Genomic DNA, 55,431 nt, shown 5'->3' on the forward strand with positions numbered 1-55,431 from the left:
ACGTGAATGCGGCCCGGAATATCCTCAGCCTCGGGGCAGGACGTTGCCCTCAAGAAGTTGGAATCCCCGTCCTTTAGGGCGGGGAGGACGTCAAAGCGCAGTGATGAGGCAGCATGCCGAGAGAGGCATACAGCGATCAGGCGCGAGATCCCTTGAAAGCATCGGCAGGCACGCTGAAGCGGTCGGACAGTTCGCATACCTGCCGCCAGTTCAGGGTGCGCTTACCAGACAAGATTGCTGACACTACGGGCTGCGCTCCCACTTCTGGCAGATCACGCTGCGTCACGCCATGCTCCTGCATGAGGTATCGCAGTACCTCAGCGCCTGACGCCTGTGGCAGGGGTCGATGCTCTTCGTCATACGCTTCGATGAGATCGCCGAGGAGAGAGGCAAGGCTGGCCAGCGGGTGGTCCTCGTCGTCACCGATGAGGTCGAGCAGTTCATCCAGGGCTTCTACCTTGGCATCATACTCATTCTCTGTCTCGGGTGTAGCGAGCAGTGGAGAGATGTAGCGCCAGTGAGTGGCAGCTTGGTCGAGGATAGCGTTCATGTTCACTCCTTCCACTTGCCCTTGTCGTACTCATTGTGATCAAGGATGTCGCGGATGAAAACGCGCCTGGCGCGATAGTGGACGACAGCGATCAGTCGGATCTTGTTGCCACCGATATCGAATACGTGGTGGCTGCCCACCTTGTCCGTTGCTGGGAAGATCCCTTTCATGGCAGCGAAATCCTTCGGCTCGCTGGCCTTCATGATGCGGTACCACGCTTCAAGCGCTGTGGCAGCTTGTGGCCACTTCTCCATGGCTTCCCATATGCGCTTCTGCGTGATGATGTGCATGCTGACCTTCCCTGCCTTCGCTTCGCTCACTATATAGCAATCTGCTATCAATAGCAAGTTGCTATATCGGCACTTACTTGGGTAGGCGCGCAACAGCACGTAACCTGATCAAGCTTAGCGTGCTTAGCGATGCGCAAATTGCTGAAGCAACTAATTTGGACGTGGCCGAAGTCGCTGCCTTGCGCCACGAGCCAAAGCATTAAGCCTCGATGAGACGAAGGAGCTGCACGGCGCAGCCTGGGCACTGAGTCGCCCCAAGCAGCTCCTGCGTTATGCCCTCAGGCCATTTCAAGCTCGACATGGCCGGGAGATGAGCGGTAGCGTGAGGGGCCAATCACAATCTTCACTTCTCGACCGAGGCGAGCGATAGCGTCGATCATCATCTGTGACCATGTGCGCGCCGGAGTGGGGCAAGCTGGGGGCGCTTCCTTGCAAGTAGCGCGCTAACACCAAAAGTACGCTGGGAATATACCCGCTCTACCGGGGGTTAATTCAGCCTTAGACCAAGCTAAGTGCGTGATAAAATGGTGCTCTATTTTTATTCGAGCACCGCTTTGGGAGCCTTGTGAAATCAAATTCCACTACCATTTCTGCGCTGTACGTGGTCAATGAACTGATCCCCAAATTGAACGCCGTTGAAAAACGCGTCGAGCTGACCATCGGGTCCGCTACCGCTCGCGAGAGCGTGCCTATGGGCATTGAGCGAATGACTCGTCTACAAGCGGAGTTTCAGCTTGAGCTCACCATGATTCGCTTGAATCTGGCACATTTGCTGAAACGCTATCAGGCAGTGCTGGAGGCTGCAATGCAGGACCCAGCCAACGACCAGCTATTGACCCTGGATGCTTACGAAGCCACGGCCATTGCCAGCGCCAAGCAGTTATATGAGCGGGTGCAGCAGCTGCAGAAAGGGGATTAATACGTGATGACGGCGGACGAGCGCGAGCGAGTGATTCTGGCCCTGGAAGCACTGATACATGATACTCGCCAAACGCTGGCAAACGTCGAAAAGCACGGCCTGGAGGAAGCACAGCCGAAAGATTACCAGGCGCTGCTGGATATTCTGGATACCGCCGTCAAGCAGCAGCGTGCCCATACGCTGGCCATGTTGAAGGTAGAAGAAGGCCTCAATGAGCCACCGCGTTCTGGTGCTGCTCTTTCCTTGACATAAACGCCTCTCCCTAGACCAAATGTTAGCTTGCAAACCGCCTGCCATGAACTATGGTCTTTTCTGGTAAGCAGTTTGGTGCTTGGCTAACAAAACGAGAACAGGGCGATGGATACCCAAACGTTGGTGTTGGTAGTGGCGATTAGTGCGCTTTGGTTGAGCGTGACTTGCGGGTGTGTGGCAGGGTACATGTTGCTGGTGCGGCGGGCCAACGAGGTGCCGGCAGGGGCGTTGGGTGGTGCGCCGCCGCCTGTCGTGGCCCCAGAAGCACCGGCCTTATTGAATGCGGAAAATGCGGTTTGGGAAGTAAAAGTGCTGTTCGACGAGCCGTCGCCTGCGCTGAACGACCGCTTGAGTGCGGTATTGAGTTCGGCAGGTGCGGTGTATGAACAGCGCACCAAGACCTTTGCCGTGGCGGGGGATTCTTCTCGCACGCCGATTCTGATCGAAAATGCGCTGGGGTCGGGCCAGTTGCCACCCTTGACCGAATCCCCGACCAGTCATCCGCCGGTGAAGGGCGTCAGCATCAAGATTGCCAAGACCCAGCGCATGCTGGCTCCCAGCAAGCTGCAGTTGGCCAAACTGGTGTCGCTTTCCAAAAAGCTGGCCAAGTTGGGGGGCACGGCGCTGGATGCCGAGAAGCAACCGATTACCCCCGCTGGGTTCGAGGCGGTGATTCAAGGGCAAGCGAGGGTGTAATACACCGCATCGTGTGGCGCTCTGGATTGGGCTTGGCAGTCATCAGCTAATGCTGGGCATACTTTAAATGCCACATAGATTAGGGGCCGATGTGGCTGTCCTGCTCAGGCGTGTGGGGAGTTGTAAGCTCAGTGCGTGCTTTCGTTACGCAGCTTGGCGATCTCCTCCACCGTTAGCCCAGTAGCGACAGCAATTTGGTCGTCACTCAGCGCACCAAGCGTTAACAAATTGCGGGCTGTGGTGACGATGCCTTCCTGGCGACCTTCTAGACGTCCTTCCTGGCGTCCCTCTAAACGCCCGGCCTGGCGTTCTTCCTGGGCCCAGTTTGCAAGATTTTCTGCTAGCATGGTTTTGTCCTCCACTAAACTATTGAGCTGGTCCAGGTTTGCATTGGCGCCTAACCTTTGCAAATAGCGCTTTAGCCAGCGGGTAACGATCTTGTCGATCCGGTCTTTGTCCGGGGCGGCTTGTATGATCGTGACAATTCGGTCCACCGCTTGCTGTAAACCTTTCATGTCGGTTGAGGCTTTTTCGATGCCGAATACCCCACTTAGCGGTGTTGGGCGCAGGGCAAGCTCTTCATCAGTGTAGCGCCCTTCATCGATGAGGTAGTAGCGAAGGTGTGGCTGATAGACCTGCAGAAACGAGGGTGGTTCCGGGTACACCATGTCGTAGATGTCCTGGCGTGCTGTCCAACGTTCGACCCCATTGTAAAGCACCATGGGTAGAATAGGCGGGAGGCCTTTATGCGGTGTGGTGGTGCCATTTTTCAGCAGGTGGTCATAAAAACAGGCAACGTAGTGCATTAGCCGGATAGGCATAGTGCGATCCACTGAGGATTGAAACTCCAGCAAGATGTAGAGATAGATCTCTTGGGTGATGCCTTGCCAGGTAATCTGCACTGACCATACCACGTCCTCGAATTTCTCCTCGAACAGCGGCGTAATGTAGTTGCCACTATGGTTTTTGAGCGTCGAGAAGTCCATTAGCGCGGCCATATCAGCGGGTGCAAACCCTTCGATCAACTGCTGGACAAACTCAGGGTAGCTGAATAGCTCTTTGTAGCCAGTGTCGTGGTAATGGTAGGTGGTAGTTGCCATAAGCCCCCCGCTTTTCATATCGCTATCGTAGCACAATGTGTGCTGCTCTCGTCTTCGCACTGCTTGTTTTAGGCCTGGCAGCCATCATCAACAAACGCCCCGCCATGGCTGCCACCGGGGGCGTGTGCGTTGTATGCGTAGGCTGTGCGTGTATGAAGCGCGCCCGTAGTCAGGCGAGCTGTGGGCTGGGTTGCAGCAGTTGGCTGGAAAGTAGCGCCCACTGGTCTTCCCAGTACTCGGTGGGCAGCCGTTTGAAGTCGCTGCGCACGTACTGGGCGATGCGCCCTTCGGCTTGCGCGATCAGCAGGTTGGCAGCGGCGGAGGCGGGAATGCTGGGGCGCAACCCTTCACGCAGCTCGGCTTCGCGGAGGACTTGTTTCAGCTGGGTTTCCAGGCGTTCGAACAGCTGGTGAACGCGCAGGCGCAGGCGTGCCGTTTCGCCGGTGAGTGCGTCGCCGCCCAGTACCCGGGCCAGGCCGGGGTTCTTTTCGGCAAAGCCCAGCAGCAGTGAGAGTAGCGTGCTGCAGCGGGTGGTGGCGTCGGGGATGTCTTCCAGTATCCGCGTAATGCGCGCGAAGATGCTCTCTTCGATGAAGTCGATCAAGCCTTCGTACATGCGCGCCTTGCTGGGGAAGTGGCGGTACAGCGCCGCTTCGGAAACCCCCACCTGGCGGGCCAGGGCGGCGGTGGTGATCCGCTTGCCGCTGTCCTCTTCCAGCATGATGGCCAAGGCCTGCAGTATTTGCTCGCGACGGCGAGGCTTGCGGTCGTCACTCATGGCTCTTGCCCTCCGTCACAGTTAGCCTGCGTTGGTGATCAGGGTGCCTACCCCAGCGTTGGTGAAAATTTCCAGCAGCACGGCATGCGGCACCCGGCCATCGATGATGTGGGCGCTGTTGACGCCTCCCTTGACGGCGTCCAGGGCGCAGCGAATCTTCGGCAGCATGCCGCCGTAGATGGTGCCATCGGCAATCAGGGCATCTACCTGGGCCGTGGTCAGGCCGGTCATGACCTGGCCTTCGCTGTTCATCAGGCCCGCCACGTTGGTCAGCAGCATCAGCTTTTCGGCGTTCAGCGCTTCCGCCAGCTTACCGGCCACCAGGTCGGCGTTGATGTTGTAGCTGTTGCCTTGGGCGTCCACGCCGATAGGGGCGATGACCGGAATGAAGTCGCGGGCTGCGAGCATCTCGATCAGGTCGGTGGAGATCGCTTCCACTTCCCCCACGTGGCCGATGTCGATGATCTCCGGGGCGGTCATTTCCGGGCTTTGATGCTCCACCTTCAACTGGCGGGCGCGAATCTGGGCGCCATCCTTGCCGGTCAGGCCAATTGCCTTGCCGCCGCTCTGGTTGATCAGGTTGACGATGCTTTTGTTGACCAGGCCACCCAGCACCATTTCCACCACGTCCATGGTTTGCGAGTCGGTGACCCGCATGCCGTTGACGAAGCGCGATTCGATATTGAGCTTTTCCAGCAGGCTGCCAATTTGCGGGCCGCCGCCGTGCACCACCACGGGGTTGATGCCGACTTCTTTCATCAGCACGATGTTACGAGCAAAGGAGTCGATCAGCGTATCTTCGGTCATGGCGTTGCCACCGTACTTCACGACCACGGTCTTGCCGGAAAACTGCTGAATATAGGGAAGGGCTTCGGATAGCACCTCTACAACGACCTTGGGGTCGCGGCTAGCTGAACTCATGAGATTGTCCCTTTGCTCTAGTAATATCTGCTTTTAATGTCTGCTTCATCGTAGCGCGGGTGGTGTGCGCTTCGCGGCATGATCATGTGACGGGGGTATCTGGTATCGTCAACGTAGGTGAAACACCTTGCAGGGCGCGTGCGAAGCGCTCGCGTATCCGTTCCAGGGCCGCGCTGTCTTCCCCCTCGAAGCGCAGCACCAGCGCGGGCGTCGTGTTGGACGCTCGGCACAATCCCCAGCCATCGGGGTAGTCAACGCGAATACCATCCAGCGTGGTTTTGATACCTTCGCCGAAGTCGCCCTCTCTGGCAAGCGTCTCGACCATGGCAAATTTGTCGGCATCCGCCACGGTGATGTTGATTTCGGGCGTGCTCACAGCCTGGGGAAACTGGTCGAAGAATGCATCCGCATCGCCTGGGTAGCGGGCCAGTATTTCCAGTAGCCGAGCGGCGGCATACAGGCCGTCATCGAAACCGTACCAGCGTTCCTTGAAGAAGATGTGACCGCTCATCTCGCCCCCCAGCAAGGCGCCGGTTTCCTTCATGCGCGCCTTGATGAGGGAGTGGCCGGTGCGCCACATCTCCGGCTCGCCGCCTGCCTCGCTCACCACCCGTGCCAGGTGCCCGGTACACTTGATGTCGAACACCACTTTGGCACCAGGGTTGCGGGAGAGCATGTCGGTGGCGAACAGCATCATCAGGTGGTCGGGAAAGATCATTCGCCCGCGCGGCGTGACCACGCCCAGGCGGTCGCCGTCGCCGTCGAAGGCCAGGCCGATGTCTGCACCGCTCTGTTGGACGTGGTGGATCAGATCCTGCAGGTTTTCCGGCTTGCCGGGGTCGGGGTGGTGGTTGGGGAAGCGGCCATCGATCTCGGCGAACAGCGCCGTGGTGGCCACCCCCAACCGTTCGACCAGCTGAGGGCCAAGTTCGCCTGCCACGCCGTTGCCGCAATCCACCACCGCACTGAGCGGCCTTGCGAGCTGCACATCCTCAAGAATCCGCGCCAGGTACGTGGCCCGCAGGTCGTGGGCGTGCACACGGCCATGGCCCTCGGTGAAGTCGCCTGACTGGATGCGCTCGTACAGGGCGGTGATCGCTTCGCTGGCCAGGGTTTCTCCGGCCAGCACGATCTTGAAGCCGTTGTAGTCGGGCGGGTTGTGGCTGCCGGTCAGCATTACCCCGGAGCAGCTCTCGGGCAGGGTGTGTGTGGCAAAGTAGAGCACTGGCGTAGGCACCATGCCAAGGTCGATCACATCGCGCCCGGCGGCCTGGAGCCCTTTGATGAGCGCCGCCTGCAGGCGTGGCCCCGAGACTCTGCCGTCCCGTGCGACGATCACGGTGTGTTCACCGCGGGCGGCGGCTTCCGAGCCCGCTGCCCGGCCAATCAGCTCGGCGGTGGCTTCGCTGAGAGTGTCATCCACGATGCCGCGAATATCGTAGGCGCGAAAAATCGAAGCGGGTACGGTCATGGTCAATCCCTGAAAGAGCGCGCTAGTGAGTGCTTACTGGCGGCCAGTGCTGCCAAAGCCGCCACTGCCACGGGTGGAGTCTGTGAAGCTGTCGACGAGGGTCAGTTCGGCCTGCACCACCGGCACCAGCACGTATTGTGCCAGGCGCTCGAACGGGGTGACCGTGAAGCTGGCCTGCCCGCGGTTCCATACCGAGACCATCAATTCACCCTGGTAGTCGGAGTCGATCAGCCCCACCAGGTTGCCCAGCACGATGCCGTGCTTATGCCCCAGCCCCGAACGCGGCAGGATCATGCCGGCAAGGTTGGGATCTTCGATATAGATGGCCAGGCCGGTACGCACCAGCTGGCATTCGCCTGGGGCCAGCGTCAGCGGTTCGTCCAGCAGGGCGCGCAGGTCCATGCCCGCCGAACCAGCGGTGGCGTAAGAGGGCAGATAGTCGCGCAAGCGCTCGTCCAATACCTTGCACTGTAGGCGAGGGCGGTTCATGAGGAAGCTCCGTGAGAAGTGTGAGGCAGCAGGGAGAGCGCCTGCTGCACGATCAGGGTGGCCAGCGCGGTCTTGGGTTGGGGCGGCGCGCTGTGTTGCTGCGTGCCGTCAGGCGTACGCCAGAGCAGCAGGGCGGCGTTGTCGTCGCTGCCAAAGCCCAGCCCTTGCTGGGCCACGTCGTTGGCCACGACCATGTCCAGGCCCTTGCGGTCGAGCTTGTGGCGGGCGTAGCGCTCGACCTCCTGGGTTTCGGCGGCAAAGCCGACCACGAAGGGGCGTTGCCTGTTGGGCAAGGCCGCCACGTCGGCAATGATGTCCGGGTTTTTCACCAGCGTCAGGGTCAGCGTGTCCTGATCGTCGGTTTTCTTGAGCTTGTGCTCGGCGGCGCTGGCGGCGCGGTAGTCGGCCACGGCGGCACAGCCAATGAACAGCGCGGCCTGGGGGGCCAGCTGTAGCGCGGCCTGGTGCATCTCCCGGGCGGTTTCCACGTTTTGGCGCTCGACCCCGGCTGGGGTGGGCAAATTGACCGGGCCGCTGATCAGGGTCACGCGAGCCCCTTGCGCCACGGCGGCGGCGGCCAGAGCGAAGCCCATCTTGCCCGAGCTGTGGTTGGACAGGTAGCGCACCGGGTCCAGGGCTTCACGGGTGGGGCCCGCGGTGATCACCACGTGAGGGCGCGTTGCGCCCTGGGCGGGCGACGCAACCTTGGCTGCTTTGGCGAAGTGCTGTTGAAGGGCTGCGAAGATATCCTCGGGTTCGCTCATTCGCCCTGGGCCAACGTCGCCACAGGCCTGCTCGCCAGCGGCAGGGCCGATCAACTGCCAGCCGTCGGCGGCCAGCTGTGCCTGGTTACGCTGCGTGGCGGGATGGCGCCACATGGCCTGGTTCATGGCGGGGGCCATCAGCCGTGGCGCTTCCGAAGCAAGGCACAGAGTGGTCAGCAGGTCGTCGGCCATGCCGTGCGCCAGGCGCGCCATCACATCGGCCGTGGCCGGGGCCACCAGCAGGGCATCGGCCCAGCGGGCCAGTTCAATGTGCCCCATCCCGGCTTCTGCCTCGGGGTCCAGCAGCGAGGTGCGCACGGGCTCGCCAGAGAGAGCCTGCAGCGTCAGGGGGGTGATGAAGGCTTGAGCACCCTCGGTCATCACCACGCGCACCTCACAGCCTGCCTGCTTCAGCAGTCTCACGATCAGCGCGCTTTTATACGCGGCAATACCGGCGCTGACGCCCAGCAGCACGCGTTTACCTGCGAGCAGGGCGGTCGGCGATGGTTCTGAGAGTGGTCGTGGGGACTCGGACGCTTGCGAGAGTGATGCCATGGTCGGCGATTCCGTATGACGGTCGTAAGGAGGCTTACCATACCATTTGGCGGTTTATTTTGGCATGCTCGGTGGACGTGTTATAACGCCAGGTATAGTGAGGAATGGTGAAGGCGAGGGCGTGAGCCACACGCCTAGGGCATAGGTTGGGGGGCATGGATGGGTATCAATCATTGGCCAGAGGGTGAGCGACCCCGTGAAAAACTGCTGACCATGGGGGCGCAGTCGTTATCGGATGCCGAACTGCTGGCGATCTTTCTGCGGGTGGGGGTTCAGGGGCGTTCGGCAGTGGACCTGGCGCGTGACCTGCTGGCGAGCTTTGGCGGGTTGCGGCAGCTGCTGGAGGCAGACAGAGAGCAGTTTTGTGCCGCCCGTGGATTGGGCGATGCCAAGTTTTCCCAGTTGCAGGCCACGCTGGAGCTATCGCGGCGACATTTGGCCAGCCAGCTGGCACGCGGCAACGCGTTGACCTCGCCTGCCCTGGTGCGCCACTACCTGAGTTCGCAGCTGCGCCACCTGGGGCATGAAGAGTTTGCGGTACTTTTTTTGGATACTCAGCACCGAATCATTCGCTATGAATCCCTGTTTCGCGGTACCCTAGACAGCGCATCCGTTTACCCCCGCGAAGTTGCCAAGCGTGCGTTGGAACTCCACGCTGGCGCTGTCATCCTGGCCCACAATCACCCTTCGGGTGTGGCTGAGCCCAGCGACGCTGATCGACGTATCACCGAACGCTTGAAAGATGCCCTTGCTCTCTTTGACGTGCGAGTGCTGGATCATTTTGTGGTGGGAGACGGAGACGTGGTGTCCTTTGCCGAGCGCGGCTGGCTCTAGCGGGCAGGTCATGCGCACGCACTCCAGTAGTATCGAAAAGGCAGGCTGGCCCGCTCGATGCTGCGGCTGTCGTGACGAAAATTGTCCAAAAACGTGCTTTTTTGGCCTTTTTGGGCGGTTTCGCTTGCTGGTGGCCGGGTGCTCTGGTATAAAGTGCCACCTTTGAACTTGGGTTGAATAACGGATTTGGGTACAGCTAGGCGGTTAACTGCGTCGACTCCCTCCCTGCTCCGGTTTGCCCGACAGTTTTGAACAACTCGCCAAGCGGTTGGAGGCTCTCATGTCCAAAGTATGTCAGGTTACCGGCAAGCGTCCGGTAACTGGTAATAACGTTTCTCACTCCCAGCGCAAGACTCGTCGTCGTTTCTTGCCGAACCTGCACACCCATCGCTTCTGGGTGGAGTCTGAAAACCGCTTCGTCAAGCTGCGCGTTTCCTCTAAAGGCATGCGCATCATCGACAAGAAAGGTATCGACTCGGTTCTGGCCGACATCCGCAAACGCGGCGACGCTATCTAAGCCAGTTTCTGGCTCAGCATTTTTGGGAGAGTTAAACCATGCGCGATAAGATCAAGCTGGTGTCTAGTGCCGGTACTGGCCACTTCTACACCACTGACAAGAACAAGCGGAACACCCCGGATAAGTTCGAATTCAAGAAATACGACCCGGTCGTCCGTAAGCACGTCATCTACAAGGAAGCCAAGATCAAGTAACCTCGGTTACGATGATCGGCTTTCACCGCAGGCGAGCGCCTGTTGAAAAACCCGGCCCCAAGCCGGGTTTTTGCATGTCTAACGTTTGCGTTTCGCGTGTTAGCATCGCTGTCACTGTGCTGTCATCATAGGCTTTCATCATGCCCGAATTGCCTGAAGTGGAAACCACGCGGCGTGGTATCGCGCCTTACCTGGAAGGGCAGGAGATTACCGAAGTGCTGGTACGCCAGCCGCGCCTGCGCGTTCCCGTGCCGGATGACCTGGCCGAGCGGCTGGTCGGGGCTCGCGTGGGTGAGCTTGCCCGGCGCGCCAAATACCTGCAGATCCCGCTGGCCACGCCTACCGGCCACGCCACGCTGCTGTGGCACCTGGGCATGTCGGGTAGCCTGCGGATTGCCCGGCTGGGTGATCTGCCCAAAAAGCATGACCATGTGGATATCGTCACCGCCAGCGGGCATATATTGCGCTATCACGACCCGCGCCGCTTTGGCTTCGTCGATTGGCAGCACGCCGATGCACAGTTCGATACGCGGCTGGCGCACCTGGGCCCGGAACCCCTCGACGATGCCTTCACGGGCCGATGGCTCCACGCACTGTCGCGCGGCAAGCGCGTCGCCGTGAAGCCTTTCCTGATGGATAACCGCGTGGTCGTGGGAGCGGGCAACATCTATGCCGCCGAGGCGCTGTTCATGGCGGGCATCGACCCGCGCCGGGCCGCCGGACGCATTTCACTGGCGCGCTACGAAGCGCTGGCCCAGGCGGTCAAGGAAGTATTGGCGGCGGCCATTACCCAAGGTGGCACCACGCTGCGCGATTTCGTCAGCGGCCAGGGGGAGCCGGGCTACTTTGCCCAGCAATTGAATGTCTATGGTCGCCATGGCCAGCCTTGCCTGCGCTGTGGCAGCGAACTCAAGCGCATTACCCTGGGGCAGCGGGCCAGCGTATTCTGCCCCGGTTGCCAGCGCTGAGCGCCGCCCTGGGCGGCTAACTGTTTTGTTTATCTGGAGAATGTTGTGACTCAACGCCTGCGCCTGAATAAAAATGCCGATCGCCGCTTGAAGGCTGGCCATCTGTGGATCTACTCCAACGAAGTCGATATCAAGGAAACGCCGCTGAAGACCTTCGAGGCGGGCGAGCCTGCCTTGATAGAGGCCTCCAACGGCAAGACCCTGGGCGTGGCCTACGTGAACCCGCACTCGTTGATCTGTGCGCGGATCATGTCCCGCGACCCGGAAATGCGCCTGGATCGCTCGCTGTTCGTGCACCGTTTCAATCAGGCGCTGGCGCTGCGCCAGCGCCTGTTCGATCAGCCCTTCTATCGTCTGATTCATGGCGAGGGCGACCTGCTGCCAGGACTGATCATCGACCGCTTTGGCGATGTGCTGGTCGTGCAGCTCAATACCGCCGGCATGCAGGCGCTGGCCGACGAGATCGTCGATGCGCTGGAAAAGGTCATCAAGCCTGAGGTCATCGTATTCCGTAACGATACCGGGGGCCGCCGCCAGGAAGGCTTGGAAGCCCACGTGGAAGTGGTCAAGGGCACCCTGCCCGACGAAGTGCTGCTGGTGGAAAACGGCGTGACCTTTGCGGTGCCGGTACTCAACGGCCAGAAGACCGGCTGGTTCTTCGACCACCGCGTCAACCGGGCCTGGTTGAACAGTCAGGTTGCTGGAAAGCGCGTGCTGGACGTCTTCAGCTATGTGGGTGGCTGGGGCGTTCAGGCTGCCGCCAGCGGCGCCTCCGAAGTGCTGTGTGTGGATGCCTCCGGCGTTGCCCTGGAACAAGTGGCGCGCAATGCCGAGCTGAACGGCGTGCAGGAGCAGGTGGCCGTGGGGGAAGGCGACGCCTTCGAAGCGCTGGCCGCATTGAAAGCCGATGGCGAGCAGTTCGACGTGGTGATTCTCGACCCGCCTGCGTTCATCAAGAAGCGCAAGGATATCCCCAACGGTGAGCGCGCCTATGCACGACTCAACCGCGAGGCAATGCGCCTGCTGGGGCGCGATGGCCTGCTGCTGTCGGCGTCCTGCTCCATGCATCTGGCCCACGAGCGGCTGGTGGATGTGGTGCGCGGTGCCGTGCGCCATCAGGACCGCCATGGCCAGGTGATTTTCCAGGGCCATCAAGGGCCGGATCACCCCGTGCACCCGGCGATTCCCGAAACTGCTTACTTGAAAGCGCTGGGCGTGCGGGTCTTCCGCGACTGAGCATCGCCCGCTGTCGAGCGCCGTCGTCATAGGAAAGGAGGTGGCCACATGGAGTGGGCATTGCCAGAGCCGTTCGTACTCACGCTGCAGGTCGCGCCGGAAGCCATCGACGCTTACCGGCACGTCAATAACAGCGAGTACCTGCGCTGGGTAGAGCAGATCAGCTGGGCCCACTCCGAGGCGTTGGGGCTGTCGCTGGAACGCTATCGGGCGCTGGACCGGGCGATGGTGGTCCACCGCCACGAGCTGGACTACCTCGCCCCTGCTTTTCAAGACGACACGCTCTGCCTGGCCACCTGGATCGTCGACTGCGACGGCCGCTTCAGCCTGACGCGCCGCTTTCAACTGATACGGCCAGCAGACGGCAAGACGCTGCTGAAGGCGCGCACGCGGTTTGCCTGTGTCGCGCTTTCCAGCGGTCGCCCCAAGCGCTTGCCGGAGGAGTACCAGCGCATTTATGGCGCTGCGGTGGTGGCGGAATAAACAGCCGTGTTTTGGTAGTGTTGACTACCGAATGCCGCATGCCTTTTTAATACCTGCCAATAGCTGGTTGTAACTTTGTGAGTGATTCCCCTCCAGTGCTATCGCTAAGCCTAACGCACGAGAGCCGGATAGCTTTTGGTACTTTGGAGCAATGCGCTTCAACTCTTGGGCTGCGTTATTCAGACGGTCAGGGGTGCGGTATTTGGCTTTCGTTTGCTGCTTTGCCAAGCTGGCAGGCCCAAGGGCTTGTGCAACCGCCTTGAGGTCTCCAAGATAAAAGCTTTCAAGCTCATGGCAGGCAATGCGAACGATGGCATCAGGGTGGCCTGCCTCGCTGCATAGCGTCATTAGACGCTGCTTGATTTGCAGGCAGTCACCTGAGTCCTGATCACGCATGACCAGGAAGCATGACTCTGGGTTTTGCCATGCTCGTAAACGTATCGGCAGGCGTTTTTCTAAATCCTGCTTCCCTTCAAAAACAATATAGCGAGTTTCGATGCCTGGTAAGAGGCGAGGTATTATCCCTTGCAACATTGCCTTGGCTGAGGGCTCCTCCAAAAAGAAAACTAGTTCCATTATTCTGGTCCTGCCCCTTCAAAAAAACCTTCTTTCCAAAGATAACCCATCTGATCCCCTTCCTCGATAAAGGCAACAAGCTGTCGACTGTCCTTGGCTCGACATATGTTTGTATAGCCTTTCTCTTTCACGAGCCAGTAGACTTCCTCCACCTGTACGGCATTAAGGAAATCAGGAGAGTGACTCGATACAAAAACTTGTCCTCCTCTCTCAGCGTAAGCACGAAATTCTTCTGCCAATTCCCACAGTAAGGTAGGATAAAGCTGGTTTTCCGGTTCTTCGATACAAAGCAAGGGGTGTGGCTCAGGATCGTAGAGTAGTACTAGATAAGCAAACATTTTAATGGTGCCGTCAGATACATACCGGTCGATAAATGGATCGATGAATGAGTCGTCTTGAAAGTTTAGAATCAGCCGTCCATCTTGCGTCTGGATGGGTTCTATTTTATTAATGCCTGGAACCCGATGTTTCATCGCTTCGACCATTTGGTCAAAAATGCCAGGGTGATTTTCATAAATATTTCTTGCTACTAACTGCAAGTTATCACCTGATATAGAGAGGTGCTCGAATTCTCCAATGGCTTCTTTGCTACCACGAGCCAAATTGATATGAAAATCTGAAACATGCCAGTTTTCTATTAGTTGACGAAATGCATTGGCTGCTTTAAATCGTTCGAATTGTCCTAAGCCTTTAATCGCCAATGCATCTTTGCCAACATTTTGCTGCTCCCTTTGAAGTTCTTCATCTTGCTTGTCGAAATCTTCTTCATTCGTGATGGCGTAGCCCACGCCGCCTGAAAAATCCAGGAAGTGATAAGGTGAACCATAGCGACCACGTTTGTAACGAAGCACTTCACGCCTAACTGTCACCTGTCGATTTTCCATTCCTATTTCGATCAAGTATGAGATCAATCGTTCGACGCCAGCAATATCCATACGAAACTTTATTTCCAGCTCAATGGATTCATTACTGTCTACACCACGGCTAAGTACTTCTTTAAACCCGCCACGGACCTGCAGTGCTTGCTTAACATTGAAGGTTAAGCAATCCTTGAGGAAACCAAAAACATCAAATAGGGTTGATTTTCCTGAGCCGTTAGCACCGACGACAACACAGAAGCGTGGCAAGCCTTCCATCTTGGCGTGGCGAAAACTCTTGAAATTTTTAATTCGAATCGTTTCGATATGCATTGTTCGTCTCCGTCAACACCCAGTCCATTTGGCTCGCCGGGATGACCGGTATCGAGTGAGACTGTGGCTATCATCCTAACATCAGGAAAAACACTGTGCAGCACGGCTGGATAGCACTACAACAGCCACTCGCGCTGAAGAGGCGAATCCTGATAAGCAATGCCAACAGCCAGTACCTTCAGACCGCTCAATCAGCACCCTCGTGAATAAGGCGGGGCTAGGGGCAGAGGTGACGATTCTCGATACCTCGGTGGCCCGGCTGGAAGCATTGGATGCGCGCTACCAGGGGCGTATCAAAACCGTCTACTCCACCGCCGATGCGCTGGATCACGCGGCACGCACTGCCGACATGATCGTGGGCGCGGTGCTGATCCCCGGCGCGGCAGCTCCCAAATTGATCACCCGTGCCATGCTGGCCGAGATGAAACCCGGCAGTGTGCTGGTGGACGTGGCCATCGACCAGGGCGGCTGTTTCGAAACCAGCAAGCCCACGACCCACGCCGAGCCCACCTATCTGGTGGATGGCATCGTGCACTACTGTGTGGCCAACATGCCCGGCGCCGTGGCACGTACGTCTACCCTGGGGCTCACCAACGCGACGCTGCCGTTCGTGCTGGCGCTTGCCGACAAGGGGTGGCGCCTGGCGCTGGCAGACGATACCCATTTTCTGCCCGGGCTGAACGTCCACGATGGCCAGATTACCTACCGGGCCGTCGCCCAGGCGTTTGGCCTGGAAAGCATCGAACCGGCCAGCGTGGTGAAGTGACCCGGGTAAGCGGTTAGTCCATTAGTAGTGGGGCGGGATGTCGTCTTCGGGGCGAAAGCCGCCCTGTGAGTCGCTGGTTTGCAGCGCCTGATGCTGTTCGCGGAGCCGTTCACGCATCAGGGCGCTCAGCTGTTCCAGCTTTTCGAGGCGGCGCTCCTGCTGGGCGACGGCCTGGTCGAGGGTGTCCAGCCAATGTTCCTGATAAGCCAGCCGACTTTCCAACGATTCAATACGTTGAGTGAGCTCGGCAGGCGTTGAGTCGTTTGTCATGATAACATCGTCACCGTATGTAGTATGCTCGGTACTGTTAGGAAAGGGCCTGGTAGGCCGAGTATTGTCTTGCTTCTGTTACCCATACAACAAGAGAGCTTTTATCATCCATGAACCCAAAAGTTGTTTTTCGCTGTTTCTTTATCAGTATCTTACTGGCCGCCCCCACGCCGCTTCTTCTGGCGGGGATTGTTCATTTAACCAATGCACCGCTGGCTGAACAGTGGTTGGCCGAGGCTGCTTTCAGTGTGTATGCCGCTGTGGCACTTGGCTGTTTTGCAATGTTGTTCGTCGGTACGCTGGCGGCTGCGGCTCTGGCACCACCCATGGTGGTAAAGGCCGATGTGGCCAGGGTCAAACCTGCCACGCGTCAGCCCCAGGCAGCACCCGTGGTGGACGATGAAGAAGAGGATATCATCGACCCCAACGATGGCCGTGAAGAGGGCGAGGTCAAGTGGTTCAACACCAACAAGGGCTACGGCTTCATCACCCGGGACAATGGCGAAGATGTCTTCGTGCATTTTCGGGCGATACGCGGTCGTGGCCCACGCATGCTGGCCGAAGGCCAAATCGTGCGTTACCACGTGATCAAGAACGACCGTGGCCTTCAGGCCGATGATGTCAGCATTATCGAATAAGCGCTCCGGCGCGGTTGCTGACAGGAAAACCCCCGCCTTGTGCGGGGGTTTTTGCGTTTAGCGACCGGAGTCTGGCCATTCGATGGCTTTTTCCTGGCCGCCGGGCAGCACTTGCCAGAAGCGGTCCGGGTCATCGCCAGGGTGCCAGCCGCCCAGCGAACAGCGGACTTCCACGTTGAGCGCTTCGGCCGCGTGCTGCGCGCACTCCTGGTCGGTGTGCCAGGGGGTGTGGGCGCTGTCGAACCACAGGCTGGCAAAGCCGTCGGCGGCGTTGTCCACCAGCAGCACCGGGACGCTTTCCCCCTGATGCTGGCCACGGGTTTTCCACTTGCCCTTGCCCGCCGGGCCCAGCGGTGGGGCGGCGAGCGCCTCGCTGAGCCAGGCGTTGAGATCGTCCAGCGACACGCGGGCCAGGTACACTTCGATATCCGGAAACCGCTCCATCATACGCATACCTCGTCAGTAGTGAGCAGCGCCTGCAGGGTGGCTTCGTAGATGCGGCTGAGCGCATCGAGGTCGCTGGCCAGCACGCGTTCGTTCACCTTGTGAATGGTGTCGTTGAGCGGGCCCAGCTCCACCACCTGTGCCCCCAGGGTGGCAATGAAACGGCCATCGGAGGTGCCGCCGCTGGTCGACAGCTGCGGGCGCTCGCCGGTGACGGCTTCCACGCCGCGAATGGCCGCATCGACCAGTTCGCCTTCGGCGGTCAGGAAGGGCTCGCCGTTCAGGGTCCAGTCCACATGGTACTCGAGGCCATGGCGATCCAGAATCGCTTCGGTGCGGGCTTTCAGCGCTTCGTGGGTCACTTCCGTGGAGTAGCGGAAGTTGAACACCACTTCGATGTCGCCAGGGATCACGTTGGTCGCCCCGGTACCCGCGCGCACATTGGAAATCTGGAAACTGGTGGCGGGAAAGAAGTCGTTGCCAGCATCCCAGTGCTCGCGTGCCAGGGCATCGAGCGCAGGCAGCGCCTGGTGAATGGGGTTGCGTGCCAAGTGGGGGTAGGCCACATGCCCCTGCACCCCTTTGACATGCAGCACGCCACCCAGCGAGCCGCGTCGGCCGTTCTTGATCACATCCCCCAGCCGCGCCGTGGAAGAGGGCTCGCCGACGATGCAGTAGTCCAGCCGTTCGTTGCGCTCGCGCAGGTGCTCCACCACGGCTCGGGTGCCGTCCACGGCGGGGCCTTCCTCATCGGAGGTGATCAGGAAGGCGATACGGCCGTCGTGGTCGGGGTAGCGGGCCACGAAGCGCTCCACGGCGGTCAGCATGGCGGCCAGGCTGCCTTTCATGTCGGCCGCACCGCGCCCGCAGAGCATGCCCTGCTCGTCGATGCATGGCTCGAAGGGCGGAAACTCCCAGCTGGTATGCGGCCCGCTGGGCACCACATCGGTATGCCCGGCGAAGGCCAGCACCGGGCCATGATGGCCGCGCACGGCCCAGAAGTTTTTCACATCGCCGAACGGCAGCTGCTCGACATGGAAACCGAGCGCCGTGAGGCGCTCGATCATCAGGTCCTGGCAGCCCTCGTCGTCCGGGGTCACCGACGCGCGACCCAGCAGGTCAAAGGCCAGGGTGAGCGTCGGTGACAGGGCAGCAGACTCAGTTGTGGGCATGCAGCGCCTCGTTCAGCGCAATGGCACTCTTGTTGGTGAGGCACTCGATGCGGCCATTTTGCGAGTTGCGGCGCAGCAGCAGGTCGTCCTGGCCAGCCAGCTCACGGGCGGCCACGGTGTTGGCCTCCTGGCCTTGGTCGTCGAGGACGGTCACCTTGGAGCCAGCGGTGATGTACAGGCCCGCTTCCACGGTGCAGCGGTCGCCCAGCGGAATGCCGATACCGGCGTTGGCGCCGATCAGGCAGCCTTCGCCCACCTTGATAATGATGTTGCCACCACCGGAGAGGGTGCCCATGGTGGAGCAGCCGCCGCCCAGGTCGGAGCCTTTGCCGACCATGACGCCCGCTGAAATGCGGCCTTCGATCATGCCCGGGCCTTCGGTGCCCGCGTTGAAGTTGACGAAGCCTTCGTGCATGACCGTGGTGCCTTCGCCCAGGTAGGCGCCCAGGCGTACGCGGGCGGTGTCGCCAATGCGGATGCCGGTGGGCACCACGTAGTCGGTCATCTTGGGGAACTTGTCGACGCAGTCGACGGACAGCGCGCGGCCTGCCAGGCGTGCCTTGAGGCGGCGAGCCGGCAGCTCTTCGATGTCGATGGCGCCTTCGTTGGTCCAGGCGATGTTGCGCAGCAGGCCGAACATGCCGGTCAGGTCCAGGCCGTGGGGCTTCACCAGACGGTGGGACAGCAGGTGCAGCTTGAGGTAGACCTCCGGCACGGTTTGCGGCGCCTGGTCGGTGTCCAGGAACATTGCTACCAGCGGGCGCTGGCTGGTGGCGAAAGACTCGGCCAGCGCTGCCTGCTCGGAATGACCCGCGGCTTCCAGTGCCTTGGCCAGGCGGGTGCAGTCTTCCGGCAGGAAGCTGACAGGGCTGTTCTCGGCAGCGGCGCCCAGCGCTTCCCTGGCGGCGGCCACCAGGCTCTCGTCGGGGTTCAGCAGCGGGGCCGGGTAGTAGATTTCCAGCCAGTCACCCTGGGTGTTTTGGGTACCAATTCCAAGCGCAAAGCTCAGCATAACGGGGCTTCCTTCAAGGTTGTGTGTCTAAGAGGGGGCGTTCAGCCGCTCAGTTTGTCGTAATCGCCGTCGCGGTAGCCGACCAGGATGGTGCTGTTGTCGACTTCGAGTAGCGGACGTTTGAGCAGCGTGGGTTGTTCCAGCAGCAGCCGACGGGCCGACGTGGCGTCCAGCTGATCCTTTTCCTCCTGGGGCAGGTTGCGCCAGGTGGTGCTGCGTTTATTGATGGCTTCCAGCAGCGGCACCCGCTCGAGAATATGCTCCAGCAGACTGGCCGACAGGCCATCCTTGCGCAGGTCATGGGTCTTGAAGGGAATACCGCTCTCCTCCAGCGCCTTGCGGGCTTTGCGGCAGGTGTCGCAGGTGTTGATGATATATAGCGTCAGCATGGAAAAGCCTCCTTGTCGTGGGGTATCGGCGGCGTTAGCTGCGCTCGATCAGCTGGCGCAGACGCTTGGCTGCTTCCAGGGTCGGTTCGAGCTCTGCCACCAACGCTAAGCGTAGACGACCTGCGCCTGGATTATGCCCCTCCTTGCCTGGGCGGCCCATCAGGCTGCCAGGCAGCACGCTGACATGCTGTTCGCTGAACAGTCGCTGAGCAAAGGCGATATCGTCGCCCCCCGGCACGGCGGGCCACAGGTAGAAGCTGGCTTCGGGCGTCGGGAACGACATGACCGGCGCAAGAACCTCGGTGACAGCGCTGAATTTCTCGCGGTAGGCGTCACGGTTGGCGCGCACGTGGGCTTCGTCCTGCCAGGCAGCGATGGAGGCGTGCTGCAGCGGCAGTGACATCGCGCAGCCGTGGTAGGTGCGGTAGCGCTTGAACGGAGCGAGGAGATCGGCGTCGCCCGCCACGAAACCCGAGCGCAGCCCTGGCAGGTTGGAGCGTTTGGAGAGCGAATGAAACACCACGCAGCGGCGGTAGTCATCGCGGCCCAGCTCGGCGCAGGCCTGCAGCAGCCCGGGCGGCGGAGTGGCTTCGTCCAGGTAGAGCTCGGAGTAGCACTCGTCGGAGGCGATGATGAAGTCGTGTTCGTCGGCCAGGGCAATGAGCTGCTTGAACTCGGCCAGCGGGGTCACCGCGCCGGTGGGATTGCCCGGAGAGCAGAGGAAGACGATCTGCACGTCGCGCCAGGTGTCGGCGCTGACGGCTGCGAAATCGGGGCGAAAGCCATTGTCGGCGGTGCAGTCCAGGTAAAGTGGCTCGCCGCCTGCCAGCAGCGTGGCGCCTTCGTAGATCTGATAAAACGGGTTGGGCACGGCTACTCTGGCGGGGCGGGTGCGGTCCAGCGCCGCCTGCACAAAGGCGAAGATGGCTTCACGGGTGCCGTTCACCGGCAGCACCTGGCGTTCGGCGTCCAGCCCCGCCAGACCAAAGCGCTGGGTGGCCCAGGTGGCAATGGTCTCGCGCAGGGCGGGCAGGCCGTTGGTGGCTGGGTAGCGCGCCATCTCCAACTGGTGGGCAATGAGTGCGTCCAGTGCGCCCTGGTAAGGAGCATGCTGGGGCTCGCCAATGGTCAGCGGAATATGCGCAAGCCCCGCCGGAGGCGTGAGCGTCGCCTTGAGGGCGGCCAGCTTTTCAAACGGATAGGGGTGCAGGGCGTTCAGGTCTGAGTTCATGGCGAGTCCGTACCGTTTATCGAACCGCCGATTATAGGCAACCCCTGGGGCAGGCTCAAACCCAACGACCAGGGGCTGCTCGGCCAGGCACTTGGGCTAGACGCTCAATACGTCGATCAGCCGCTCACGAAGCTGCTGTTGACGGGCGGGGTCGGTGAGCGGTTCACCGGCCTTGGTGGTGATGAAAAAGACGTCCTCGACGCGCTCGCCCAGGGTGGCGATCTTGGCGGCCGACAGGGCGATATCCTGCTCCATGAAGATACGTCCCACTCGGGCCAGCAGGCCGGGGCGGTCAGGGGCGGTCAGCTCCAGCAGCGTACGCTCATTGGCCGGGTCCTGCTCGATGACGACTTCCGTGGGCACCTTGAAGTGCTTCAGCTGGCGCGGGGTGTGCCGGGTGACGATCTCGGGGTAGTCGTCCGGGTCGTCCAGCTCTTCCACCAGGTGGCTGCGCATCTCTTCGATGCGCTGTGGGTCACGGATTGGCTGGCTATGGCTATCCAGCACGATGAAGGTATTCAGCGTCCAGTCGTTGTGGGACGTGGCGATCCGCGCATCGTGGATGGACAGCCCCAACTGCTCCATGGCCGCAGCCGTGGCGGCAAACAGATCATCCACGGAGCGGGTGTGGATAAACACCTTGGTGCCGCCCTCGGCCATGTCGGCGGTGGGGGCACTGATCAGCACCAGCGGCAGGGGGGAGGGCTGATGGGCCAGAATGCCCTGGGTCTGCCACACGATCTCGCTGGGGGCGTACTGCAGGAAGTAGTCCTCCCCCAAGGACTCCCATAGCTGATCGATTTGCTGGCTATCCACTCCAACGGTCTGCAGCAGTGAGCGGGCCTCGGTGCGTGTCTCTCTCACCCAGTCGTCTCTGTCCGGCGGGTTTTTCAGCCCTCGGCGCAGGGCGCGCTTGGTCTCTGCATGCAGCTGGCGCAGCAGCGAGGCCCGCCAGCCGTTCCATAGCGTGGGGTTGGTGGCATTGATGTCCGCCACGGTGAGCACGTAGAGGTAGTCCAGGCGGGTTTCGTCGCGCACGACCAGCGCAAAGTCGCGGATCACGTCCGGGTCGCTGATGTCGCGCTTCTGGGCAGTCATCGACATCAGCAGGTGATGCTCGACCAGCCAGCTGACCAGGTTCGTATCGTGCTGGGAGACGTGATGACGACGGCAGAACTGCGCCACGTCACGGGCGCCGATTTCCGAGTGGTCTCCGCCGCGCCCTTTGCCGATGTCGTGGAACAGGCCAGCGATCCACAGCAGGTCCAGCTTGGGCAGCTGGTGGATCAGGTTGGCGGCCACCGGGAAGTCGTCCTTTGCCTCGGGCTTGCGGAAGCCGTGCAGGAATTTCAGCAGGCGCAGGGTGTGGGCGTCCACGGTGTAGATATGAAACAGGTCGTGCTGCATCAGCCCCACTGCTCGGCCGAACTCCGGCAGGTACTTGCCCAGAATGCCGTAACGGTTCATGCGCCGGAGCTGACGAGGCACGTTGCCCGGCGCCCGCATGAGCGCCATGAAGAGCCGCTGGTGGCGCGGGTCTTCCCGGTAGTGGTCATCGATCTGATGGCGATGGTCACGGATCAGACGAATGGTGTCGGCGCGCACGCCTTCGATTTCCGGGTGCTTGGCCATCAGCAGAAACAGCTCCAGCATGGCCGCCGGGCGTTCACGAAACAGGTTGCGCGAGCGGGCCTGAATGTAGCCCCCTTTGATCTCGAAACGGTCGTTGAGCTTGACGGTTTCCAGCGACTCTGTGCCGCGCAGGATCACTTCATCGAAGTGCTGCAGGAGCATGTCGTTGAGGCCTGCCAGCGCCGTCACATGGCGGTAGTAGCGCTTCATGAACTGTTCGACGGCCAGCCGCTCGGGTGTGTCCTTGAAGCCGAACATCTCGGCGATGGTGCGCTGGTGGTCGAACAGCAGGCGGTCTTCGGCGCGCCCGGTGAGCATGTGCAGAGCGTAGCGAACCTGCCACAGGAACGACTGCCCCTGGCTGAGGATGCGCAGCTCGGCGTCGTTCATGAACCCGTTGGCGACGATGTCGGTATACTGCTCGGTGCCGAAGTGCCGCTTGGCGACCCAGCCGATCATCTGAATGTCTCGCAGGCCACCGGGCGAGCTTTTCAGGTTGGGCTCCAGGTGGTACTCGGAGTTGTTGTAGCGGTAGTGGCGGGAAATCTGCTCTTGCCACTTGGCCTCGAAAAAGCGGTCGGCGGGCCATACGTGGGGCGCGCTCAGGCGCTCGCGCATCTGTTCACGCAGGCGCTCGGGGCCCGCGATCAAGCGTGACTCCAGAAGATTGGTGATGACCGTCACGTCGGCTTCGGCCTCCCGCTCGCAGTCGTTGAGCGAGCGTACGCTATGGCCGATCTCCAGACCGATGTCCCACAGGAACGTCACGAAGGCGCTCAGCGGCTCTCGGTAGGGGGTGTCGTCATCGTGTTCGAGCAGCAGCAGCAAGTCGATGTCCGAGTGGGGGTGCAGCTCCCCGCGCCCGTAGCCGCCCACCGCCACCAGCGCAATGCCGTCGTCGGGCCAGGCGTGGCGCTGCCAGGCAATTGCCAGCAGCTGGTCGAGATACCACGCGCGGCCGCGTACCAGATCACGTATGTCCGCACCCGCGCGAAACTGTTCGTCAAGGCGCGCCTGAATCTCCTTGAGCGCCGCCTTGAACGGGGCGATGGGTGAGCGCGCCCCGGACAGTTCGGTGCGAAACAGGTCCAGGTCGAAAAGCGACGTGTCCGGCTCGAACCGGTAGTGGTGTAGTAGCATCAGGCGTTCAGAAAGCCGAGGTCTTCGTTGCTGCGTGCGGTGAGCACTTCCACGCCGGTCTCGGTGACCAGTAGCGTGTGCTCCCACTGCGCCGACAGGCTGCGGTCCTTGGTCACCGCGGTCCAGCCGTCGCGCAACACTTTGGTCTTGTAGCCGCCCACGTTGATCATCGGCTCGATGGTGAAGCACATGCCCGCATCGAGGCGAATGTCGGCATCCGGGGCGTAGCCATCGTAGTGCAGGAACTGAGGGTCTTCGTGGAACTCGGCGCCGATGCCGTGACCGCAGAAGTCACGCACCACCGAGTAGCCGTTGGCTTCGGCGTGCTGCTGGATCACGCGGGCCAGCTCGGAAAGACGCACGCCGGGCTTGACCAGGGCGATGCTCTTGTACAGGCACTCCTGGGTGATGCGGCACAGCCGCTCGCCCTGGATGGTCTCGCCGATCACGAACATCACGCTGGAGTCGCCGTGGTAACCGTCGGGGGTGCGCACGGTAATGTCCAGGTTCATGATATCGCCGTTTTTCAGCTTCTTGGCGTCATCCGGGATGCCGTGACACACCACGTGGTTGATCGAGGTGCAGGTGGCCTTGGGGAAACCGTGATAGTTCAGCGGCGCCGGGGTCGAGCCCAGTTCGTTGACGATGTACTCGTGGCACAGACGGTCGATCTCGCCGGTGCTGATGCCTGCCTGGATGTGCGGCGTGATCATTTCGATGACGCTGGCGGCCTGGCGTCCGGCTTCGCGCATTTTCTCGATTTCAGAAGGCGTCTTGATGGGAACGTTCATGAATTCTCGATGTGGCTTCAGAGTAGGGGATGAGCGGTCATTACGGCAGCTATAACGCAGCGGCGACTTCATCTTGGCAATGATCTATGGTATAAAGCCGCGCGCTTTCCTGCAATCGCCATCCGCAGCTTCTTTTGCTGACGCAGGCGACAGGCAAGAGCAACAAGAGCGCAACCCGGCATGGCTGGGTTGCACGATAGCAAGCCTTGAAAACACACATGCACCGGCACATGGTCCCGGGTGCCTTTAGCAACGCCTGGCGGCGCTACTGGTCGGATCCATGGGGTGCGTGGAGGCCTAACCCGAGTTTCAGGAGTTTTACCATGTCTCACGTCAATATGCGTGACCTGCTGAAAGCAGGCGCTCACTTCGGTCACCAGACCAAGTACTGGAATCCGAAGATGGGCAAATACATCTTCGGCGCGCGCAACAAGATTCACATCATCAACCTTGAGCACACTCTGCCGGCGCTGAACGAAGCGATCGACGTGATCGAGAAGATGGCGTCTTCCAACAACAAGATCCTGTTTGTTGGTACCAAGCGCAGCGCGAGCAAGATCATCAAGGAAGAAGCCAGCCGTGTTGGCCAGCCGTTCGTCAACCATCGCTGGTTGGGCGGCATGCTGACCAACTTCAAGACCATTCGTCAGTCCATCAAGCGTCTGCGTGACCTCGAAGTCATGCGCGAAGACGGCACGTTCGAAAAGCTGACCAAGAAAGAAGTCTTGATGGCCACGCGTGAGCAAGAGAAGCTCGAGCGTTCTATCGGTGGTATCAAGAACATGGGCGGCCTGCCGGACGCACTGTTCGTGATCGACGTTGACCACGAGCGCATCGCGATCAACGAAGCCAACAAGCTGGGTATCCCGGTCATTGGCGTGGTAGATACCAACTCTAACCCGGATGGCGTTGATTACGTGATCCCGGGTAACGATGACTCCATCCGCGCGATCCAGATCTACGTGAAGGCGATTGCCGACGCGTGCACCCGTGCGAAAGAAGGTCGTCCCGAAGAGTTTGTCGAAGTGACGGAAGAAGCCGCTTCTGCCGACGCTGACGCTGCTGCCGAGTAACGCTGGCAGTGGGTGCGGCGGGCAGTTGAGCCGCATCGTCAAGAGGGGGCCTTATGCCCCCTTTTTCCCGCTTTGGGTGCTCCCAGGCGGGCCGATCACGCCGAGCACCAGGTGCCGGCAAGCGCTCTGCACCATGATACGCAACGGTCATCTGTCGTGCGTATACTCTGTAGCGCGTTTAACTCTCAGTTAGAACCATTTCCGAGGTGAAAACTCATGGCAGCTATCAGCGCCTCTCAGGTTAAGGAACTGCGCGAACGTACCGGTCTTGGCATGATGGAGTGCAAAAAAGCACTCACCGAAGCCGGCGGCGACATTGACGTGGCGATCGAAAACCTGCGTAAAAGCTCTGGCCTAAAAGCCGCTAAGAAAGCGGGTCGTACCGCTGCAGAAGGCGCCGTGGTAACGCGTGTCGCTGAAGACGGCAGCTACGGCGTCATGGTCGAAATCAACTCTGAAACCGATTTTGTTGCCCGCGACGATAACTTCATTGCCTTCGCCGATAAGGTTGCGGATGCCTTTTTCGCTGCCAAGAGCGAAGACGTGGCGGCCGTGATGGCGGGTGATCTGGAGTCTGTGCGTGAGCAGCTGGTTCAGAAAATCGGCGAGAACATCGGCGTGCGTCGTGCCGTCGTCGTCAACGCTGTAGACGCTGGTCTGGTTGGCGAGTACGTTCACGGTGGCCGCATTGGCGTACTGACCGTGCTGAAAGGCGGTAATGCCGAGGTTGCCAAGGACGTTGCCATGCACGTAGCTGCCATCAACCCGGCAGTGGCCCACCCGGCCGACATGCCCCAGGAAGAGCTGGACAAGGAAAAAGCCATCATCCTGGCGCAGCCGGACATGGCGGGCAAGCCCGAGCAGATCGCCGAGAAGATGGTCGAAGGCCGCCTGAAGAAGTATCTGGCCGAGAACAGCTTGACCGAGCAGCCGTTCGTCAAAGACCCGAACCAGTCCGTTGCCGAGTTCGTCAAGGCAGCTGGCGGTGAAGTGGTCAGCTTCATTCGCTTTGAAGTGGGCGAAGGCATCGAGAAAGAAGAAGTCGACTTTGCCAAAGAAGTTATGGAACAGGCTGGCCGTCGCTAAGGTCAGAGGTTTCTGTAAGATGATGGCGTGCGCGCGAGCGCACGCCTTCGTGTATCCGGCCCCTGTGTAATACAGGTGCTGTCTCGCCCACCTGTGTCCAGGTCTGCCTCAGGAGAGATGCCATGTCACGTGAGATTCAAGAGTCTGCCCCCGCTGCCACGAAAATCGACAAGTCGAAGTCGAAATACAAGCGTATTTTGCTGAAGCTGTCGGGCGAAGCGCTAATGGGAGAGCATGATTTTGGTATCGACCCCAAAGTGCTGGACCGAATGGCACTGGAAATCGGCCAGCTGGTCGGGATCGGTGTGCAGGTGGGTATCGTGATTGGAGGGGGTAACTTGTTCCGTGGCGCTGCGTTGAACGAAGCGGGCATGGACCGAGTGACGGGTGACCACATGGGAATGCTGGCCACCGTGATGAATGCGCTAGCCATGCGCGATGCGCTGGAGCGCTCCAATATTCGTTCACGGGTGATGTCGGCGATTCCCATGAGCGGGGTGGTGGAGCATTATGACCGCCGCACCGCCATTCGCTATCTGACCTCCGGCGACGTGGTGCTGTTCTCTGCAGGCACCGGTAACCCTTTCTTCACCACGGACTCGGCCGCCTGCTTGCGCGGTATCGAAGTGGACGTGGACGTCGTCATCAAAGCCACCAAGGTGGACGGCGTGTACAATAAGGACCCGGTGAAGTACCCCGACGCCGTAAAATACGACCAGCTCTCCTACGACGATGCGCTGGAGCAGAAGCTGGGCGTCATGGATTTGACCGCTATCTGCCTGGTACGTGACCATGATATGCCGGTGCGGGTATTCGATATGAACAAGCCTGGTGCCCTGCTGAATCTGGTAGTAGGGGGCAAGGAAGGCACGCTGATAGACAGAGGGTAACAACGTGATCAACGACATCAAGAAAGATGCAGAATCTCGCATGAAGAAGAGCGTCGAGGCGCTGCACGTCAACTTTAACAAGATTCGCACCGGGCGTGCGCATCCCAGCATCCTGGATGCCGTGACCGTCGAGTACTACGGTGGCCAGGTGCCGCTGAATCAGGTGGCTTCGGTCAGCGTCGAAGACGCGCGCACCCTGACCGTTGCCCCCTGGGAGCAGGGCATGGTGCCGAAGATCGAAAAAGCGATCATGACCTCTGACCTGGGGCTCAACCCCTCCAGTGCCGGTAACGTGATTCGCGTGCCCATGCCGATGCTCACCGAAGAAACGCGCAAGGGCTACATCAAGCAGGCGCGTGGCGAGGCCGAGACGGCCCGTGTGGCGGTGCGTAACGTGCGTCGTGACGCCAACGGTGACTTCAAGTCGCTGTTGAAAGAGAAAGAGATCACTGAAGATGATCAGCGCCAGGGCGAAGACGAGATCCAGAAGCTGACCGACAAGTACATCGCCGAGATCGACAAGGCGTTGGCAGCAAAAGAGCAGGATCTCATGCAGGTATAACGATGTCGTCGACATCGCAGACTGCGTTCACTTCACCACGGGCAGCCTGGCTGCCCGTGGGCCATCGCTTGGCTTTAATATGATTGATCTTTGGTGCGAGACCCCATGACCTCCCCCCAGCTTCCCTCACTGCAGCCGGGCGGCACGGAGCCTTCTCGATCCGAGGAGGGGCTGCCGTCCCATGTTGCGATCATCATGGATGGTAACAATCGCTGGGCTCGGGCGCGTGGGCTGTCAGGTGCGCGAGGCCACCGAGCAGGCGTCGAGGCCGTGCGTGCGGTCATCGAGCGCGCCGCCGAGCGGGGCGTCGACACCCTCAGCCTGTTTGCGTTTTCCAGTGAGAACTGGAAGCGCCCTGCGGCCGAGGTCAACGCGCTGATGGAGCTTTTTCTGATGGCCTTGAAGCGTGAGGTCAAGAAGCTTCACGAGCGCAATATACGGCTCTCCATCATTGGCGATCAGCGTGGCTTTTCCCACGCCATCCAGAAACACATTCAGCGTGCTCAGGCACTGACTGCCGACAATACGGGCATGCACCTGGTGATTGCCGCCAACTACGGCGGCCAGTGGGATATCACTCGCGCCGCACGCCAGTTGGCCGAACAGGTGGCCGCAGGCGAGCTGAGTCCCGAGGCCATTGACGAGGCGCGAATGGACGCCGCCATGGGAGTGGCGCAGGTGCCGCCGGTGGATCTGTGCATCCGTACCAGTGGCGAGCAGCGCTTGTCCAATTTCATGCTGTGGCAACTGGCTTACGCAGAGCTGCATTTCTCTCCCTTGCTGTGGCCCGATTTCAACGGCGCGGCTTTCGACGAGGCGGTGGACGATTTCTGTATGAGACGCCGTCGCTTTGGCATGACCGACGAACAAATAGAGGCGCAAGGTGCTTAAACAGCGAATCATCACCGCTGCCTGGCTGGCACCCCTGGTGCTGGCCGGGTTGTTTGGATTACAGGGCGGCGCGTTTGCGCTGTTTACCGCCGTTGTGGTGCTTCTGGGTGCCTGGGAGTGGACCAACCTCGCAGGCGTGACGCAACCAAGCCAGCGGCTTGGTGGCGTCGTCGGGATGGCGGTGCTCATGGCGCTGCTGTGGTTTAGCGGGGCGGCCTATTCGGTGTGGCCGCTATGGCTGGCTGCTGCCGGTTGGCTGCTGAACCTGTACTGGGTGACTCAATACCCGGCGGCGGGCCAGCAGTGGCAGAGCACCACTCGGCGGCTGTTGATGGGCGTCTGGGTGCTGCTGCCTTGCTGGGTGGGGTTCAACGTCCTGCGTGATAGCGGCGCCGTGTGGCTGCTGTTCGTGCTGCTGCTGGTGTGGAGTGCCGACATCGGGGCGTACTTTGCCGGTCGCCGCTGGGGCAAGCGAAAGCTGGCCCCGCGGGTCAGCCCCGGCAAGTCCTGGGAAGGCGTGCTGGGCGGTCTTGCGGCCACGTGCCTGCTAGCGCTGCTGTTCGCGCTGTGGCAGCCCCTGGGGGTTGCTGGAGGCATCGCACTGCTGTTGATCACGGCTGTCGTCACGCTGATCTCGGTGCTGGGCGACCTGCTGGAAAGCATGCTCAAGCGTTACCGTGATATCAAGGACTCCAGCCAGCTGCTGCCCGGCCATGGGGGCGTGCTGGACCGTATCGATAGTCTGACGGCCGCCATTCCGATTTTTGCCTTGTGCTATCTGCTGGTGCTGCAGGCTCAGGTGAGCGCGCTATGAGCACCGCACCCGTTCAGCAAGTGACGGTGCTCGGGGCCACGGGCTCGATTGGCACCAGCACCCTGGATGTGATCGCCCGTCACCCTGACCGCTACCGTGTTTATGCATTGACGGCTCATACCTCAAAAGAAGCCTTGCTGGCGCAGTGTCAGGTACACCGCCCTCGGTTTGCGGTGCTGGATGACGCGAACGATGCCCAGTGGCTACAGCAGGCGCTTGGAAAATCGGGTATCGATACCCGAGTGCTCTCCGGCCCTGAGTCGCTATGCGACGTGGCTAGCGCAGCAGAGGTCGATACCGTCATGGCCGCCATCGTCGGGGCCGCTGGCCTTCTACCAGCGCTGGCGGCGGCAGAGGCAGGCAAGCGCGTGCTGTTGGCCAATAAAGAGGCGCTGGTCATGAGCGGCGCGCTGTTCATGGAGGCAGTCGAGCGCTCTGGTGCCATCCTGCTGCCGATCGATTCTGAACATAATGCCATCTACCAGTGTCTACCCAGCGAGCATCGTGGGGGGCTGGCCAGACATGGCGTGCGTCAACTGCTGTTGACCGCGTCGGGCGGTCCGTTCCGTGGCTGGGCGGCGGCCGACATCGCCAGGGTCACCCCCGAGCAGGCCTGTGCTCACCCCAACTGGTCCATGGGGCGCAAGATCTCCGTGGATAGCGCCACGCTAATGAACAAAGGCCTGGAGCTGATCGAGGCCTGCTGGCTGTTCGATGCCACGCCCGAGCAGGTGCAGGTGGTCGTGCACCCCCAAAGCGTCATTCATTCGATGGCAGCCTACGACGATGGCTCGGTCATTGCGCAGCTGGGCAACCCTGATATGCGTACCCCGATTGCCTACGGCCTGGCTTGGCCGGAGCGCATCGATGCTGGGGTCGAAGCGCTGGACCTGTTTCAGGTAGCGCGACTGGAGTTCGAGGCGCCGGACGAGGCGCTGTTTCCCTGCCTGAGATTGGCGCGGGAGGCGATCCAGAAGGGGGGCGCGGCGCCGGCCATTCTCAATGCGGCCAATGAAGTCGCGGTGGACGCCTTCCTGTCGGAAACCATCGGCTTTAGCGAGATTGCTGAGGTGGTGGCGGCGGTCATGGCACAGCCTTATCAAGGCGCTGCCGCGACCCTTGAGCAAGTATTGAATGCGGATCGCTGGGCGCGTGAGCAGGCAGACGTCATCGTACGCCAGCGCAGGGCTGAGCCCTCTCCGCTCTAACGGCGAGTCATGTAAAGGAGCACGGCGTGGGCCTGATACAGAATATTCTAGCGGTTATCGTGGTGTTGGGCCTGCTGGTCACGTTTCACGAGTTTGGCCACTTTTGGGTGGCGCGCCGGTGCGGTGTGAAGGTGCTGAGGTTCTCGGTCGGTTTCGGCAAGCCGCTGTGGTCGACGGTGGACCGCCACGGGACCGAATTTGCGGTGGCCGCCATTCCTTTGGGTGGCTACGTGAAAATGCTCGACGAGCGCGAGGCGCCAGTCCCCGAAGAGCAGCTGGACCAGGCGTTCAATCGCAAGACTGTCTGGCAGCGTATCGCCATCGTGGCGGCGGGCCCCATCGCCAACTTCCTGCTGGCCATCGTGGCCTATTGGGCACTGTTCGTGGCCGGTACCACTACGGTGGCGCCGATTGTCGGGCCGGTCACGCCCAACTCCCCGGCGGCCGAAGCGGGCTTGCCCCAGGGCAGTGAAATCACCGCCATCCAGGGCGACGCCATGCGCTCCTGGGAAGAGATCAATTTGAAGCTGGTATCGATGATCGGCTTCAACGGTGAGCTGGCCATCGAAGCGCGCCCGGAAGGCAGCAGTGCTTCGCGGGTATATCAGCTGCCGATCAGCCGCTACATGGTCCGCCAGGACCCGCCGCAGCCGCTGGAAACGCTGGGCTTCGTGCCTTGGCGCCCCGACGTTCCTGCCGTGCTGGGCCAGGTGTTGGAAGGCCAGGCAGCGGCCGAGGCTGGCCTTCAGGCAGGCGACCGGATTACCACGCTGAACGGTGAGCCGGTTCGCGACTGGATGCAGTTCGTTGAAGTCATTCGTGACAGTGCAGGCCAGACCCTCAGCGTGGGTTACCAGCGCAACGGCGAAGCCGGTACGCTGACCATGACGCCGGGGCGCAATACGCTGGAGAGTGGCGTCGAGGTTGGGTACATTGGAGCAGGTGCCGAGCCGGTCAACTGGCCTGACGAACTGCTGCGCGATATTCGCTATGGGCCCATCGAGGCGCTGGGCCAGGCGCTGTCACGCACCGGTGATATGGTGCTGCTCACCGTCGATGCCATTCGCAAAATGCTGGTGGGGCTGATTTCGCCCTCCAACCTGTCGGGGCCCATTACCATCGCGCAAATCTCTGGGGATTCAGCGCGTGCAGGTACCGAAGCTTTCGTTAGCTTTCTGGCCTATCTGTCGATCAGCCTGGGTGTGCTAAATTTGCTGCCTATCCCCGTGCTCGACGGTGGTCATTTGCTTTACTATTTCGTCGAGGTGCTGCGCGGGCGACCAGTATCTGAGCAGACACAGGCAATAGGCCTCCGCATTGGGCTGGCCATGGTAGGCACCCTGATGCTGATGGCGCTCTATTTCGACTTGATGCGCCTGTGGTAATAACGCGTGTAGCGCGCGGATGGCTTGTCATCTGCCTGCACAAATGTATATGGTGCCTGTCTTAACGACAGGCAGACCAACGCGAGCGAACTGACTGCATGAAAATCAAGACCCTTGGAATGGCGGCACTCTTGCTGGCAGGCGCCAGCGGCGCCCAGGCACAATCCTTTGATGTTTCGGACATTCGTGTGGAAGGACTACAGCGGGTATCCGCCGCCTCGGTCTTTAATGCGTTTCCTGTCAGTGCCAACGACCGCGTCAGTGAGCAGCAGCTGGCCGCTGCCGCACGTGACCTGTTTGCCACTGGCCTGTTCGAAGACGTCTCGCTGGCCCGGGAAGGCGATGTTCTGGTCATTCAGGTCGTCGAAAGGCCCACCATTGCGCGTCTGAACATTACCGGCAATCGGCAGATTTCCGATGACGACCTGCGTAACGGTCTGCGTCAGTCTGGCCTGTCTGAAGGGCAAGTGCTGCAGCTCTCCACGCTCGACGATATCGAGCGTGAGCTGGAAGGGGTTTATCAGTCGCAGGGGCGCTACAGCGCCAGCATCAATGTCGGCGTGGATGAAATCGACGAAGGCCGGGTTCAGGTCAACATCGACATCAACGAAGGTGAAGTGGCCAGGATTCGCCAGATCAATATCGTGGGCAACCGTGATTTCGATGACGACACGCTGCGTGGTGTCTTCGAACTGAACGACCGTCCCGGACGTTTCTTTGGCTGGTTCTCGCGGGACGAGTACTCCCGGGAAGCGCTCTCTGGGGACATCGAGCGTCTGCGCTCTTTTTATCTGGATCGCGGCTATGTCAACTTCGACGTGACCTCCACGCAAGTTTCGATTGGGCCTGAAAAGTCCGAGATCTTCGTGACGTTGAACATCGACGAGGGCACCCAGTACCGGGTTGGTAACATTCGTTTCGCGGGCGACCTGCAAATCAGCGAAAGCGAAGCGCGCAACCTGCTGCAGATCAACAGTGGCGAGATTTTCTCTCGTGGCGACCTGAACGCATCCACGGAAGCGTTGCGTCAGCGCCTGGGGGCCGAAGGCTTCGCGTTTGCCGAAGTGCGCGGTATCCCTGAAATGGCCGACGACGGTGAGACCGTCGACCTGGTGATCGCGGTTGATCCGGGCCAGCGGACATACGTGCGTCGTATCGAATTCTTTGGCAACACCACGACTCAGGACGAGGTGTTGCGCCGTGAAATGATTCAGCTGGAGGGGGCGCCTGCCTCCACGGAGTCCATTACCCAGTCGCGTCAGCGCCTGGAGCGGCTTGGCTTCTTCAGCCAGGTGGAAGTCGACACTCAGCCCGTACCGGGGCAGCCCGACCTGCTGGATGTCACCTACAACGTGGAAGAGCAGCCTTCCGGCTCCATCTCGGCCAGTGTCGGTTTCTCGCAAAGTGCCGGGGTGATCTACGGCGTTGGCCTGGCCCAGAACAACTTCCTGGGCACCGGTAACCGAGTCAACGTCGGCGCGCAGCGCAGCGACACCTTCACGAGCGTGAACTTTGCCTTTACCGACCCCTACTGGACCCTGGACGGCATCTCCCGAGGTTATAACGTTTTCTATCGCGAGACGGACTACGCCGACTCCGATATCTCTACGTTCTCCACCGACGCCTACGGCGCGGGCATCAACTTCGGTTACCCTGTCAGTGAGCTGTCGCGGCTCAACTTCGGGGCGAGCATCGAAGATATCACCGTCAAGACCTACTTCGACACGGCCTCTGAAATTCGCCGTTACGTGGAAGACGAAGGCGACAATGCCCAGAGCCTGAAGCTGACCGCCAGCTGGACCCGTAACAACCTGAACCGCGGTATCATGCCGACGGCGGGCAACTATCAGCGTCTCTCGCTGGAAACCGGGGTGCCGGGCAGCGATGCGGAGTACTACAAGGTTCAGGCCCGCGCCCAACAGCTCTTCCCGATCAACGACGATCAGACCTGGGCATTCAAGTTCAGCGGTAACCTGGGCTATGCCGATACCCTGGCCAGCAACGATCCTTACCCCTTCTATGAGAACTTCTATGCAGGGGGCCTGGGCTCGGTGCGTGGTTTCACGTCCAACACCCTGGGGCAGCGCACTACGCCCGCCCGCGAGGGTGGCCGTGATCGTACCCTTGGGGGGAACGTGCTGGTGCAAGGCAGTGCCGAAGTCCTCTTCCCGATGCCGTTCGTCGAGAACCAGCGCTCGGTACAGCCTACGCTGTTCCTGGATGCGGGGAATACCTTCCTGAGCTCCTGCTACGACGTGCTGGAAGAGGATGCTGGCCGCCAGCAGTGCAGTTCTGGCGTTGATCTGGGCGATTTACGCTACAGTGTGGGTATTGGTCTCTCCTGGCTGACGCCCGTGGGTCCCTTGACCTTCAGCATTGCAGAGCCGTTAAACGATGAGAGTGGCGATGACACGCAGTTCTTCCAGTTCTCGCTTGGCCAAACGTTCTAACTCAAGGAGTGTCATGATAATGCGTAAACTGACCGCCGCTGTGTGCCTTTTCGGAGCCATGACGCTACCTGCCTACGCGGCTGAAGTGGCCGTGCTGGATTGGCGCGCAGCGCTGATGAACACCCAGTCGGCACAATCATCGCTGAGCCAGCTCGAAAGCCAGATTGGTGGCCAGCAGCGTGAAGCGCAGTCGCTGGGTAACGAGCTGCAACAGCTGCAAACTCGCCTGCAGCAGCAGGGCGAGACCATGTCGCAATCCGAGCGCGATGCGCTGATTGCCGAGCTACAGCAGAAGGGCAGCCGTTTCGAACAGCTTCGTCGTGAAGTGATGCAGGCGCAGCAAACCTCCGAACAGCAGTTCCTGGAAAGCGCCGAGTCCAAGCTCGAGCGGGCCGTGGAGCAGGTGCTGGAGCGTCATAACATCGACGTGTTGGTAGAGCCTCAGGGAGTGCTGCACTCCTCGACGGACCTTCCCAATGTGACCAATGAGGTCACGCAGATTTTTGATTCGCTGAACTAATTCATGACCGTGGGTGCGGCGCTCGTTGGCCGCACCGCTGCTTTCCTGGGCTCCCATGATGCACGCTTCTCAACACCTCACCCTGGCCGATATCGCTCGTCATCTGGACGTTGCTTTTGAGGGCGACGCCGACCAGCCAATCCGTGGCCTGGCCACCCTCAAGGAAGCCGCGCCCGATCAGGTAGCATTTCTTGCCAATCGCGCGTATCTCAAGGATCTGGCTACGACGCGTGCCGCCGCCGTTCTGCTGCACCCGGAGCACGGCAAGAATTGCCCGGTGCCACGGCTGGAAATGAGCAACCCCTACCTTGGCTACGCCAAGCTGTCGCAGCTGTTTGACCCTTTGGCGGCCCGCGATGTGCCGGGCATTCATCCCCGCGCCGTGGTGGCGGAAGGCGTCACACTGGGTGAGGGCGTCTCGATTCAGGCCAATGCGGTGATCGAATCGGGGGCTGTGCTGGGGGATCGGGTGATCGTTGGGGCAGGCAGCGTGGTGGGGGCCGACAGCCGTCTGGGTGACGATACTCGGCTGCACGCCAACGTGACGGTGTGTCATGGCGTCATCATCGGTAAGCGGGTCATTCTGCAAAGCGGCTGTGTAATCGGTGGCGATGGCTTCGGGTTTGCCCACGATGGCGCAGGCTGGCACAAGATCGCCCAGTTGGGCGGCGTCATCCTTGGCGATGATGTCGAGGTCGGCAGCTGTTCGAGTATCGACCGCGGCGCATTGGGCGATACGGTCATTGGTAATGACGTCAAGATCGACAGCCAGGTGCAGATTGCCCATAACGTCACGATTGGCGACCACAGCGCCCTGGCGGGCTGTGTGGGCATTGCGGGTTCTACCAAAGTGGGCAAGCACTGTATGCTGGGCGGCGGCGTTGGCTTGTCGGGCCACTTGACCTTGTGCGATGGGGTCCAGGTGACGGGTATGAGTCTGGTGACCAATTCGATTCATGAGCCAGGTGTCTACTCCTCCGGCACGGGCGCCATGAGCAACACTCAATGGCGCAAGAACGCGGTGCGCTTCAAGCAGCTGGATGATATTGCCAAACGATTGGCGCGATTGGAAAAAAGCCAGCGTTGATCGTGAAGTAAACAAGGATTTTGAGGATGTGTGGCTTGAGGCTCGATAGCAGCGCGTTATAATCCTCTGCCTTTTGGCCAGCAGGAGTGCTGGTGCCTGCCTGACGCTGTTCAGGCGCTATGTCTATTTAGAGGTCGTTACGATGGTTATGGATATCAACGAAATTCGCGAGTACTTGCCCCACCGCTATCCCTTCCTGCTGGTGGATCGAGTCACGGAACTGACCGTGGGCGAAGCCATCGTGGCGTACAAGAACGTAAGCATCAATGAGCCATTCTTCAATGGTCATTTTCCGCATCACCCCATCATGCCCGGCGTGCTGGTCGTCGAAGCACTGGCGCAAGTGTGTGGCATTCTGGGCTTCAAGACGGTCAACAAGCTTCCGGCAGATGGCTATGTCTACTATCTGGTCGGCAGCGATAACGTACGTTTCAAGCGCCCGGTCATGCCGGGTGACAAGCTGACGCTGGAAGCCAACGTCATACGTGGCAAGCGCGGCATCTGGAAATTTGCCTGCCGTGCCACGGTGGACGGCGAGCTGGCGTGTGAAGCAGAAATCATTTGTGCCGAGAGGAAGGTGGCTTGATACATCCTACTGCACTGGTCGACCCCACGGCACGACTGGCCGATGACGTTGAGGTCGGCCCTTTTAGTGTGATCGGGCCCTATGTCACCATCGGTGCCGGTTCCGTCATTGGCCCCCATGTGGTGATCAAGGGGCCCACCGTGCTGGGTGAGCGCACGCGTATTTTCCAGTTTGCCTCGGTGGGGGAAGATTGCCAGGACAAGAAGTACGCCGGCGAGCCGACGCGGCTGGTCATGGGCGACGATAACGTGATCCGTGAAGGGGTGACGCTGCACCGTGGTACGGTGCAGGATCGCAGCGAAACCACCATCGGGTCGCGTAACCTGTTCATGGCATACGTGCACGTTGGCCATGACTGCGTCATCGGCAACGACTGTATCCTGGCCAACCAGGTCACCCTGGCAGGGCACGTGACGCTGGGCAACCATGCCATTCTGGGCGGGCTCTCGGCGGTGCATCAGTTCTGCCACTTTGGGGACCATGCCATGGCGGGTGGTGGCTCGATCATCACCAAGGATACCCCGGCGTTCGTCATGATCAACGGCAACCCTGCCGAAGCGCGTGGCCTGAACCTGGTCGGCCTCAAGCGCCGAGGCTTCAGCCGCGAGGCGATAGCCGCCCTGACCACTGCCTACAAACTGGTCTACCGTCAGGGGCTCACCGTCGAGCAGGCCATCAGCGATATGCGCAGCCGCTTCGATCTGCCGGAAGTCGTGCAGTTTGCCGACTCCATCGAGCGCTCCACGCGCGGTATCGTGCGCTAATACACCTCAACTGGCTGTCTTGTCTCCATGACACTGCAACGCGTATACCTTGTGGCAGGCGAACTCTCTGGCGATATTCTGGGCGCGGGGCTCATGCGTGAGCTGCGTGCCCGCTATCCTGACGTGGAGTTTCGCGGGATGGGCGGGCCCCGCATGGAAGCGCAGGGCCTGCAAAGCCGCTTTCCACTGGAAACGCTGTCGGTAATGGGGCTGGTCGAGGTGCTCAAGCACCTTCCCGAGCTGATCCGCGTACGCCGTACCCTGCGGGAAGACGCGCTGGCCTGGCAGCCGGACATCATGATTGGCATCGATGCGCCCGATTTCAACACGGGGCTGGAGAAACAGCTGCGTGAAGCGGGCGTGACCACGGCCCATTACGTCAGCCCTTCGGTATGGGCCTGGCGCCAGGGGCGGGTCAAGAAAATCGCCAAGGCGGTGGATGGCATGCTGACGCTGCTGCCCTTCGAGGCCGACTTCTACCGTCAGCATCGCGTGCCGGTGGCGTTCGTGGGCCACCCCCTGGCGGACGAGCTGCCCCTGGTCAACGACCGTCAGGCGGCCCGTGAAGCGTTGGGGTTAAAGCTCGACGGGCCGGTATTGGCGCTGCTGCCGGGCTCCCGTGGCAATGAAGTCCGCTTCATGGGGGCGACCTTCCTGGCGGCGGTCACGCTGCTCTGCCAGCGCCACCCTGATCTGCAGGTCGTGATCCCTGCGGCGACTGCCCAGCGGCATCGGGAGCTTACCGAGCTGCTGTCCGGCTACCCTGCGCTGCACCCATCGGTAACGCTGCTGAACGGCCAGGCAAGAGAAGCCATGGTGGCCAGCGACGCCGTACTGCTCACCTCTGGTACGGCCGCTCTGGAAGCGATGCTGTGCCACCGGGCCATGGTGGTGGCCTACAAGATGGCGCCCGCAACCCACTGGCTGGCCCAGCGGCTGGTCAAGACGGCCTGGATCTCGTTGCCCAACTTGATTGCCCAGGAGAGTGTGGTTCCCGAGCTGATTCAGCACGCCGCCTCGCCGGAGGCCATTGCCCAGCAGGTGGGCGAGCTGCTGGAGGAAGCTTCCACCCGTCAGGCGCTGGAAGAGCGCTTTGCGGCGATGCACGCCGCGCTACAGCGCAATGCCAGCCAGCGTGCTGCCCAGGCCGTGGCGGCGCTGGCGGCGGGTCAGCCCTTGGAGGCCGCGACGGATGGCCAATGATTCCCGTGATTACCCTCCGCTGGTAGTGGCCTATACCGGCCCCTACCTGGCCGGTGTGGATGAAGTAGGGCGTGGCCCGCTGATCGGCAGCGTGGTGGCGGCAGCGGTGATACTCGACCCCCAGGCGCCCATCGAAGGCTTGACCGATTCGAAAAAGCTGACGGCCCGCAAGCGGGAGCAGCTGGACGTGCAGATACGGGAGCGGGCATTGGCCTTTGCGTTGGCCGAGGCCAGCGCCGCCGAAATCGACACGCTCAACATCTATCATGCCACGCACCTGGCCATGCGGCGCGCCATCGATGCCCTGATGCCCGCCGCCGAATACCTGCTGGTGGATGGCAACCGGCTGCCGGGGCACGCCTTGCCGGGCCAGGCCGTCGTCAAAGGCGATGCGCGCCACCCTGCCATTGCCGCTGCCTCGATTCTGGCCAAGGTGGCCAGGGACGCCCAGATGGCCGAGCTGGATTTGCGCTATCCTGAGTATGGTTTTGCGCGCCACAAGGGCTATCCAACCAAAGAGCACCTGGCGGCTCTGGAAGCCCATGGTCCGCTGGCCGAACACCGCAAAAGCTTTGCGCCGGTACAGCGTCAGCTAGCGCTGCTGTAGCGCGGTCTTTTTTTCATTTGCGCTTTATGCTGAGAGTCTCATGACGGTTCCGTTCGTTCATCTTCGTTTGCACAGTGAATACTCCCTGGTCGATGGTCTGGTCAAGCTCAAGCCGCTGGTCAGTACCACCGCTGAACGGGGGATGCCCGCGCTGGCGCTGACGGACGAGACCAACCTGTTTGGCCTGGTGAAGTTCTACAAGGCAGCCCAAGGCGCGGGGCTCAAGCCCATCATCGGCAGCGACTTGTGGCTGGCCAATCCCCACGATGAAGCGCACCCGTATCGCATGACGCTGCTGGCCATGAATCAGGACGGCTATCGCAACCTCACCGAGCTGATCTCCAAGGGGTGGACCCACGGGCAGCGCCAGGGGCGGGCGATTCTCGACAAGCAGTGGGTACTGGACCAGAGCGACGGACTGATTGCGCTGTCCGGCGGCCGCGATGGCGATATTGGCCGTCATTTGCTGTCGGAACACGAGCGTGAAGCGCGCCAACTGCTGGAGGAGTGGCAGCAGGCCTTTCCCGACCGTTTCTACCTGGAGCTGGTGCGCACCGGGCGGCCGCTGGAAGAAGCCTGCGTGCACGCCAGCGTCAAGCTGGCCATCGAGACCAACACGCCGGTGGTGGCCACCAACGACGTACGCTTTCTGGCCCGCGACGATTACTGGGCCCATGAAACCCGTGTCGCCATCGGGGAAGGCAAGGCGCTGGACGATCCGCGCCGCGAGCGCCGCTATACCGAAGAGCAGTACCTGAAAAGCCCGGAAGAGATGGCGGCCCTGTTTGCCGACATTCCGGAAGCGCTGGAAAACAGCGTGATGATTGCCGAGCGCTGCAGCGTGGATGTGCGCCTGGGCGAGATATTCCTGCCGGAATTCGGCATCCCCGAAGGCATGACCCAGGATGAGTTCTTCCGCAAGGTCTCCCATGACGGCCTGACCGAGCGGCTCGACTTTCTGTTTCCCGCCGAGGAGTACCCCCGCGACGGCGATGCTTTCCGTGAGATCGAGCAGCGCTACCGTGACCGCCTGGAGTTCGAGCTCAACGTCATCATCCAGATGGGTTTTCCGGGCTACTTCCTGATCGTCATGGACTTCATCCAGTGGGCCAAGGACAACGGCGTGCCCGTTGGCCCTGGGCGGGGTTCCGGCGCGGGCTCGCTGGTGGCCTACGCCCAGAAGATCACCGACCTGGACCCGATTGGCTACGACCTGCTGTTCGAACGCTTCCTCAACCCCGAGCGTGTTTCGATGCCCGACTTCGATGTCGACTTCTGCATGGAGAAGCGCGACCGGGTCATCGAGTACGTTGCCGACCGCTATGGCCGCAACGCGGTCTCCCAGATCGTCACCTTCGGCACCATGGCCGCCAAGGCCGTGGTGCGTGACGTGGCCCGTGCCCAGGGCAAGCCCTACTCGCTGGGGGACAAGCTCTCCAAGCTGATCCCGTTCGAAGTAGGCATGACGCTGGCCAAGGCCATCGAGCAGGAGCCCGCCCTCAAGGAGTTCATCGACAACGACGAAGAGGCGGAAGAGATCTGGGAAATGGCCCTGAAGCTGGAGGGCACCACCCGGGGCACCGGCAAGCACGCGGGGGGCGTGGTCATCGCACCCACCAAGCTGACCGATTTTTCGCCGTTGCTGTGTGACGAGGATGGCGCCGGGCTGGTGGTTCAGTTCGACAAGAACGACATCGAAGACGCCGGGCTGGTGAAGTTCGACTTCCTGGGGCTGCGGACCCTCACCATCATCGACTGGGCGCTGGAGATGGTGGACAAGGTACGCGATGCCGCAGGCCAGGGCCCGCTCAATATCGATGCCATCCCGCTGGACGACAGCAAGACCTTCGAAATGCTCAAGCGGGCAGAGACCACGGCGGTGTTCCAGCTCGAATCCCGCGGCATGAAGGAGCTGATCAAGCGGCTGCTGCCCGACTCCCTGGACGACATGATCGCGCTGGTGGCCCTGTTCCGCCCGGGCCCGCTGCAGTCGGGTATGGTGGATGACTTCATCAACCGTAAGCATGGTCGGGCGGAAGTCTCTTATCCACACCCGGATTACCAGCATGAGCTGTTGAAACCGGTACTGACGCCGACCTACGGCATCATCCTGTACCAGGAACAGGTCATGCAGATTGCCCAGGTGATGGCGGGCTACACCCTGGGCCAGGCAGACATGCTGCGCCGGGCCATGGGCAAGAAAAAGCCCGAAGAGATGGCCAAGCAGCGCTCCGGTTTCATGGAGGGCTGTGCCGCCAACGGCATCGACAAGGACCTCGCGGGCAACATCTTCGACCTGGTGGAGAAATTCGCCGGTTATGGCTTCAACAAGTCGCACTCGGCGGCCTACGCGCTGGTCTCCTACCAAACCGCATGGCTGAAGGCCCACTACCCAGGCCCGTTCATGGCGGCGGTCATGTCCACCGAGATGGACAACCTGGACAAGGTGGTGCCGCTGATCGAAGAGTGCCGCCATCTGAAGCTCACCGTGACACCCCCGGATGTCAACGTGGGTGGCTACAAGTTCACCGTGGATACCGAAGGCCGTGTGGTGTACGGCCTGGGGGCCATCCGGGGCGTGGGCGAAGGCCCGATTGGCGCCATCGTCGAGGCACGCAATGCCGATGGCCCCTTCAAGGACCTGTTCGATTTCTGCCGCCGTATCGACCCCAAGCGCATGAACAAGCGCACCCTGGAAGCGCTGATTCGCTCCGGGGCGCTGGACACCCTGGGGCCCAACCGTGCCGTGCTGGCTGCCGCCATGGAAGACGCCCTCAAGGCCGCCGCCCAGAACCATGCCAACCAGAATCTGGGCATGCTGGACATGTTCGGTGACGCGTTTGCTGCCGAAGAAGAGGCCGGCGATGTGTACGCCGAGTACCGTCATGCCCGGGAGTGGACCGACCGCGAGCGTCTCTCGGGTGAAAAAGACACCCTGGGGCTTTACCTTACCGGCCACCCCATCGATGAGTACGAGCGCGAGCTCAAGCGCTTCGTCTCTACGCGCATCAGCGACCTCAAGCCGTCCCGCGAGCCCCAGCGGGTGGCAGGGCTGGTGGTGGCCATGCGCACCATGAAGTCCAAGCGTGGCGACACCATGGCCTTCATCACGCTGGACGACCGCACCGGGCGTATCGAAGCGTCGCTGTTCGGTGAGCTGTTCGACCAGTTGCGCGGTCAGATCGAGTCGGATCAGGTCATCATCGTCGAGGGGGAAGTCTCCAGCGATGACTTCTCGGGCGGGCTGCGCCTGCGCGGCAAGGACGTCACTCCGATGGTCACCGCCCGGGTGCGCTATGGCCAGGCCGTGGAGCTGGCGCTGGATGCCGGGCAGATCAATGGCCGCCTGGTGGATAGCCTGCGTGACAGCCTCTCGCCTTACCGGGATAGCGAAGGCCTGCCGGTGAGGCTGCAGTACCGCCATCCCGAGGCCGTAGGGTGGCTGGAGCTGGCCGATGAGTGGAAAGTGGCCCCCAGCGACGACCTGCTATTGGCCCTGCGTGACGTTCAGGGCCAGGTGGGCGTCCAGCTGCGCTATCGCTGAGCCCTTGCGTGGCGGGGTCAGGGTGCGATAATGGCCCCAACCGAGATGCGTTTTGATAATGCCTTTTTATGACAGGCAGCTTACAGGCAGAGCCGATGAATCCAAATTATCTTGATTTTGAACAGCCCGTCGCCGAGCTCCAGGCAAAGATCGAAGAGCTGCGTCTGGTCAGCTCCGACAGCCAAGTGAACCTCTCTGACGAGATTGCCCGGCTGGAAGAGAAAAGCCGCAAGCTGACAGAGTCGATCTTCAAGGACTTGACCCCCTGGCAGGTTTCCCAGCTATCGCGGCACCCACAGCGCCCCTATACGCTGGATTACCTGGAGTACATCTTTACCGACTTCGACGAGCTGCACGGTGATCGCAACTTCGCCGACGACGCGGCGCTGGTCGGTGGCGTTGCTCGTCTGAACGATGCGCCGGTCATGGTCATTGGCCATCAGAAGGGCCGCGACGTCAAAGAGAAAGTGCGCCGCAACTTCGGCATGCCGCGCCCGGAAGGCTACCGCAAGGCGTGCCGTTTGATGGAGATGGCCGAGCGCTTCAAGATGCCCATTCTCACCTTCATCGACACTCCCGGCGCCTACCCCGGCATCGATGCCGAAGAGCGTGGCCAGTCCGAAGCCATCGCCTATAACCTGGCCGTCATGTCGCGGTTGAAAACGCCGATCATCTCCACGGTGGTCGGGGAGGGTGGCTCCGGTGGTGCCCTGGCGATAGGCGTGTGTGACGAGCTGCACATGCTGCAGTACTCCACCTACTCGGTCATCTCTCCGGAAGGCTGCGCCTCCATTTTGTGGAAGAGTGCCGAGAAAGCCTCCGACGCGGCTCAGGCCATGGGCATCACGGCCGAGCGCCTCAAGGAGCTGGGGTTCGTGGACTCGCTGATCAAGGAGCCGCTGGGCGGCGCCCACCGTCATCCCGTGACCACCGCAGAGCGGGTCAAGGAAGCGCTGAGCGCAAGCCTCGAAAGGCTCCAGGCGCTGGACCATGAGGCGCTGCTGGAGCGCCGCTACGCACGCCTGATGAGCTATGGCGCCCCTGCCGCCTGACGCACTGCTCGCGCTGCTCGACGACGCCCTGGCGGAGACCCCGCCGGGGCGTTGCGTTTGGGTAGCGCTCTCGGGCGGGCTGGACTCCTCGCTGCTGCTGACTCTGGCCGCAAGGGCCTGCCAGCGGCGTGGACGCAGCCTGCGTGCGCTGCACGTTCACCATGGTTTGCAGCCTGCCGCCGCCGACTTCGAAGCCCACTGTGCAGCGCTTTGCCAGCGGCTCGGCGTCCCGCTCAGCGTGGCGCGGGTCAGCGTCGAACCGCAGGGGGAGGGTATCGAAGGCGCTGCCCGGCGTGCGCGCTATCAGGCTTTTCTCGAGCACCTCGCCCCCGGCGACACGCTGTGGCTGGGCCAGCATCAGGATGATCAGGCAGAGACCTGGCTGTTGGCAGCGCTGCGCGGAAGCGGTATTCGTGGGTTGGCTGGCATGCCTTGGCGCCGCGAGTGGCAGGGCCGTGTGCTGCTGCGCCCGTGGCTGAGCGTTCGGCGAGACCAACTGCGCGAGGCTGCTCGGCAGGAGGGGCTGGCGTGGTGCGAGGACCCCACCAATCAGGATACCTGCTACGATCGCAACTACCTGCGCCACGCCGTGCTGCCCGTGCTCGGCCAGCGTTGGCCCGGGGCCGCCCAGGCGTTGGCCCGCAGTGCCGCCTGGGCGGGAGAGGCCGATGGGCTACTGTCCAGCTACGCCGCCGAGGAGCTGGCCGGTTTGGCGCTGTCGCCCGGCTGTATTGACGCCCATGCCCTGGCCGCGCTACCACTTCCTCGTCAACGGCTGCTGGTGCGGACGCTGTGCCAGCAACACGGGTTACCGACGCCGCCACTGGCGCGGTTGGCCAGCCTGCTGGAGCAATTGAGTGCTGCCGCTCAGGCGCGTGTGCACATCATATGGCCCGGGGCAGAAGCGCGGGTATGGCGGGGCGGGCTTTACGTGATGGCCCCGCAGGCACCGCTGGATGGCTGGCAGGCGGAGTGGGATGGCCGGGCAGGTCTGGCGACGCCGCTGGGCACGCTGGCGCTCGAGGTGAAAACGGGAGCACAAGATGCGGCTAGCGCCTCATTCGTGCTGCGTGGGCGTCAGGGCGGAGAAACGCTGGTGCTGCCGGGGCGTGGCCGACGTGACCTGAAACGCTGGCTGCAGGAGCAGTCGATCCCCCCCTGGGAGCGTCAGCGGCTGCTGCTAGTGATGGAAGGGGAGCGCTGCCTGGCCATCTTGCAGCCGCCTGCCAGAGTGCTCTGGCAGGCGGCGGGGGTGGCGGTGCGGTGTCCTGACTAGCTGACGAGCGTCAGCAGGAAACCCGCCCCTGCAATATGCCCCTGCTCCTGCTCCAGGTCGGTGCTCAGCAGGGTAGGCTCATCGCTCTGGGGGAGCGTGATCACCAAACCTTCGCCGCTGTCGTCGACCACGATGTGTGGCAGCGCCGGGGGGCTTTCGGGCCGAGAGTGATTGAGCAGCACCGCCAGACGCAGCAGGCGAGCCAGCTTGCCCGCCGTGGGCTGTTGGGAAGCGGGCAGTGCCTGCCACTCCTTGAGCGGAAACTTGCGTCGATGGGCGCGCACCAGAAAAGCCAGCAGGCGCTGTTCCGGGCGTGAAAACCCGGCCAGATCCGAATGCTCCAGTAAGTAAGCGCCGTGACGATGGAACTGGCTATGGGAAATGGCGAGCCCGATCTCGTGGACATGGCTGGCCCAGTTCAGAAAATGCCCCTGTTCGTTGCTCAATCCCCAGGGCGATTGGAGACGTTCAAACAGCCGCCTGGCGGTGTCGGCCACGTTCTCGGCTTGCCGGGTATCCACGTCGTAGGTGCGCTTGAGCAGCTCCAGGGTACGTGAGCGGGTGTCTTCGGCACTGTTGCGCCCGGCCATGTCGTACAGCACGCCTTCCCGCAGCGCGCCATCGGCAAAGCGCATCTGGTGCAGGTCGAAGGCTTCGAACACGGCATTGAGAATGGCGATGCCCGCCGGGAATACCCGGGCGCGGTCTGCTTTCAGGCCTTCCAGCTCGACCTTGTCCAGGTGCTTGCACTTTACCAGCCGCTCTCTGAGCTTTTGCAGGCCGCTGCGGGTAATCACCCCTTCCTGGGGCGCATCGCCGTAGGCGAACAGAACGCTGGCGGCAGCCTTGATCGTGCCGCTGGAGCCCACCGGATCATCCCAGCCCAGGCGCTGGTAAGGCCGCTGGATATTGGCCAGTTCCGAGAGTGCCGCCAGTTCGGCACGGCGCATGCGTTTTTCGGTAATCTCGCCATCGGCAAAAAAGCGCTGGCTGAACGTTACGCAGCCCATGCGCAGGCTCTCCAGCGCCCTGGGCTCGAAGGCTTCACCAATGATGAACTCCGTGGAGCCCCCGCCAATGTCGACGATCAAACGGCGACCGTTCTCGGCCAAGGCGTGGGCGGCACCCAGATAGATCAGCCGGGCCTCTTCACGTCCCGCAATGATTTCAATGGCGTGGCCCAGCTGGGCTTCGGCGCGTTCGATGAAGTCCTGGCTATTGTGGGCGTCACGAAGCGCGTTGGTGCCCACCACCCGCAGGTTGGCACCCTCTATGTCGGTCAGGAAGGGTGCAAAACGGCTCAGGCAATCCAGCGCGCGCTGCATGGCGGCTTCGCTAAGGTAGCCATTGCCATCCAGGCCAGCGGCAAGCTGCACCTTCTCGCCCTGTCGGGCAACGACTTGTAGCCTTTCATTCTGGTAGTTGGCGACCAGTAAATGAAAGCTGTTGGAGCCCAGGTCAATGGCGGCCAGGCGCTGGGGAGCAGCGCTGTCGACTTCGCTATTGGGCGCATCGGTGGGGAGCGAAATGTCCATGGGCATGAGCTATCCTTCAAGTTGGCTATGCCAAGGTTGCGGCGCCCTCTGACTATTGTCAATTGCCAAAGGCTTGCGTTTGTCGCGGGGCTTGACTACCATCGGGTAACTGGCCTGATCCGAGTTGGCTTGTACGTCCAGACAAGCGTGTTGACTCGGCACCCCGAGCAATACGTATTCCGATGGCATCAGCCAGATGTCCAAGTCGTCAGATAACCTACCCTCACGCCCAGCGGTCACCAATTACGGCTAATGGCTATATCATGGCCGACGCGACTGCCCCTACTTATCAATCGAGCGTGTGCCTGGATGGAGTCTGAACGCATCACTCGGCGCTTTGCCCTAATGACTTAGGCCTCGCCTCCTGTCTTATTCCCGGCGCTCGTCGCCCAGCTTTCATGAGCAATTTTCTAACACACCGATGAATCTCACTGAACTCAAGCAAAAAACCGTTCCCGAGCTGCTCGATATTGCCCGCGAGATGGGTATCGACAACCTCGCCCGTTCGCGCAAGCAGGACATCATTTTCGCCATCCTCAAGAAACATGCCAAAAGTGGCGAGGATATCTATGGCGACGGTGTGCTGGAAATTCTTCAGGACGGCTTTGGCTTCCTGCGTAGCGCGGATAGCTCTTACCTTGCCGGGCCAGACGACATCTACGTCTCGCCTTCACAGATTCGTCGTTTCAATCTGCGCAAGGGCGACTCCATTTCTGGCAAGATCCGTCCGCCGAAAGAGGGTGAGCGTTACTTTGCCCTGTTGAAGGTGAGTCAGATCAACTTTGACCGCCCGGAAAACGCCAAGCACAAGATTCTCTTCGAGAACCTGACGCCGCTGTTTCCCACCGAGCGTCTGCGCATGGAGATCGGCAACGGCTCCACCGAAGACCTCACCGCACGTATCATCGACCTGACCGCGCCCATCGGCAAAGGGCAGCGTGGTTTGCTGGTGTCGCCCCCCAAGGCGGGTAAGACACTGATGCTGCAGAACATCGCCACTTCCATCACGCGTAACAACCCCGAGTGTCATCTGATCGTACTGCTGATCGATGAGCGCCCGGAGGAAGTCACCGAGATGTCGCGCACCGTGCGTGGCGAAGTCGTGGCCTCGACGTTCGATGAGCCGCCGGCGCGTCACGTTCAGGTCGCCGAAATGGTCATCGAGAAGGCCAAGCGGCTGGTCGAGCACAAGAAGGACGTGGTGATTCTGCTCGACTCCATCACCCGTCTGGCGCGGGCCTACAACACCGTGGTGCCCAGCTCTGGCAAGGTACTGACCGGTGGTGTCGATGCCCACGCGCTGGAGAAGCCCAAGCGGTTCTTTGGTGCGGCGCGTAACATCGAAGAGGGCGGCAGCCTGACGATCATCGCCACGGCGCTGGTCGACACCGGCTCCAAGATGGACGAAGTCATCTTCGAAGAGTTCAAGGGTACCGGCAACATGGAAGCCCACCTGGACCGCAAGCTGGCCGAAAAGCGCGTCTTCCCGGCCATCAACATTCGTCGCAGCGGCACGCGTCGCGAAGACCTGCTGGCGTCGGAAGACGAAATGCAGCGCATGTGGATTCTGCGCAAGCTGCTCAACCCGATGGAAGATACGGCCGCGACCGAGTTCCTGATCGACCGTCTTAAAGATACCAAGACGAATCTGGAATTCTTCGAGGCAATGAAGCGCCGTTAAGGCGCTGCATGGTGGCGCCACCCGCTACGCGGCGACCGATATCCGGGTTGAGGAGAGGACCTTGAAGTACAACGACTTGCGCGATTTCATAGCAGCGCTGGAAGCTCAAGGTGAGCTCAAGCGCATTACCGCCGAAGTTGACCCCTACCTTGAAATTACCGAAATCTGTGACCGTACGCTGCGTGCCGGTGGCCCGGCACTGCTGTTCGAAAATGTCAAAGGTCACGACATGCCCCTGTTGGGCAACCTGTTTGGTACGCCCAAGCGTGTTGCGCTGGGCATGGGGCAGGAGTCGGTAGAAGCCCTGCGGGAAGTCGGCAAACTGCTGGCGTTTCTGAAGGAGCCTGACCCGCCCAAAGGGCTGAAGGATGCCTGGGAGAAGCTGCCGATCTTCAAGCAGGTGCTCAGCATGGGGCCGAAGAACGTCAAACGCGCCCCGGTCCAGGAAGTGGTCTACGAAGGTGACGACGTAGACCTGGACCGCCTGCCCATTCAGCACTGCTGGCCGGGTGATGCAGCGCCGCTGGTGACCTGGCCGCTGGTGATCACCAAAGGGCCGCACAAGAAACGTCAGAACCTGGGGATCTACCGCCAGCAAAAGATCGGCAAGAACCGGCTGATCATGCGTTGGCTCTCCCATCGTGGGGGCGCGCTGGACTTTCTGGAATTCCAGAAGGCGCATCCTGGCGAGCCCTTCCCCGTGGCCGTGGCTTTGGGGGCAGACCCCGCCACGATCCTGGGGGCGGTCACCCCGGTGCCCGATTCGCTCTCGGAGTACGCGTTTGCCGGGCTGCTGCGCGGGTCGCGCACCGAGCTGGTCAAGTGCGGCCATGCCGAGCTGGACGTGCCTGCCTCCGCCGAAATCATGCTGGAAGGGTTCATCTACCCCGACGACATGGCCCCGGAAGGCCCCTTCGGCGACCACACCGGCTACTACAACGAAGTAGACCGGTTCCCGGTGTTTACCGTGACGCGCATGACCATGCGCCGCGACGCGATCTACCATTCTACGTACACGGGGCGTCCGCCCGATGAGCCCGCCATTCTAGGCGTGGCGCTCAACGAGGTGTTCGTGCCGATCCTGTGCAAGCAGTTCCCCGAAATCGTCGATTTCTACCTGCCGCCGGAAGGCTGCTCCTACCGCATGGCGGTGGTCACCATGAAGAAGCAGTATCCGGGCCATGCCAAGCGGGTGATGATGGGGGTGTGGAGCTTTTTGCGTCAGTTCATGTACACCAAATTCGTGATCGTGCTGGACGACGATGTGGATGCTCGTAACTGGGAAGACGTCATGTGGGCAATCACCACCCGCATGGACCCGGCCCGGGACACGGTGATGGTCGAGAACACCCCCATCGACTACCTGGACTTTGCCTCGCCGGTTTCCGGACTGGGCTCCAAGATGGGCCTGGACGCCACCAACAAGTGGCCCGGGGAAACCGACCGAGAGTGGGGAACGCCCATCGTGATGGACGATGCCATCAAGATCCGCGTCGACCAGCGTTGGGAAGAGCTGGGTATCGATATTCCCCTGCCCGCACCGCGACACGGCTAGTGCTGCCGTGGGACTGAACGATTTGCCAAAAAGAGGCTTTCATGAGCGTTAATACGTCAACGTGTAAAACGCTGACCTGCCAGGTGACCGCCGTTGAAGATCTCAATCCCGATGTCTTCAGGGTGGCGCTTGCCGGACGCGCAGAGGCAATGCAGCATGCGCCCGGCCAGTACCTGGAACTCAAGCTGGACGACGATACCTGGGTGCCTTTCTCGATTGCCAGCGCCGACCGCGGCGACGGCAGCCTGGAACTGCAGATCCAGCACTGGCCCGAGCGCGAGAACTCCCGCCGCTTACGCCAGTTGCTACAGGTGGCCAACCAGCTGACCGTACGCCTGCCCAGCGGTGACTGTGTGCTGGATGGGCAGAGTGAACGCCCCCTGCTGCTGATCGCCGCAGGAACCGGGTTCGCGCAGATGAAAGCCATCGTCGAGGCGGCCCTGCGTGACCAGCCACAGCGGCCGATATCGCTGTGGTGGGCGAACCGCGAGCACCGCGACCTGTATGCCGAAGATCTGGCATGCCAGTGGGCTCAACAGGCCGAGCAGCTGTCGTTCCATGCGGTGACCGAGTTTCCGCTGACCGAACCTCTCGCTGCTGGCGAGCGTATTCACCACCATCAGGGGCGGGTCGACCTGGTGCTGGAGAGCCAGTTGGTGAAGGCGCTGGAAAAAACGCTGGGCACGCCGGAAGGCTGCGATATTTACCTCTCTGGTTCGCCGGGCATGGTGTACGCCTGCGTCGATGTGCTGGAGCGGCTGGGCGCGAGCAGTGAGCGTATGTTCTCGGATGTGTTTGCCTACGCTCCACGCCCTCACTAGAATGATCCACCGACGTAAGCAATAGAGCGGCAAGAGCCGCCTGTAGACCCTTGACGAGGAGGCTATATGGCCCATCATGATGAAGACTTCAAAGATGAATCCGGACTGTTGCCTATCGTGCTGGGCATCGTCGTGCTGGTCAGCATGAGTGCGCTGCCCGCCACCATCGGCTGGATTCAGGCCTTCAGTAACTGAGGCTGCCGCTGGCCTGACGGACAGGCCAGCCCCTTGAATGGAAAATCTTGCATGAAGAACCTCGAATGGCGGGTTGCCATTTGGCGTTTTGGCAGGCAGGATTAAGCAGTATCGTCGTTATGACTTTTCATGAGGAAGCCGCCATGCATCATGCTGCGTGTTCAGACCGCCGCCAGCGCCAACCGGAAACGGTGGTGGGCGCGTGGGCGAATACGTCGCTGAGCGTCGCGTCTTTCCAGCCCGTTTATTATGCAGCGTATTGGTTTAGCCAGGGTGTGCCGCTGGCCGACGCCTGATGTCGGGTCGGCAGGCACACCGCACAGGTGACCTGCCGCATGCAAAAAGCCTCGGTGGGTTACCCCACCGAGGCTTTTTTCGTTTTACGCTGCGGTCAGCCAGGCTGGCCTGAACGGGCCACGGGTTTTCATTCAATGCAACACAGGAGCTGCACCATGTCTTACCGCAACCGCGCAATCGTTAGCCCCCAGGCCTTCCGTTATATCGGCTATGGCTATGGCTGGCGATTTAGTGACGCGCGGTCGGTGCAAGCTGCCACCTCCGATCGTGCTTGCCTGGGTGGCAAGGAAGGATTGCGATGTTTAGCGCTGTGTCCCACGATCTCGGAGAGTTGACCCATGAATGCCCCTATTGCCCCCCAATGCACGCCCCTGGCAGACGACCACGTCTCCTTGTCCTCCACGCCCTTGCCGTTGCCCGCTGAGCTGCGCCAGCGCATTGCCATCAGTGCCCCGTTGGCCGTACAGATTGCCGAGCAGCAGCGTGCAGTGCAGCGTATTTTGAATGGCCAGGATGACCGCCTGCTGGTGGTGGTCGGGCCTTGCTCCATTCACGACCCGGATGCCGCACTGGAGTATGCCGACCGCCTGGCGGCGCTCAGCGAGGACATTGGCCAGCATATCCTGCCGGTCATGCGTGTCTACGTGGAGAAGCCGCGTACCACGGTGGGCTGGAAGGGACTGGCCTACGACCCGCACCTGGATGGCAGCGGTGACATGCCTCATGGAATTGCCCTGTCGCGGGAGTTGATGCATGCGGTGGCCTCTCGCGGTTTGCCGGTGGCGACCGAGCTGTTGCAGCCCATGCTGGCGCCTTACCTGGATGACCTGCTGAGCTGGGTGGCGATTGGCGCGCGGACCACGGAGTCCCAGCTGCACCGGGAGCTGGCCAGTGACCTGACCGCCGCGGTGGGTTTCAAGAACGCCACTAGTGGCGATGTGCAGGTGGCCATCGACGCCATGCAGGCTGCGGCGCACGCCCATCAGCGGTTTGCCATGGACCGCCAGGGGCGCCCCATCATGCAGGAAACCGCCGGTAACCCGCACACCCATGTGGTGTTGCGCGGCGGGCACGGCGAGCCCAATTATCAGGCCCACCACGTGCAGGCGGCCATCGACACGCTGCAACGTGCGGGGCAGAACCCGCGCCTGATGGTGGACTGCAGCCATGCCAACGCCCGCAAGGATCATCGTCGGCAAAGCGAGGTCATGCGGGAGGTACTGGCGCAGCGCCAGGCAGGCGAGGCCCGCCTGGTCGCGCTGATGCTGGAGAGCCATCTGGTCGAAGGCAAGCAGCCGCTGAGCCCGGGCCAACTGCGCTATGGCGTCTCGGTCACCGATGCCTGCGTGGGTTGGGAGACCACCGAGCGGCTGCTGAAGAGCGCCGCCGAACAGCTGGCCTGAGCGCGTTGACTGACCTGGTCAGCCCCGTATCATAAGAGGTTCCTTTCGATAACGAGGTTGGCCATGGCCTTTACCCTTGAGCACCACGATCCAGATACCTATCGGCGCAAGGCGCGCATCATCAGCATCATCATGGCAGGGCAGCTGGTGGTGTTCGGCCTGCTGTTCTCCATGCTGCTGACCGCGACTTTCGGCAGCAGCTTCTGGCTGAATGCCCTCGGGGTGCTGCTGGGCCTGCTGGCGACCAGCGCCATGTTTGCGGCCCTGCGTGAGCGGCCCTGGATGGTGGAGATGCGCTATGTCTGGCAGCTCAAGCATCACCTGTCGCGCATCAGCAGCTATCTGCAGCCGCTGCGTCGTGGGGTAGAAGAGGACAATCGCCTGGCGCTGGATATCCTGACCTTTTATCACCAGGGCATGTCGCAACTGGCCGAGCTGAACGGCCGCACCACCGATGACGATGCCGAGCGGCTGGCCGAAAAAATGCAGGTCAAGGTCCGGCGCGAAGCGCTCGGTTTGCCCGCAGAGGTAACGTCTTTCGATCCGCACGATCTCAGCGCCTTCAAACCGTCATAACGGGAACCTGCCTCATGATCGCCAAGCCCATTACCTTTCGTCCGCTGTTGGCCATGGCCTCGGTGGCCCTGCTGGCAGGCTGTGCTAGCACCCCACCTGCGGCGGATACCCCCACCCGCACCACGGTGCATAGCACCGCGCCCTTGTTGCCTTCTGCACTGTTTCCCGGCAGTGCGGAGCAGTTCCAGGCCTGGCATTGCCAGCCGGCTCATCAGGATCTGGTCACCGCCTTGAATGGCGACGAATTGCGCTTGTGGTCGCTGCACGGTGCCTGGCGTTTGCCGCAGGCCGTGGTGGCCAGTGGTGCGCGTTATCAGGATGGCGAGATCAGTTTCTGGAACCGTGGCGAGCAGGCCCAGGTAGAGACGCCGCGGGGCCAGTTGCAGTGCCAGCAGGGGTTGGCACGCGCTGCGGCCACCCGTGCGGCACATCCGGGCGTCATGTTCCTGGCGCGAGGCAACGAGCCCGGCTGGAGTATCGAGCTGGCCCATGACGCACCGGTCATGACCTGGACCACGCAGTACGGCAATGAAACGAGCACGCTGCCTTATATGGTCAGCGTCATGGATAACGCCGCGGGTCGTGTGGTGATCGAAAACGCCGATGCCGAGTCGTTTTTCCGGGTAAGGATCGAGTCAGGGGCCTGTTTTGACGACATGAAAGGCCAGCCGTACCCTGCCCGTGTCACGGTCAGTATCGGCGGCGAACAGTACAAGGGGTGTGGCCAGGGCATTGCGCCCTGACCACAACTCTGAACTTCCCTTTATGCGGGGTCAGCAGCGATAAAGAAACGGCTCGGTGCGCCATTGAGGGTCGACGAAGTCAGTGGCGCAGAGTGCCGAAATATCGCCGCCTGCCCGTGACGCCAGGCGCGCCAGGGTTTCCAGCTCCAGCCCGCGTGGAGTGCTGACCTGCTCGCTGACCTCCAGCGGTACCCAGCGCTCATCTTCCCGGGTGGCCAGGGTGAAGTTGAAGGGGTGAAAGCCGGGGAACCCGAGACGAATGTCGGTGGCGATTAGCGTATCGACGCCATCGATCTGGCGGATCTCGTAGCGCAGGAATGGCCCCGTGAACCAGGCCAGGCGCTCCCCTTTGGGGTTGCCAAGGGCCGCGCTTTCCAGTGCCACGTTACGCCGCAAGGGCTCCAGCGTGGGTGTGCGCTGGCGGTCGAACACGCTGATCAAGCTTTCGTAGTAGTGATCGTCGTCAATGATCGTGGCGCGCCATAGGGCAATATTGAAGGGGGTGGGCTGCACGATTACCGGCGCCTGCTGCAGGTTGGCCTCAGCCAGGGCGGGGGCCAGGCGCTGCTCGACGTGCCACTTGGCGCCGGCGGCCAGCAGCAAGTAGGCGCTGGACACCGCCAGGCCCACGCGACACGCTTTTTGCACCTTGTGGGTCGAGGCGCCAATGATCAAGGCCAGCAGCAGGGGCAGTGTATAAAGCGGATCGATAATGAACACGATCGGCCACGCAGCCGGGGGCACGTCCAGCGGCCAGAACAGTTGGGTGCCGTAGGTGGTCAGGGCGTCCAGCAGTGGGTGGGTGGTCAGGCAGAGGACGTAGAACCACCACCAGTGGCGCAGGTGAACGGGGCGCTGCTGCGTGGCGGGCCAGCGGTAGGCGGTCAGGAGAGCCAGCAGAGTACCCAGCCCCGTCAGGACGAACAGCGAATGGCTGAAGCCACGGTGCTCGGTGACATTGGCCACGGCATCGCCGTAGTCCAGCACTACGTCCAGGTCGGGCAGTGTGCCGAGTAGTGCGCCCACCACGATGGCCTTGCGGCCCCAGCGGCGCCCCAATATTGCGCCGCCCACAGCGGCACCCAACGCCGCCTGTGTAATCGAATCCACTGATGCCTCCCGGGGTCGTCCCGTCTATCGCGTGATGGTGTTAGTATTATACAGATCTTCAGTGATGGTGATGAAATGTCGAAAAAACGTCTAATAATGCCGCTGTCGATGATAGCAGGGCTGGCGGTATCGTTGTCGTTTGCACAGGCCGCTCCCGTGATCGAGGTACACAGTGACCCCCACTGCGGCTGTTGCAGCGACTGGGTAAGCCACCTGGAAGAGGCTGGCTTCGAGGTCGACCACCACCGC

General features: G+C 61.4%; 57 protein-coding genes and 1 pseudogene (1 of these 58 only partly in view). 38 read left to right on the forward strand and 20 right to left on the reverse strand.

Annotated elements, in window-relative coordinates; translation table 11 throughout:
• Nucleotides 1-136: 136 nt before the first annotated feature.
• Nucleotides 137-550, reverse strand: a complete 414-nt coding sequence (locus tag CWI66_RS08365) for a helix-turn-helix domain-containing protein (RefSeq protein WP_081136767.1) — start codon at nucleotides 548-550, stop codon at nucleotides 137-139.
• 2 nt (nucleotides 551-552) lie between these two features.
• Nucleotides 553-840: a type II toxin-antitoxin system HigB family toxin gene (locus CWI66_RS08370; protein ID WP_081136765.1), complete on the reverse strand. Its 288-nt coding sequence runs from the start codon at nucleotides 838-840 to the stop codon at nucleotides 553-555.
• A gap of 565 nt (nucleotides 841-1,405) precedes the next feature.
• Between CWI66_RS08370 and CWI66_RS08380 the strand changes: the two genes are divergently transcribed.
• The 3 genes from CWI66_RS08380 (at nucleotide 1,406) to CWI66_RS08390 (ending at nucleotide 2,707) form a co-directional block, all read left to right on the forward strand.
• Nucleotides 1,406-1,759 carry a hypothetical protein gene (locus CWI66_RS08380; RefSeq protein WP_100731431.1) on the forward strand — a complete coding sequence of 118 codons (354 nt, stop codon included), beginning with the start codon at nucleotides 1,406-1,408 and terminating at the stop codon, nucleotides 1,757-1,759.
• A 3-nt stretch (nucleotides 1,760-1,762) separates the two neighbouring features.
• Nucleotides 1,763-2,011: a hypothetical protein gene (locus CWI66_RS08385; RefSeq protein ID WP_232710801.1), complete on the forward strand. Its 249-nt coding sequence runs from the start codon at nucleotides 1,763-1,765 to the stop codon at nucleotides 2,009-2,011.
• 105 nt (nucleotides 2,012-2,116) lie between these two features.
• Nucleotides 2,117-2,707 (forward strand): hypothetical protein, encoded by a 591-nt coding sequence (locus CWI66_RS08390; RefSeq protein ID WP_100731432.1) that lies wholly within the window; start codon nucleotides 2,117-2,119, stop codon nucleotides 2,705-2,707.
• A 128-nt stretch (nucleotides 2,708-2,835) separates the two neighbouring features.
• Here CWI66_RS08390 and CWI66_RS08395 read toward each other — a convergent pair whose 3' ends face one another.
• From CWI66_RS08395 to coaBC, 6 genes are all read right to left on the reverse strand, one after another.
• Nucleotides 2,836-3,807 (reverse strand): Rpn family recombination-promoting nuclease/putative transposase, encoded by a 972-nt coding sequence (locus CWI66_RS08395; protein WP_100731433.1) that lies wholly within the window; start codon nucleotides 3,805-3,807, stop codon nucleotides 2,836-2,838.
• Between the two features lie 169 nt (nucleotides 3,808-3,976).
• Entirely contained in the window at nucleotides 3,977-4,585 is a 609-nt protein-coding gene (gene slmA, locus CWI66_RS08400; protein WP_100731434.1) for a nucleoid occlusion factor SlmA, read from the reverse strand.
• A 21-nt stretch (nucleotides 4,586-4,606) separates the two neighbouring features.
• Nucleotides 4,607-5,506 carry an acetylglutamate kinase gene (gene argB, locus CWI66_RS08405; RefSeq protein ID WP_039175214.1) on the reverse strand — a complete coding sequence of 300 codons (900 nt, stop codon included), beginning with the start codon at nucleotides 5,504-5,506 and terminating at the stop codon, nucleotides 4,607-4,609.
• A gap of 82 nt (nucleotides 5,507-5,588) precedes the next feature.
• Nucleotides 5,589-6,977, reverse strand: a complete 1,389-nt coding sequence (locus CWI66_RS08410) for a phosphomannomutase/phosphoglucomutase (protein ID WP_100731435.1) — start codon at nucleotides 6,975-6,977, stop codon at nucleotides 5,589-5,591.
• A gap of 33 nt (nucleotides 6,978-7,010) precedes the next feature.
• Nucleotides 7,011-7,466, reverse strand: a complete 456-nt coding sequence (dut, locus tag CWI66_RS08415; RefSeq protein ID WP_081136753.1) for a dUTP diphosphatase — start codon at nucleotides 7,464-7,466, stop codon at nucleotides 7,011-7,013.
• Nucleotides 7,463-8,785 carry a bifunctional phosphopantothenoylcysteine decarboxylase/phosphopantothenate--cysteine ligase CoaBC gene (gene coaBC / locus CWI66_RS08420; RefSeq protein ID WP_232710803.1) on the reverse strand — a complete coding sequence of 441 codons (1,323 nt, stop codon included), beginning with the start codon at nucleotides 8,783-8,785 and terminating at the stop codon, nucleotides 7,463-7,465. The genes dut and coaBC overlap by 4 nt, the downstream gene beginning before the upstream one ends.
• A 159-nt stretch (nucleotides 8,786-8,944) precedes the next feature.
• Between coaBC and radC the strand changes: the two genes are divergently transcribed.
• The 6 genes from radC to CWI66_RS08450 all read left to right on the forward strand — a co-directional run bounded on the left by radC (nucleotide 8,945) and on the right by CWI66_RS08450 (nucleotide 13,017).
• Nucleotides 8,945-9,619, forward strand: a complete 675-nt coding sequence (gene radC, locus CWI66_RS08425; RefSeq protein ID WP_039175218.1) for a RadC family protein — start codon at nucleotides 8,945-8,947, stop codon at nucleotides 9,617-9,619.
• A 280-nt stretch (nucleotides 9,620-9,899) separates the two neighbouring features.
• Nucleotides 9,900-10,136 (forward strand): 50S ribosomal protein L28, encoded by a 237-nt coding sequence (gene rpmB / locus CWI66_RS08430; protein ID WP_016915065.1) that lies wholly within the window; start codon nucleotides 9,900-9,902, stop codon nucleotides 10,134-10,136.
• 38 nt (nucleotides 10,137-10,174) lie between these two features.
• Entirely contained in the window at nucleotides 10,175-10,330 is a 156-nt protein-coding gene (gene rpmG, locus CWI66_RS08435; RefSeq protein WP_009098622.1) for a 50S ribosomal protein L33, read from the forward strand.
• 140 nt (nucleotides 10,331-10,470) lie between these two features.
• Complete coding sequence (gene mutM / locus CWI66_RS08440; RefSeq protein ID WP_100731437.1) at nucleotides 10,471-11,298, forward strand: bifunctional DNA-formamidopyrimidine glycosylase/DNA-(apurinic or apyrimidinic site) lyase; 828 nt, start codon at nucleotides 10,471-10,473, stop codon at nucleotides 11,296-11,298.
• Between the two features lie 45 nt (nucleotides 11,299-11,343).
• Complete coding sequence (locus CWI66_RS08445) at nucleotides 11,344-12,534, forward strand: class I SAM-dependent rRNA methyltransferase (protein WP_016915063.1); 1,191 nt, start codon at nucleotides 11,344-11,346, stop codon at nucleotides 12,532-12,534.
• A gap of 48 nt (nucleotides 12,535-12,582) precedes the next feature.
• Nucleotides 12,583-13,017 (forward strand): acyl-CoA thioesterase, encoded by a 435-nt coding sequence (locus CWI66_RS08450; protein WP_016915062.1) that lies wholly within the window; start codon nucleotides 12,583-12,585, stop codon nucleotides 13,015-13,017.
• A 24-nt stretch (nucleotides 13,018-13,041) separates the two neighbouring features.
• Here the strand turns inward: CWI66_RS08450 and CWI66_RS08455 are convergent, their stop codons facing one another.
• A complete protein-coding gene (locus CWI66_RS08455) occupies nucleotides 13,042-13,593 on the reverse strand; it encodes a DUF4276 family protein (RefSeq protein WP_016915061.1) in 552 nt (183 codons plus the stop codon).
• A complete protein-coding gene (locus CWI66_RS08460; RefSeq protein ID WP_100731438.1) occupies nucleotides 13,593-14,783 on the reverse strand; it encodes an AAA family ATPase in 1,191 nt (396 codons plus the stop codon). The genes CWI66_RS08455 and CWI66_RS08460 overlap by 1 nt, the downstream gene beginning before the upstream one ends.
• A gap of 214 nt (nucleotides 14,784-14,997) precedes the next feature.
• On the opposite strand from CWI66_RS08460, the pseudogene CWI66_RS08465 reads away from it, so the two are divergent.
• Nucleotides 14,998-15,549 (forward strand): annotated as a pseudogene (locus CWI66_RS08465) (alanine dehydrogenase); the annotation flags it as partial.
• A gap of 21 nt (nucleotides 15,550-15,570) precedes the next feature.
• On the opposite strand, the gene CWI66_RS08470 reads toward CWI66_RS08465, so the two are convergent.
• On the reverse strand, nucleotides 15,571-15,819 hold the full coding sequence (locus CWI66_RS08470; protein ID WP_100731439.1) for a SlyX family protein: 249 nt from the start codon (nucleotides 15,817-15,819) through the stop codon (nucleotides 15,571-15,573).
• A gap of 110 nt (nucleotides 15,820-15,929) precedes the next feature.
• On the opposite strand from CWI66_RS08470, the gene CWI66_RS18565 reads away from it, so the two are divergent.
• The gene (locus tag CWI66_RS18565; RefSeq protein WP_016915057.1) at nucleotides 15,930-16,457 is read left to right on the forward strand and encodes a cold-shock protein; all 528 of its coding nucleotides are present in this window, start codon (nucleotides 15,930-15,932) and stop codon (nucleotides 16,455-16,457) included.
• Nucleotides 16,458-16,514: 57 nt separating this feature from the next.
• On the opposite strand, the gene CWI66_RS08480 is transcribed toward CWI66_RS18565, so the two are convergent.
• From CWI66_RS08480 to map, 7 genes are all read right to left on the reverse strand, one after another.
• On the reverse strand, nucleotides 16,515-16,904 hold the full coding sequence (locus CWI66_RS08480) for a hypothetical protein (RefSeq protein WP_016915056.1): 390 nt from the start codon (nucleotides 16,902-16,904) through the stop codon (nucleotides 16,515-16,517).
• On the reverse strand, nucleotides 16,901-18,073 hold the full coding sequence (gene dapE / locus CWI66_RS08485; protein ID WP_096922077.1) for a succinyl-diaminopimelate desuccinylase: 1,173 nt from the start codon (nucleotides 18,071-18,073) through the stop codon (nucleotides 16,901-16,903). Before dapE ends, CWI66_RS08480 begins: the two co-directional genes overlap by 4 nt.
• Entirely contained in the window at nucleotides 18,060-19,085 is a 1,026-nt protein-coding gene (gene dapD, locus CWI66_RS08490) for a 2,3,4,5-tetrahydropyridine-2,6-dicarboxylate N-succinyltransferase (protein WP_100731440.1), read from the reverse strand. The genes dapE and dapD overlap by 14 nt, the downstream gene beginning before the upstream one ends.
• Before the next feature lie 41 nt (nucleotides 19,086-19,126).
• Nucleotides 19,127-19,474, reverse strand: a complete 348-nt coding sequence (locus CWI66_RS08495; protein WP_016915053.1) for a Spx/MgsR family RNA polymerase-binding regulatory protein — start codon at nucleotides 19,472-19,474, stop codon at nucleotides 19,127-19,129.
• Nucleotides 19,475-19,508: 34 nt separating this feature from the next.
• Nucleotides 19,509-20,705: a succinyldiaminopimelate transaminase gene (gene dapC / locus CWI66_RS08500; RefSeq protein WP_100731441.1), complete on the reverse strand. Its 1,197-nt coding sequence runs from the start codon at nucleotides 20,703-20,705 to the stop codon at nucleotides 19,509-19,511.
• A gap of 96 nt (nucleotides 20,706-20,801) precedes the next feature.
• Nucleotides 20,802-23,477, reverse strand: coding sequence for a [protein-PII] uridylyltransferase (locus CWI66_RS08505; protein ID WP_100731442.1), 2,676 nt, complete (start codon nucleotides 23,475-23,477; stop codon nucleotides 20,802-20,804).
• The gene (map, locus tag CWI66_RS08510) at nucleotides 23,477-24,268 is read right to left on the reverse strand and encodes a type I methionyl aminopeptidase (RefSeq protein ID WP_081136735.1); all 792 of its coding nucleotides are present in this window, start codon (nucleotides 24,266-24,268) and stop codon (nucleotides 23,477-23,479) included. The genes CWI66_RS08505 and map overlap by 1 nt, the downstream gene beginning before the upstream one ends.
• Nucleotides 24,269-24,591: 323 nt before the next feature.
• Between map and rpsB the strand changes: the two genes are divergently transcribed.
• The 18 genes from rpsB to tilS all read left to right on the forward strand — a co-directional run bounded on the left by rpsB (nucleotide 24,592) and on the right by tilS (nucleotide 45,266).
• Nucleotides 24,592-25,341: a 30S ribosomal protein S2 gene (rpsB, locus tag CWI66_RS08515; protein WP_100731443.1), complete on the forward strand. Its 750-nt coding sequence runs from the start codon at nucleotides 24,592-24,594 to the stop codon at nucleotides 25,339-25,341.
• A gap of 216 nt (nucleotides 25,342-25,557) precedes the next feature.
• The gene (gene tsf, locus CWI66_RS08520; protein WP_081195119.1) at nucleotides 25,558-26,427 is read left to right on the forward strand and encodes a translation elongation factor Ts; all 870 of its coding nucleotides are present in this window, start codon (nucleotides 25,558-25,560) and stop codon (nucleotides 26,425-26,427) included.
• Nucleotides 26,428-26,549: 122 nt separating this feature from the next.
• Complete coding sequence (gene pyrH / locus CWI66_RS08525; RefSeq protein WP_016915047.1) at nucleotides 26,550-27,317, forward strand: UMP kinase; 768 nt, start codon at nucleotides 26,550-26,552, stop codon at nucleotides 27,315-27,317.
• A 4-nt stretch (nucleotides 27,318-27,321) separates the two neighbouring features.
• Complete coding sequence (frr, locus tag CWI66_RS08530) at nucleotides 27,322-27,879, forward strand: ribosome recycling factor (RefSeq protein ID WP_081136731.1); 558 nt, start codon at nucleotides 27,322-27,324, stop codon at nucleotides 27,877-27,879.
• A 105-nt stretch (nucleotides 27,880-27,984) separates the two neighbouring features.
• Nucleotides 27,985-28,770 carry a polyprenyl diphosphate synthase gene (gene uppS, locus CWI66_RS08535; RefSeq protein WP_081195121.1) on the forward strand — a complete coding sequence of 262 codons (786 nt, stop codon included), beginning with the start codon at nucleotides 27,985-27,987 and terminating at the stop codon, nucleotides 28,768-28,770.
• On the forward strand, nucleotides 28,763-29,584 hold the full coding sequence (locus CWI66_RS08540; RefSeq protein ID WP_100731444.1) for a phosphatidate cytidylyltransferase: 822 nt from the start codon (nucleotides 28,763-28,765) through the stop codon (nucleotides 29,582-29,584). The genes uppS and CWI66_RS08540 overlap by 8 nt, the downstream gene beginning before the upstream one ends.
• Complete coding sequence (gene ispC / locus CWI66_RS08545) at nucleotides 29,581-30,792, forward strand: 1-deoxy-D-xylulose-5-phosphate reductoisomerase (RefSeq protein ID WP_016915043.1); 1,212 nt, start codon at nucleotides 29,581-29,583, stop codon at nucleotides 30,790-30,792. The genes CWI66_RS08540 and ispC overlap by 4 nt, the downstream gene beginning before the upstream one ends.
• A gap of 26 nt (nucleotides 30,793-30,818) precedes the next feature.
• On the forward strand, nucleotides 30,819-32,177 hold the full coding sequence (gene rseP, locus CWI66_RS08550; protein ID WP_016915042.1) for an RIP metalloprotease RseP: 1,359 nt from the start codon (nucleotides 30,819-30,821) through the stop codon (nucleotides 32,175-32,177).
• A 98-nt stretch (nucleotides 32,178-32,275) separates the two neighbouring features.
• Nucleotides 32,276-34,627 carry an outer membrane protein assembly factor BamA gene (bamA, locus tag CWI66_RS08555; protein ID WP_371317386.1) on the forward strand — a complete coding sequence of 784 codons (2,352 nt, stop codon included), beginning with the start codon at nucleotides 32,276-32,278 and terminating at the stop codon, nucleotides 34,625-34,627.
• A gap of 19 nt (nucleotides 34,628-34,646) precedes the next feature.
• On the forward strand, nucleotides 34,647-35,147 hold the full coding sequence (locus tag CWI66_RS08560; RefSeq protein ID WP_039175240.1) for an OmpH family outer membrane protein: 501 nt from the start codon (nucleotides 34,647-34,649) through the stop codon (nucleotides 35,145-35,147).
• Between the two features lie 55 nt (nucleotides 35,148-35,202).
• Nucleotides 35,203-36,234: a UDP-3-O-(3-hydroxymyristoyl)glucosamine N-acyltransferase gene (gene lpxD, locus CWI66_RS08565; RefSeq protein WP_081195718.1), complete on the forward strand. Its 1,032-nt coding sequence runs from the start codon at nucleotides 35,203-35,205 to the stop codon at nucleotides 36,232-36,234.
• 142 nt (nucleotides 36,235-36,376) lie between these two features.
• Nucleotides 36,377-36,820, forward strand: a complete 444-nt coding sequence (gene fabZ / locus CWI66_RS08570) for a 3-hydroxyacyl-ACP dehydratase FabZ (RefSeq protein WP_026001844.1) — start codon at nucleotides 36,377-36,379, stop codon at nucleotides 36,818-36,820.
• Complete coding sequence (gene lpxA, locus CWI66_RS08575; RefSeq protein ID WP_100731446.1) at nucleotides 36,817-37,584, forward strand: acyl-ACP--UDP-N-acetylglucosamine O-acyltransferase; 768 nt, start codon at nucleotides 36,817-36,819, stop codon at nucleotides 37,582-37,584. Before fabZ ends, lpxA begins: the two co-directional genes overlap by 4 nt.
• 27 nt (nucleotides 37,585-37,611) lie before the next feature.
• Nucleotides 37,612-38,787 (forward strand): lipid-A-disaccharide synthase, encoded by a 1,176-nt coding sequence (lpxB, locus tag CWI66_RS08580; protein WP_100731447.1) that lies wholly within the window; start codon nucleotides 37,612-37,614, stop codon nucleotides 38,785-38,787.
• Entirely contained in the window at nucleotides 38,777-39,394 is a 618-nt protein-coding gene (gene rnhB / locus CWI66_RS08585) for a ribonuclease HII (protein WP_016915035.1), read from the forward strand. Before lpxB ends, rnhB begins: the two co-directional genes overlap by 11 nt.
• 40 nt (nucleotides 39,395-39,434) lie before the next feature.
• Nucleotides 39,435-42,938 carry a DNA polymerase III subunit alpha gene (gene dnaE / locus CWI66_RS08590; RefSeq protein ID WP_100731448.1) on the forward strand — a complete coding sequence of 1,168 codons (3,504 nt, stop codon included), beginning with the start codon at nucleotides 39,435-39,437 and terminating at the stop codon, nucleotides 42,936-42,938.
• A 95-nt stretch (nucleotides 42,939-43,033) separates the two neighbouring features.
• The gene (gene accA, locus CWI66_RS08595) at nucleotides 43,034-43,990 is read left to right on the forward strand and encodes an acetyl-CoA carboxylase carboxyl transferase subunit alpha (RefSeq protein WP_016915033.1); all 957 of its coding nucleotides are present in this window, start codon (nucleotides 43,034-43,036) and stop codon (nucleotides 43,988-43,990) included.
• Nucleotides 43,971-45,266 carry a tRNA lysidine(34) synthetase TilS gene (gene tilS / locus CWI66_RS08600; protein WP_100731449.1) on the forward strand — a complete coding sequence of 432 codons (1,296 nt, stop codon included), beginning with the start codon at nucleotides 43,971-43,973 and terminating at the stop codon, nucleotides 45,264-45,266. Before accA ends, tilS begins: the two co-directional genes overlap by 20 nt.
• On the opposite strand, the gene ppx is transcribed toward tilS, so the two are convergent.
• The gene (ppx, locus tag CWI66_RS08605) at nucleotides 45,263-46,807 is read right to left on the reverse strand and encodes an exopolyphosphatase (protein ID WP_081195135.1); all 1,545 of its coding nucleotides are present in this window, start codon (nucleotides 46,805-46,807) and stop codon (nucleotides 45,263-45,265) included. The two genes, tilS and ppx, sit on opposite strands and share 4 nt — an antisense overlap.
• A 415-nt stretch (nucleotides 46,808-47,222) precedes the next feature.
• On the opposite strand from ppx, the gene rho reads away from it, so the two are divergent.
• The 8 genes from rho to CWI66_RS08640 all read left to right on the forward strand — a co-directional run bounded on the left by rho (nucleotide 47,223) and on the right by CWI66_RS08640 (nucleotide 54,072).
• The gene (gene rho / locus CWI66_RS08610) at nucleotides 47,223-48,482 is read left to right on the forward strand and encodes a transcription termination factor Rho (protein WP_016915030.1); all 1,260 of its coding nucleotides are present in this window, start codon (nucleotides 47,223-47,225) and stop codon (nucleotides 48,480-48,482) included.
• A gap of 61 nt (nucleotides 48,483-48,543) precedes the next feature.
• On the forward strand, nucleotides 48,544-50,037 hold the full coding sequence (ubiD, locus tag CWI66_RS08615) for a 4-hydroxy-3-polyprenylbenzoate decarboxylase (RefSeq protein WP_100731450.1): 1,494 nt from the start codon (nucleotides 48,544-48,546) through the stop codon (nucleotides 50,035-50,037).
• 41 nt (nucleotides 50,038-50,078) lie between these two features.
• On the forward strand, nucleotides 50,079-50,858 hold the full coding sequence (locus tag CWI66_RS08620) for an NAD(P)H-flavin reductase (RefSeq protein ID WP_100731451.1): 780 nt from the start codon (nucleotides 50,079-50,081) through the stop codon (nucleotides 50,856-50,858).
• A 66-nt stretch (nucleotides 50,859-50,924) separates the two neighbouring features.
• On the forward strand, nucleotides 50,925-51,053 hold the full coding sequence (locus CWI66_RS18570; protein WP_016915027.1) for a hypothetical protein: 129 nt from the start codon (nucleotides 50,925-50,927) through the stop codon (nucleotides 51,051-51,053).
• Nucleotides 51,054-51,196: 143 nt separating this feature from the next.
• Nucleotides 51,197-51,349, forward strand: a complete 153-nt coding sequence (locus CWI66_RS17995; protein ID WP_157808961.1) for a hypothetical protein — start codon at nucleotides 51,197-51,199, stop codon at nucleotides 51,347-51,349.
• 339 nt (nucleotides 51,350-51,688) lie between these two features.
• Nucleotides 51,689-52,753 (forward strand): 3-deoxy-7-phosphoheptulonate synthase, encoded by a 1,065-nt coding sequence (locus CWI66_RS08630; RefSeq protein ID WP_100731452.1) that lies wholly within the window; start codon nucleotides 51,689-51,691, stop codon nucleotides 52,751-52,753.
• Nucleotides 52,754-52,816: 63 nt separating this feature from the next.
• Nucleotides 52,817-53,329: a DUF3087 family protein gene (locus CWI66_RS08635; protein WP_016915024.1), complete on the forward strand. Its 513-nt coding sequence runs from the start codon at nucleotides 52,817-52,819 to the stop codon at nucleotides 53,327-53,329.
• Between the two features lie 14 nt (nucleotides 53,330-53,343).
• The gene (locus CWI66_RS08640; protein WP_081195141.1) at nucleotides 53,344-54,072 is read left to right on the forward strand and encodes an MliC family protein; all 729 of its coding nucleotides are present in this window, start codon (nucleotides 53,344-53,346) and stop codon (nucleotides 54,070-54,072) included.
• Between the two features lie 30 nt (nucleotides 54,073-54,102).
• On the opposite strand, the gene CWI66_RS08645 is transcribed toward CWI66_RS08640, so the two are convergent.
• The gene (locus tag CWI66_RS08645; protein ID WP_081136701.1) at nucleotides 54,103-55,182 is read right to left on the reverse strand and encodes a metal-dependent hydrolase; all 1,080 of its coding nucleotides are present in this window, start codon (nucleotides 55,180-55,182) and stop codon (nucleotides 54,103-54,105) included.
• Nucleotides 55,183-55,257: 75 nt separating this feature from the next.
• Here CWI66_RS08645 and CWI66_RS08650 point away from each other — a divergent pair, with 75 nt between their 5' ends.
• Nucleotides 55,258-55,431, forward strand: the start of a protein-coding gene (locus tag CWI66_RS08650) for a DUF411 domain-containing protein (protein ID WP_170919445.1). Its footprint extends 282 nt past the window's final position; only the first 174 of its 456 coding nucleotides appear in the window; the start codon lies at nucleotides 55,258-55,260; the stop codon falls past the right edge of the window.

It is taken from the genome of Halomonas sp. 141 (assembly GCF_002810305.1).
In the GTDB taxonomy this organism is placed as follows: Bacteria; Pseudomonadota; Gammaproteobacteria; order Pseudomonadales; family Halomonadaceae; genus Vreelandella; species Vreelandella stevensii.

Coding starts and splice junctions, on each gene's coding strand:
- dapC (WP_100731441.1), bottom strand. CDS start 20,705: ATGAACTCAGACCTGAACGCCCTGCACCCCTATCCGTTTGAAAAGCTG.
- CWI66_RS08455 (WP_016915061.1), bottom strand. CDS start 13,593: ATGGAACTAGTTTTCTTTTTGGAGGAGCCCTCAGCCAAGGCAATGTTG.
- CWI66_RS08460 (WP_100731438.1), bottom strand. CDS start 14,783: ATGCATATCGAAACGATTCGAATTAAAAATTTCAAGAGTTTTCGCCAC.
- CWI66_RS08410 (WP_100731435.1), bottom strand. CDS start 6,977: ATGACCGTACCCGCTTCGATTTTTCGCGCCTACGATATTCGCGGCATC.
- coaBC (WP_232710803.1), bottom strand. CDS start 8,785: ATGGCATCACTCTCGCAAGCGTCCGAGTCCCCACGACCACTCTCAGAA.
- CWI66_RS08370 (WP_081136765.1), bottom strand. CDS start 840: ATGCACATCATCACGCAGAAGCGCATATGGGAAGCCATGGAGAAGTGG.
- dut (WP_081136753.1), bottom strand. CDS start 7,466: ATGAACCGCCCTCGCCTACAGTGCAAGGTATTGGACGAGCGCTTGCGC.
- dapE (WP_096922077.1), bottom strand. CDS start 18,073: ATGCCCACAACTGAGTCTGCTGCCCTGTCACCGACGCTCACCCTGGCC.
- rpmB (WP_016915065.1), top strand. CDS start 9,900: ATGTCCAAAGTATGTCAGGTTACCGGCAAGCGTCCGGTAACTGGTAAT.
- slmA (WP_100731434.1), bottom strand. CDS start 4,585: ATGAGTGACGACCGCAAGCCTCGCCGTCGCGAGCAAATACTGCAGGCC.
- CWI66_RS08450 (WP_016915062.1), top strand. CDS start 12,583: ATGGAGTGGGCATTGCCAGAGCCGTTCGTACTCACGCTGCAGGTCGCG.
- CWI66_RS17995 (WP_157808961.1), top strand. CDS start 51,197: ATGCATCATGCTGCGTGTTCAGACCGCCGCCAGCGCCAACCGGAAACG.
- radC (WP_039175218.1), top strand. CDS start 8,945: ATGGGTATCAATCATTGGCCAGAGGGTGAGCGACCCCGTGAAAAACTG.
- rpsB (WP_100731443.1), top strand. CDS start 24,592: ATGTCTCACGTCAATATGCGTGACCTGCTGAAAGCAGGCGCTCACTTC.
- CWI66_RS08395 (WP_100731433.1), bottom strand. CDS start 3,807: ATGGCAACTACCACCTACCATTACCACGACACTGGCTACAAAGAGCTA.
- CWI66_RS08470 (WP_100731439.1), bottom strand. CDS start 15,819: ATGACAAACGACTCAACGCCTGCCGAGCTCACTCAACGTATTGAATCG.
- accA (WP_016915033.1), top strand. CDS start 43,034: ATGAATCCAAATTATCTTGATTTTGAACAGCCCGTCGCCGAGCTCCAG.
- CWI66_RS08495 (WP_016915053.1), bottom strand. CDS start 19,474: ATGCTGACGCTATATATCATCAACACCTGCGACACCTGCCGCAAAGCC.
- rho (WP_016915030.1), top strand. CDS start 47,223: ATGAATCTCACTGAACTCAAGCAAAAAACCGTTCCCGAGCTGCTCGAT.
- mutM (WP_100731437.1), top strand. CDS start 10,471: ATGCCCGAATTGCCTGAAGTGGAAACCACGCGGCGTGGTATCGCGCCT.
- CWI66_RS08640 (WP_081195141.1), top strand. CDS start 53,344: ATGATCGCCAAGCCCATTACCTTTCGTCCGCTGTTGGCCATGGCCTCG.
- CWI66_RS08505 (WP_100731442.1), bottom strand. CDS start 23,477: ATGCTACTACACCACTACCGGTTCGAGCCGGACACGTCGCTTTTCGAC.
- lpxB (WP_100731447.1), top strand. CDS start 37,612: ATGACACTGCAACGCGTATACCTTGTGGCAGGCGAACTCTCTGGCGAT.
- argB (WP_039175214.1), bottom strand. CDS start 5,506: ATGAGTTCAGCTAGCCGCGACCCCAAGGTCGTTGTAGAGGTGCTATCC.
- CWI66_RS08620 (WP_100731451.1), top strand. CDS start 50,079: ATGAGCGTTAATACGTCAACGTGTAAAACGCTGACCTGCCAGGTGACC.
- dapD (WP_100731440.1), bottom strand. CDS start 19,085: ATGCTGAGCTTTGCGCTTGGAATTGGTACCCAAAACACCCAGGGTGAC.
- rnhB (WP_016915035.1), top strand. CDS start 38,777: ATGGCCAATGATTCCCGTGATTACCCTCCGCTGGTAGTGGCCTATACC.
- fabZ (WP_026001844.1), top strand. CDS start 36,377: ATGGTTATGGATATCAACGAAATTCGCGAGTACTTGCCCCACCGCTAT.
- CWI66_RS08635 (WP_016915024.1), top strand. CDS start 52,817: ATGGCCTTTACCCTTGAGCACCACGATCCAGATACCTATCGGCGCAAG.
- CWI66_RS18565 (WP_016915057.1), top strand. CDS start 15,930: ATGAACCCAAAAGTTGTTTTTCGCTGTTTCTTTATCAGTATCTTACTG.
- ispC (WP_016915043.1), top strand. CDS start 29,581: ATGAGCACCGCACCCGTTCAGCAAGTGACGGTGCTCGGGGCCACGGGC.
- CWI66_RS08365 (WP_081136767.1), bottom strand. CDS start 550: ATGAACGCTATCCTCGACCAAGCTGCCACTCACTGGCGCTACATCTCT.
- uppS (WP_081195121.1), top strand. CDS start 27,985: ATGACCTCCCCCCAGCTTCCCTCACTGCAGCCGGGCGGCACGGAGCCT.
- lpxD (WP_081195718.1), top strand. CDS start 35,203: ATGATGCACGCTTCTCAACACCTCACCCTGGCCGATATCGCTCGTCAT.
- rpmG (WP_009098622.1), top strand. CDS start 10,175: ATGCGCGATAAGATCAAGCTGGTGTCTAGTGCCGGTACTGGCCACTTC.
- dnaE (WP_100731448.1), top strand. CDS start 39,435: ATGACGGTTCCGTTCGTTCATCTTCGTTTGCACAGTGAATACTCCCTG.
- tilS (WP_100731449.1), top strand. CDS start 43,971: ATGGCGCCCCTGCCGCCTGACGCACTGCTCGCGCTGCTCGACGACGCC.
- CWI66_RS08480 (WP_016915056.1), bottom strand. CDS start 16,904: ATGATGGAGCGGTTTCCGGATATCGAAGTGTACCTGGCCCGCGTGTCG.
- CWI66_RS08630 (WP_100731452.1), top strand. CDS start 51,689: ATGAATGCCCCTATTGCCCCCCAATGCACGCCCCTGGCAGACGACCAC.
- CWI66_RS18570 (WP_016915027.1), top strand. CDS start 50,925: ATGGCCCATCATGATGAAGACTTCAAAGATGAATCCGGACTGTTGCCT.
- CWI66_RS08560 (WP_039175240.1), top strand. CDS start 34,647: ATGCGTAAACTGACCGCCGCTGTGTGCCTTTTCGGAGCCATGACGCTA.
- ppx (WP_081195135.1), bottom strand. CDS start 46,807: ATGCCCATGGACATTTCGCTCCCCACCGATGCGCCCAATAGCGAAGTC.
- CWI66_RS08390 (WP_100731432.1), top strand. CDS start 2,117: ATGGATACCCAAACGTTGGTGTTGGTAGTGGCGATTAGTGCGCTTTGG.
- tsf (WP_081195119.1), top strand. CDS start 25,558: ATGGCAGCTATCAGCGCCTCTCAGGTTAAGGAACTGCGCGAACGTACC.
- pyrH (WP_016915047.1), top strand. CDS start 26,550: ATGTCACGTGAGATTCAAGAGTCTGCCCCCGCTGCCACGAAAATCGAC.
- map (WP_081136735.1), bottom strand. CDS start 24,268: ATGAACGTTCCCATCAAGACGCCTTCTGAAATCGAGAAAATGCGCGAA.
- bamA (WP_371317386.1), top strand. CDS start 32,276: ATGAAAATCAAGACCCTTGGAATGGCGGCACTCTTGCTGGCAGGCGCC.